Source organism: Trinickia sp., from assembly GCF_051954495.1.
In the GTDB taxonomy this organism is placed as follows: Bacteria; Pseudomonadota; Gammaproteobacteria; order Burkholderiales; family Burkholderiaceae; genus Trinickia.
In genome coordinates this window covers 1-55,800 of sequence record NZ_JBQCHR010000147.1, presented here as the reverse complement: position 1 = coordinate 55,800, position 55,800 = coordinate 1, and the positions used below count along the sequence as shown (strand labels likewise).

Here is a 55,800-nt window from a genome sequence, read left to right as displayed (position 1 = left end):
CGCGAAAAGGTAAGTGCTTCCTTCCTTCGGCGCCAACGCGCGTAGCTAGTTCCAAAAGAGTATTTAACCACGCAAAGCCCGCCCGACGCAGCCGCATCGCATCCAAAACCCTGGCACGAAAACTGCGGCACATGGAATTCGACGGTGAGCGGAACTCGGCGAGCCTGGATCGATCGGAAAGTGATCCGGGCGACGTGCGAACGCCGCTTTACGTTGCGTTCGTCAATAAACCGAGCAAATGCTAAGGGGGATCAGATGGCACGTCCCAAGATCGGCATGTTTGGCGCGTTGGTCGCGGTCGGCGGCATGATCGCCTGGCGCTGGGCGCAGAAGCATCGTGCGTCGCAGGCCCGGCTGGCAGGCGAATTGAGCCGGTGGGAGGGCGAGGGCGGCGCGGTGGTCAGCGCCGCGGCGCCTGCGCCGTCGTTGTCCGCCGCGGGTCCGGGGCGCGATGTCGCTCCCAACGGAGCGGGCCGCGCGGGCGCCGAGGCCGTCGGCGGCACGCGCGACGCGTGGATTTTTCCTCACGGGCACGCCTGACGCTGCTCGAACGCTGTCCTGTGGCGGGCGTCGCCGGCGTGCGGCGCCTATTTTCGATCGGGTGTGCACAATTGCTCGCCTCGAACGTCGCGTCTAGGCAAAATATAGCGCGACGAACGACGCGGGCAGGCGGCGTTTGCACGGCAACGCGCCGGCCCGCCTTTTATTCACTTCTATCTAACTTGGACCCAACGAACCCAGATGCCACATGTGCTGATAGTCGACGACGACCCGGAAACGCGCGAAGCCCTCGTATCGATCATTGCCGCGGACGGCTTGACGACGGCGACGGCCGGCGATTTGCGCGAGGCTCGCATTCAGCTCGTGCGACAAACGCCCGACGTCGTGTTCACGGATCTGCAATTGCCGGACGGCAGCGGGGTCGATCTTTTCGAGGATCTCGACCCGCGCTCGGGGGTGGAGATCGTCGTCATCACGGGGCACGCGACCGTCGAGTCCGCTGTGACGGCGCTCAAGATGGGCGCGTCGGACTACCTCGTCAAGCCCATCAATATGCAGCGCGTCAAGGCCGTCTTGGACCGCTTGCCGCGCGCCGGCGATCTCAAGGCGCAGATTGGCACGCTGCGCGGCGAATTGCGTCGCATGGGCCGCTTCGGCCTCATGCTCGGCAATTCGGCGGCGATGCAATCGGTGTATGACCAAATCGGGCGCGTCGCGCCCACGGCGGCGTCGGTGCTGCTCGTCGGCGAGTCGGGCACCGGCAAGGAGGTCGCCGCGCAGACGATCCACGAATTGAGCCTGCGCCGAAAACATGCGTTTCTAGCCGTGAACTGCGGCGCGATTTCGCCGAACTTGATCGAGTCGGAAATGTTCGGGCACGAGCGCGGCTCGTTTACGGGCGCCGACCGCCAGCACAAAGGCTACTTCGAACGCGCAAGCGGCGGCACGATCTTTCTCGACGAAATCACGGAAATGCCCGCCGAACTGCAGGTGAAATTCCTGCGTGTGCTCGAGACAGGCATGTTTATGCGAGTCGGGACGACCAAGGAGATCGAGACCGACGTTCGCGTGATCGCGGCCACGAATCGCGACCCCGAGGAAGCTGTGCTCGAAGGCAAGCTGCGGCTCGATCTCTATCATCGGCTCAACGTTTTTCCGATCAGCCTGCCGCCGCTGCGCGAGCGAGGCAACGACGTGTGGCTGCTCGCTCAAGCGTTTCTCGACGAACTCAACGATCGCCATGGTTCGCGCAAGCAATTTCCGCCGGCCGTGAAGGACATGATGTTGTCGTATCCGTGGCCGGGGAATGTGCGCGAACTGAAGAACTACGTGCAGCGGGCATTCATCATGGCGGGCCCCGATGCGGACAGCACGGCCGCCGTGCCGCTGCAGATTTCGCTCTCGAAACCCTCCACGGGCACCGCGGTGACGATTCCGTTCGGTACGTCGCTGGCGATGGCCGATCGCCAGCTGATTTTGGCGACGCTCGAACAGTGCGGCGGCGTCAAAACGCGCGCGGCTGAAATTCTCGGCATCAGCCTCAAAACGCTCTACAACCGGCTCGTCGAGTACGGCGAGGACGCCAAATCGGCTGCCGGCGAGGGTGATCCGGCCGGCGAAACGGGCGAGGCCACGGCCGGAAGATGAAGGCGACGGCGCGCGGGTCGCGCGCCGCCTGGCAAAGGACTTGCTCGTCGACACGGCTAGTGTTCGTTGCTCGACGAGGTACGTCCCCCATGTTCTCGAAGTGCGCATTGCCGAGTGAGCGGGTGCGTCTGCACGCGCCCGAACCCGATCCGCCGGTCCCGCCGCCGAAGGAGCCGCCGTTGCCGGGGCCGGTCCCCGAGCGCGAGCCTCCCGCGCCCGCCGAGCCGCCGATCGGCGATCCCCCGCCAGCCCCACCGGATGCACCTCCCATGCACTGATGAAAATAGAGAGAGTTGCAGTGTACCGGTTACAAATCTGACGCAATTGTTACCGCGCGAAGGCCCGCCGGGCATCCTAGACTTAGAGTTGATTGCCTGCCCGGGCATTCGCCTGCTCCTGGAGATCGTTCCATGAGACACCCCGCGTTGCGGCGCTCCGCGCGCCATGCGCTCAAGCGCGAAGCAAAGAACGGCGGCGGTTTTCCCGCTCGGTCGCCGTCGTCGACGCAAGACCCATCGTCGCAAAACCGTCCCGCGCCGGGCTCGCCACCCGACGGCGAGCACAACCAGGGCGGCGCGCGTGCGGAGGGGCTCGACTATCAGCGCGACCTTGGCTCGGAACAGGACGCGTAGCCCCTCGCCAGTCCGCTAGAGGGCGACACTTGCGCGATTCGCCTGCGCGCGAGTGGGTTGATACCGATCGAGATCGTCTGATCGAACGATCGGCTAGATGGCGCGCGCGTGCTTCGCCGTGGAGCGAAGCACGGTGTCGTTGCTTGCGCGCGCATTTCTCAGACGAATGCCGGCGGCATTTTCCAGACGTTAATCGAGGCACGGCCCTTGCGTGCGCAATGTCGAGCAGCGGCGAGAGGGGTCGTCGCGCAAGAATGCCAACCGAAGAGGTGGAGCCGCAATGAGCAGACTAATCGTGGTGTCGAACCGCGTCGCGCCGACGCAGGAGGGCCGCCCCGCGGCGGGGGGGCTTGCCATCGGCGTGCTGGACGCTTTGAAGGAAACCGGGGGCGTCTGGTTTGGATGGAGCGGAGAAATCGTGGGCGAGCCGCACGCGCCCATCATCGATAAGCAGGGCAACGTCACGTACGCGACCGTCGGTCTGACCCGACGCGATTACGATCAGTACTACAGGGGGTTTTCCAACGCGACCCTTTGGCCTACGTTTCACTACCGCACCGATCTGTCGCGCTACGACCGGCAGGAGTATGCCGGCTATTTGCGGGTCAATGCGACGCTGGCCAAGCAACTGAAAGCCATGCTCGAACCCGACGACATCATCTGGGTTCACGACTACCATCTATTGCCGTTCGCACGATCGCTGCGCGACATCGGCGTCACCAATCCCATCGGCTTCTTCCTGCATATCCCGTTTCCGGTGCCGGAGATGATGCGCACCGTTCCCCCTCACGAGGAGCTCGTGAAGGCGATGTGCAGCTACGATGTGGTGGGCTTTCAGACGCAAGCCGATCGACAATCGTTCATCGACTATATCGAGCGCGGCGGTTTCGGTTCAGCTAGCGACGACGGCATGATTCACGCATTTGGACGCGTACTGAAAGCCGGCGCGTATCCGATCGGAATTTACCCCGACGCCATCGCGAAGGCGGCTCAACAATTCTCCGACCGCAAGCACGTGGGCGCATTGCGCGAATCCGCTCGCGGCCGCCGGCTCATCATGAGCGTCGACCGCCTCGATTATTCGAAGGGGCTGGTCGAGCGCTTCCAGGCGTTCGAGCGGTTGCTGCTCGGCGCGCCGCATTGGCAGGGGCGCGTCTCGCTCGTGCAGATTGCGCCGCCGACGCGCTCCGATGTGCAAACGTATCAGCGCATCCGCCAAACGTTGGAAGGCGAGGCGGGCCGCATCAACGGGCGGTTCGCGCAACTCGATTGGACGCCGATCCAGTATCTGAATCGCAAGTACGAGCGCAATCTGCTGATGGCCTTGTTCCGGCTTTCTCAGGTGGGTTATGTCACGCCGCTGCGCGACGGGATGAATCTCGTTGCTAAGGAGTACGTAGCATCGCAAGACCCCGAAGATCCAGGCGTGCTCGTGTTGTCCCAATTCGCCGGCGCGGCGGAGCAGCTGCCCGGCGCATTGGTGGTCAATCCGTTCGATCTGACGCAGATGGCAGAAGCGCTTGAGCGCGCGCTATCGATGCCGCTCGAGGATCGCAAGGCACGGCACGCCGACATGATGGCGTTGCTGCGGGCGAACGACCTATCGACGTGGCGCGATGCGTTCCTCGCCGATTTGCGGCACGTCACCACCGCCGCATCGTTTACGCGCAAGGCGGTCAAGCTCGCTGACATTGCTGCCTGATCGGCGCATCCGCGTTCGGAGCCTTCAACGCAATCGGGCCGGCGAAAAGCCGGCCCGATTCGTTTTACTTTTGGACGATTCGATTCGATCGAGGCCAAACCGTTCGTACAACTAAGCGATGCGGCGCGGATACGCGCCGCATCCGCGGGCTTCCTTACGCTTGTCGGCGCAACTGCGCGGGCGGCACCTTCAGCAGGTTGCGATACTTCGCCACGGTGCGCCGCGCGACGATCATGCCTTCCTGAGCCAGCATCTTGGCGAGCGCGACATCCGAGAGCGGATTGCGCACGTCTTCCTGATCGATCATTTCCTTGATCAAGGCACGTACGGCGGCGGCGGAGCAACGGCCTCCCGTCTCGGTGGCGAGTTCGCGCGGGAAGAAATGTCGGAACTCGAAGATACCGCGTGGGGTCGCCATGTATTTGTTGCTCGAGGCGCGGGACACGGTCGATTCGTGCAGCCCGAGTTCTTCGGCGAGTTTGCTCAGCACGAGCGGCTTCAGCGCGATTTCGCCGTAGTCGAAGAATGCCTTTTGATAGGAGACGATGCATTGCGCCACGCGTTGGATCGTCGTGAAGCGCTGTTCGGCGTTGCGCAGCAGCCACCGCGCTTCCTGCAGCTGCTGGCCGAGCGGTGAGCCCGCGCCGCCCGATTGCGCGAATAGCTCCGCATAGACGCGATGAATGCGCGCTCGCGGTAGAACGGCCGGGTTGATCGATGCGACCCACCGCCCCTTCACGCGGCGCACGATCACGTCGGGAATCACGTAATTGTCGTCGGCGCGCGAGTAGAACTGTCCCGGCTTCGGGTCGAGCCGGCGCACGAGTGCGCATGCTTTGCGCAGTTCTTCCGCCGAGCAGCCCAATTGCTTTTGCAGCTCCGCATGCTCCCTGCGCGCGAGCCGCTCGAGATGATGCGTAACGATCTCGCGGGCAGCGGCGCGGCCGGGCGTCTCGGCGGCCATCGCATCGAGCTGCAAGCTCAGGCACTCCGAAAGCGAACGCGCACCGACACCCGGGCGATCCAGCGTTTGAACGAGCCGTAACGCCACGCGCAATTCTTCCTCGCCGAGCGGCGGATCGGCCTCGAAGGCGGCCGCAAGTTCGTCGAGCGGCTCGCGCAGGTAACCGTCGTCATCCAGCGCTTCGATCACGATCTGGGCGGCGGCGCGATCGCGCTCGTTCAGCGGGTACAACTGAAGCAGGTTGTGCAGGTGCTCATGCATCGTCGGCTGCGCGTGCGCCCAGGCGCCCGGATCGACGTCGTCCGAATCGCTGTTGTTGCGAGAGGCGCTGCGCGTGCTCCAGTCCTGGCCGAAGTCGCCGATCGGATCGTCGCCGGCCGCGACCGTATCGGTGCTGACGGCGCCATCGTAGGAATCGGCCGCCTCTGCGGCAGGCGGAGTATCGACCGCCACGCCGGGCTCCAGCGCCGCGCCGTCGTGGTTCTGCGCGCCGTTCGCGCCTGCTTCGGCCTCCTCGATCAAAGGGTCGTCGTATTCGAGGAACGGATTGTTGTCGAGCGCTTGACGCAGTTCATGCTGGAACTCCAGCGACGACAACTGTAGTAGCCGCACCGATTGTTGCAGGCGCGGCGTCAGAGCGACGTGTTGTTTGCTGCGCAGTTCGAGAATGGGCGGCATATCGATGTCCAGTGGAATAGTCTTGGCTTCTAAAGCAACTGCCATACCAAGCGTGGTGCGATGCGGCCGATGGCCGATTTACCCGCCGCATGAACCGTGCCGCGGACGGGGAACGCGGCAGCTTTTACAGGGCATTGTGCAAAAGCGCGGCGCGCAATGCTGCGCTGCGTTGAGGCAGGCGCGGCGCACGAGCATCGTTATCGCGTTTTGCTGACGGCACGGCGCTTGCGAGGATCGAGGCGACGAGCAGCAACGCGGGTCGGTATCCGTTCCCGGTTCTACTCGCTCGAGTTCGGCAATTTCTTCCATCTTTGCGCAGGAGGAACCGTGAAAGCACTCCCACTACTCAAAATCGCCGCGGTTGCAGCTTCCCTCATCTACGTCGGCGCGGCGGCTCAAGCAGCGGATTCGTCGACCGCATCATCGACCGCAGCGGCGAGTGCGCCGTCGGCCAGCTCCGAATCTCTGGGGCAGCACATCAGCGACGGGACCGTGACGACGAAGGTGAAGGCGGCGTTGATGACGGCCAAGGACGTGAAGTCGACGCACATTCACGTCAAGACCCGCCGCGGTATCGTCTGGTTGACCGGCAGCGTGCCGACGAGCGACGAGAAGACGCGGGCGCAAGAGGTTGCCGAGGGCGTGACCGGCGTGCACGAAGTGAAGAACCGCCTGAAGATCAGCGAGGCGGGGAGCGCACAGTAGCGATCCCCGCACGGCGCGGCTACACAGGCCGCGACAGAGGCGGCCGTCGAGTGGCGGCGTGTCACGACGCGCTAGGCGGCGCGTTGGCGGCTGTTATGCCCCTGCGCGGTTGGAGGCCGCCTAAGCCTGCCGTCACGCTTGACGATGCGTGAACTCGCCAAGCGGCATGGGGGGCTGGGTCGGGTCGAAGTCGGCCCAACGGCCTTGTTGCCAGCGACCCGCGGCGCGCTCTATAGCAAGCGCGCCCGCGCGGTCGAGGGTTTGCGCCGCGGCCGCCTGATTCTCGGGCGACACGTGCACGGCCACGAGCACGCCCGAATCACGCGTTTCATGATGCACGGCGTGACGGACGACTTCGCCCACCGGCGGCGCGGCGTTCAGCCGGGCTTGCAGGAGCGCGCCCAGCAGCGCGCCGGCATAAGCGCCCACTCCGGCCGCCGTTATCGTGGCGAGGAACGACGCGGTCAGTGGCGCGCATAGCGCGACGGCCAGGACTGCCCCCGCGACGGAGCCTATGACGGCGCCCCGGCCCGGGTGCGCGGCCGGGCGCAGCGCATGCGGCACGACGTGCAGGCTGTCGGCGGCCGCGTGCGCGTGCTGCCCTCGGGGATTCACGAAGAACAGGCTGACGTCTTCTTCGACGAAGCCTTGTGCGAACAATTGCCGGGCGGCGGATTCAGCCGCGGCGAACGTGGTGAAACGTCCAGCGACGATGAGCGACATGGCGGCTCCTTGGCGGCGCGGCAGTGGGACGCAGGCCGCATGAGGAAAGCGGGGAAGCCGGGCGCGGTTGGCGACGACACGCGCCGCGGGCCGTCAGTTAGACACCGTTTCTAGACGCGAGTGCGACGGCTGCGGGTTTGTTCCTGTTCCCAGTGCATGTCCAACGCCTGCGCGCTGCCGTTTTGGCCCCGGATTGCTGCCGTGTGCTTCTATCGCCCTGTTTCCGCCGTGATCCGGCCTCGTCCGCCCGATGTACGCAGCCGCATGAAGCTGACCGCCGAGGCGAGCCCCGCAACAGCCGCCGCCACGGCGAGCGTAACGCTCGGGCCTTTATCCGGAACGACGCCGAATATCAGCGCGACCAGCGCCGCGCCGATCGTTTGGCCGGTCAGGCGAGCCGTGCCGAGCATGCCGCTCGCGCCGCCGCTGCGCTCGCGCGGCGCGGCCGACAGCATCTGCCGGTTGTTCGGCGATTGAAACATCCCGAAGCCCGCACCGCACAGCGCCATACGCCAAGCGATATCGAACGGAGCCGGATGCGCGCCGACGGTTGCGAGCAGGACGAGCCCGATCGTCAGCGCGATCAGTCCCACGCCGCCTAGCACACCGGCCGAATAGCGATCCGACAAGATGCCGGAGATCGGCGCGGCGAAGACGATCGCGAACGGCCAGGGCGTGATCAGCAACCCCGTCTGTACTTGGTCGAAGCCGAACACGTTTTGAAACAAGAACGGTAGCGAGACGTAGGCCAGCATCTGCGCGCAAAACGAGCAGATCGATGTGGCGATCGACAGCGCGAACACGGGAATTTTCAAAAGATCGATCGGCAAAAGCGGCGCGGTGCGCGTGAGCTGGCGCCGCACGAACACATAGCCGACGAGGATCAGGCCGAGCGTCTGCGCGAGCAGGCCGAGCGTGGCTTCGCCGTGCCCGAGGCCGTCGATCGTGAAGATGAGCAAGCCGAATACGATCGCGTTCATCGCGGCGCTTAGGAAATCGTACGGCGTGTTGTGTCCGGGGTTCGTCGGCAGCGCGCGCATGGCGCCAAAAACGGCGACGAGCCCGATCGGCACGTTGATCGCGAAGAGCCACGGCCACGAGGCCACGGACAGAACGGCCGATGCGACGGTCGGTCCGACAGCCGACGACACCGCGACCACCATCGCATTGATCGCGACGCCTCTGCCGAGCAAGTTCGCCGGATAGATCGTGCGCACGAGCGCGGTATTGACGCTCATGATGCCGGCGGCCCCGAACCCTTGAACCACCCGCACCATCGCCAGCGCCGGCAGGGAGTGCGCGAGCGCGCAGCCGAGCGAGGCGACGGTGAATAGGGCCAGTCCAGCCGTATAGATACGGCGATAGCCGATTCGATCGCCGAGCGAGGCGAGCGGAAGCAGCGAGATCGTGATCGAGAGCTGATACGCGTTGACGACCCAAATCGAGGCCGCGGCGCTGGCGTGCAAATCGCGTGCGATCGTGTGCAGCGCGACGTTGGCGATTGCGCCGTCGAGCACGGCGAGCGTGATCCCGAGCGCGATGACGACGATGGCCCAATAGCGCTGCGGGACCGGAATGCCTTGTTCTGCTTCCATCGGGGGAGAATTGGGGTGGCGCGCGCGGCGGGGCACGGCCCGCGCCGCAGACTGAGTTGCTTTGCTTACTTCAATTCGTACAGGCCGGTGTAGACGGTCGAGTCGATCTCGTTCAGATGCGTCATGAAACGCGCGACGGCATTCGTCGTTTCGGGGGTGATCGGGAGGCGATCCACCTTCAGCGCATGAAGCCGGAAGATATAGCGGTGGGGCTTGTCGCCGCGCGGCGGCGCCGCGCCGCCGAAGCCCTGGGTGCCGTAATCGTTGCGCACCTGCACCGCGCCGGCCGGCAACAGGCTGCCGTCGGCTTTGCCCGCGCCGAGCGGAAGCGAACGCGTATCCGCCGGAATGTTGACGACCACCCAGTGCCAAAAGCCGCTGCCTGTCGGCGCGTCGGGATCGTAGACGGTCAGCGCCAGGCTTTTCGTGTCTTCGGGCGGGGCTTCCCATTGCAACGAGGGCGACAGGTTGCCGCCGTCGCCGTCGACGCCGAACGCTTTGTCGCCGCATTCCTGCGCTTTGGGCATGAAGCCGTTGATGGGAAAGTCGTCTGACCAGATTCTGAATTCAGCCATCGGATGCCTCCTTCTTCTTAACGGGTTCAACGGTTGCAGCACGATGTGCCGCGGTGCGGCATGCGAGCCGAGTGTATCTCACTGCCCTCCGGCTCGCTTGGCGACTTGCGCCGGACAGCATCGCGGCACGAAGCCCTACTTGCCCTCGCGCAGCTTGCGCAAGCGCCAGATCAGGCTGGACGTATCGAAGCGGCTGCCGCCCAGCCCTTGGACATCGGCGTAAAACTGATCGACGAGCGCCGTGACGGGCAGCGGTGCGCCGTTGCGCTTCGCTTCCTCGAGACAGAAGCCGAGATCCTTGCGCATCCAATCGACGGCGAAACCGAAGTCATACTTGTTTTCGATCATCGTCTTGCCGCGGTTGTCCATTTGCCAGCTCGCCGCCGCGCCCTTGCCGATGACCCCCAGCACGCGCTCCATGTCGAGCCCCGCTCGTTCGCCGAAGTAGATCGCCTCCGACAACCCCTGCACTAGGCCCGCGATGCAGATCTGGTTGACCATTTTCGTCAATTGTCCGGCGCCGACCGGGCCGAGGCGCGTCACCGCGACCGCATAGTGCTTCAGAACGGCTGCGGCGCGTTCGAACGCGGGTTCGTCGTCGCTCCCGCACATGATGGTCAGCTTGCCGTTTTGCGCGCCGGCCTGGCCGCCTGAAACAGGGGCGTCGATGAACGTGACCCCTCGTTCGCCGGCCACCTGGCCCAATTCCCGCGCCACGCCGGCCGACGCCGTGGTGTGATCGGCGAACAGCGCGCCGCTCGCCATCCCGGCGAACGCACCGTCATCGCCAAGCGTGACGCTGCGCAGATCGTCGTCGTTGCCGACGCAGGCGAGCACCAGCTCGGCGCCCTGGGCGGCCTCGCGCGGCGTACGTGCGGCGCGGCCGCCGTGTTCGGCCACCCATTGCTCGGCTTTCGCGTGGGTGCGGTTATAGACGGCGACGTCGAGACCGGCCTTGGCCAAATGGCCGGCCATCGGGTAACCCATGACGCCTAGGCCGATGAACGCGACGCGGCGAATCGCATCGGCGGGGGAGGAAGTCGGCTCGCTCACGGCGGCTCCTTACAGTGATTCGGTGGGGTGGGGGCCCCAATTATCGCAGCGGCGCGATTTTTTGGTTGGCCGCCGTGCGGCGCTGCACATTCGCGAATGCGCGCCGTACGTCTAGAATGCGGTTATCAAGAGAAGGCGATGGCGGAGATCATCATGTTCGATTCGTCGGTTGGATTGATGCTCACCCTGGCGCTTTTTGCGTGCGTCGCACTCGTGCTGTCGACGCGCTATCGCACCGACCATCCGCTTGCCGATCTGATGCGTTGGGTCCACGCGCACCACTGGTTCGATCGGCTGCATCACCACCGGCACTGATCGGGTAGCCGATGTCGTTGGCGCGACGCAGCGACGGCGCGACGGCGCCGTGCGGCGTGCTTATCGGCTTGTCGTTTGCAGCGCCGCTGTTTTCCGCCTTCCCGCCTTTCAGCCTTTCAGCCTTCCAAATCTAAATTCCCCAGCAAGACGAGCGGCTCCGCTTGAGAGCGCGTGCCTAGATCGAAATCACGCGCTGTTTGCCACGCGCCCAGCTTGCGCGGCAACGCTTCGAGGTAATGGAGGAATCGCTGGAGGCCGTTCGGCTCCATGAGAGAGGCGATTTCGCATTCGTCCCAGGTCATATGCACGTTGAGCGGATGCCGCGCGCCACGCGCCCGCTCGGTGATCGGCGCCGAGATTTTTAGCGTGGTGGGGCGGTCGGGACCGCCGTAGGGCTCGATCCGAATGTCGGCCGTCGGGCCGATGACATCTTTGAGGGCTTGCGCAATGCGGGGGGCGAATTCGGCGTCGAATCGGTGGGCAATGGTCGGGTTCATGAGGCGCTTCCGTGGTCAGGCGATGCTAGCACGGAGGCGCGGGCGGGCCGGTTGTCTCGCGCGCGCGAGGGCTAACGCTGCCTGCGGCGACTCGGCCGACTCGCGGCATGTTTGGTCCCCCCGACAGGAATCGAACCTGTATCTAGCGCTTAGGAGGCACTTGTTCTATCCATTGAACTACGGGGAGGACTTGCGTTCCGGGCGTTGAGCCCGAATAGGCCGGCGCGCGCAGAGTATAGCAAAGGCCGCGCGATCCCTGGCGCGAATGCATAGCTGCAAGCGCGCCAGCCTATACCCGATCGGAATCAGAACTCGACGGCCGCGAATTCCGCCTTGCCCACGTCGCACAAGGGGCAGCGCCAGTCGTCGGGAATGTCGGCGAACCGCGTGCCGGGGGCAATGCCTTCGTCCGGCAGGCCTTCCTCTTCGTTGTAGATCCACCCGCAGATCAGACACACCCAGCTTTTGTACTCGATCACTTCGCTCACAGCGTTCTACCCTGATTCGTCGTAAATAGTCGCGGCCTTGGCGCCCGGGCCTCGATGCTTCGCAACCCACGATTGTACCGAACGGCCAGCGCCTGTCGGCTTGCCCGCCGCCGCCGGTACAATGGACGTTTCGAATTTCGCAGGCGCGTTCCCCCTATGTCGCTTTACTCCATCGTCGACGCTCAGCTCGCGTTCGGCCACGTCGCGCTGCTCGACCATGCCGATTTTTCGCTGGAGGCCGGCGAACGCGTCGGGCTCATCGGACGCAACGGCGCGGGCAAGTCGTCGTTGCTCAAAATCGTCGCCGGGCTCATGCAGCCCGACGACGGGCTTGTTACGCGACAACAAGATCTCTCCACCGTCTACGTTCCGCAGGAGCCCGAATTCGAGGCCGACGCTTCCGTGTTCGACGCCGTAGCGGGCGGTCTCGCGCAGGTGCGTGCGTCGTTGGACGAATACGACGCCGTTGCCCACGCGCTCGCGGCCACGCCCGAAGGCGCCGAACACGACGCCCTGCTCGCGCGCATGAACACGCTACAGTCGGCGCTCGATACCGCCGGCGCTTGGAATTGGCGCACGCGCGTCGCGACCACCCTCGCGCAGTTGAACCTGGACGGCGACGCGCGGGTCGGCGCGCTTTCCGGCGGGATGCAAAAGCGCGTCGCCCTCGCGCAGGCCCTGGTGGTCGATCCGGACGTGCTGCTGCTCGACGAGCCCACGAACCATCTCGATTTCGACGGCATTCGCTGGCTCGAGGATCTGCTCGTCGGCTCGCGCGCGGGCTTGCTGTTCATTACCCACGACCGGGCGTTTCTCGACCGCGTCGCCACGCGCATCGTCGAGCTCGACCGCGGCCGCTTGCTCTCCTACCCGGGCAACTTTTCGGCGTATCAAACGCGAAAGGCCCAGCAGCTCGAAGTGGAGCGCGTCGAAAACGAAAAATTCGACAAGCTGCTCGCGCAAGAAGAGGTATGGATCCGCAAGGGCGTGGAAGCACGCCGCACTCGAAGCGTCGGGCGTATTGCCCGCCTCGTCGAAATGCGGGAGCAACGCGCCGAGCGCCGCAACGTGCAAGGCAACGTGAAGCTCGACGTCGGGCAAGGCGAGCGATCGGGCAAGATCGTCGCCGAGCTGACCGACGTCACGAAGCGCTATGGCGATCGGACGATCGTCGACCGTGTTTCCACGACGGTCATGCGCGGCGACAAAATCGGCTTCATCGGGCCGAACGGGGCGGGCAAGACGACGCTGCTCAAGCTCATTCTGGGCGAGATCGCACCCGATGAAGGGTCGGTGCGCGTCGGCACGAATTTGCAGGTGGCGTACTTCGATCAGATGCGCGCTCAGCTCGATCCGGAAAAAAGCCTGGCCGATACGATCAGCCCCGGCAGCGACTGGATCGAGGTGAACGGTACGCGCAAGCACGTCATGAGCTACCTGGGCGATTTCCTGTTCGCGCCCGAGCGAGCGCGCTCGCCCGTGAAGTCGCTCTCGGGCGGCGAGCGCAATCGGCTGTTGCTCGCGCGATTGTTCGCGCGGCCTGCGAACGTGCTGGTGCTCGACGAGCCCACGAACGATCTCGACATCCCCACCCTCGAGCTGCTCGAGGAATTGCTGGCCGAGTACGACGGCACGGTGCTGCTCGTCAGCCACGACCGCGCGTTTCTCGACAACGTCGTCACGTCGGTGATCGCCTTCGAAGGCGCGGGGCAATGGCGCGAGTACGTCGGCGGTTTCACCGACTGGCAAACTCAGAGCGAGCGCGCACAGCGGCTTTCGCAGGAGGCTGCAGCCAAGAACGCGCCCAAGGCCGCGCCGCGCGAGGCTGTGCCGAAAGAGAGCGCCGCGGGGCGCAACGCCCAGCGCACGGTCAAGCTTTCGTTCAAGGAGCAGCGCGAACTCGAGGCGCTGCCCGACACAATCGCGGCGCTCGAAGCGGAGCAAAAGGCGATCGGCGCGCAGCTCGAGGACGGCTCCATTTTCGCGCGCGACGCGAAAGAAGGGGCCCGGCTGACGGAACGCTACGCGGCGATCGACGACGAACTGCTCGAGGCGTTGGAGCGCTGGGAGGCGCTCGACGCCAAGCGGAAATAGGGCGCGCAACCGCTGCGCGCCGGGCCGCCCCGGACGTACGCGGGCGCCGAGGGCGGTCGGCCGCTCGGCCGATGGCCGTTCCGCCGAATTGCCGTGTGAAACGAAACCAGTAAAATACGCCGCGATCAGGCGGCCCGCGATAGGGCGGCCCGCGATAGGGCGGCCTGCGATGAGGGCAGCCGGTGAGCGGCGCCCGTGGCGCCCGCTTTGCGGGCACGCTGGCCGCTCCCGTTGTTTCGATTCGCTTTTTTTGAACTTTCAACGCTTTGTCCACGCAGATATCCACATGCGCTGTGGACAACGACCTACACGAGACCATGTCCACGAAAAAGCCAAGCGCCGCATACAGCGAGGCGTCGATCAAGGTGCTCAAAGGGCTCGAGCCGGTCAAGCAGCGGCCGGGCATGTACACGCGCACCGAAAATCCGCTGCACATCATCCAAGAAGTCATCGATAACGCGTCGGACGAGGCGCTCGGCGGGCATGGTCGGCAGATCACCGTCACGTTGCACGCCGATCAGTCGGTTTCGGTCGACGACGACGGTCGAGGCATCCCGTTCGGCTTGCATCCCGACGAAGGCGTCCCGGTCGTCGAGATCGTCTTCACGCGTTTGCATGCGGGCGGCAAGTTCGACAAGGCCGCCGGCGGCGCTTATACGTTCTCGGGCGGTCTGCACGGCGTCGGCGTGTCGGTCACGAACGCATTGGCGTCGCGGCTCGACGTGACGGTCTGGCGCGAGGGCAAGGTGGCCCAGATCGGCTTCGCGCACGGCGACGTCGTACGGCCGCTGGCGGTACGTTCCGCCGAAAGGGGCGAGAAGCGCTCCGGCACGCGCGTGACCGCGTTGCCCGACCCTAAGTACTTCGATTCGGCGAATCTGCCGCTCGGCGAACTGCAACGGCTCTTGCGCTCGAAAGCGGTCTTGCTGCCCGGCGTCGAGGTCGTGCTCGTCAACGAAAAAACCGGCGAGCGCCAAAGCTGGAAATACGACGACGGCCTGCGGGGCTACTTGCTCGAGGGCATGGCCGGCGGCGAGCTTTTGATTCCGCTGTTCGAGGGCGAGCGTTATGCCGATAGCGCACGCACGAACGAGGAAGCCTTCACCGAAGGCGAAGGCGCGGCCTGGGTCGTCGCATGGAGCGAGGAAGGCCCGCTCATGCGCGAATCCTACGTCAACCTCATTCCGACGCCCGCGGGCGGTACGCACGAATCGGGCCTGCGCGACGGCTTGTTTCAAGCGGTCAAGAGCTTCGTCGAATTGCACAATCTGCAGCCCAAGGGCGTCAAGCTGCTGGCCGAGGACGTTTTCGCGCGTGTGTCGTTCGTGCTGTCGGCGAAGGTGCTCGATCCGCAGTTCCAAGGGCAAATCAAGGAGCGGTTGAACAGCCGCGACGCGGTGAAGCTCGTCTCGTCGTTCGCGCGTCCGGCGCTCGAACTCTGGCTCAACCAGCACGTCGAGCACGGCAAGAAGCTCGCCGAACTGGTCATCAAGCAGGCGCAGGCGCGCACGCGGGCCGGACAGAAGGTCGAGAAGCGCAAGAGCTCGGGCGTGGCGGTGTTGCCGGGTAAGCTGACCGATTGCGAATCGACGGACATCTCGCGCAATGAGCTTTTCCTCGTGGAAGGCGATTCGGCGGGCGGCTCGGCGAAGATGGGCCGCGACAAGGAGTTCCAAGCGATCCTGCCGCTGCGCGGCAAGGTGCTCAACACGTGGGAGACCGAGCGCGATCGCTTGTTCGCGAACAACGAGGTGCACGATATCTCGGTGGCGATCGGCGTCGATCCGCACAACCCGGACGACACGGTCGATCTCTCGAACTTGCGTTACGGCAAGATCTGCATTCTGTCGGACGCCGACGTCGACGGCGCGCACATTCAAGTGCTGCTGCTCACGTTGTTCTTCAAGCACTTCCCGCAGTTGATCGAACGCGGCCACGTCCATGTCGCGCGCCCGCCGCTCTTTCGCGTCGATGCGCCGGCCCGCGGCAAGAAGCCGGCGCAAAAGCTCTACGCGCTCGACGAAGGCGAGCTCGAAGCGACGCTCGACAAGCTGCGCAAGGACGGCGTGCGCGAAACGCAGTGGTCGATCAGTCGCTTCAAGGGGCTCGGCGAAATGAGCGCCGAGCAGCTCTGGGATACGACGATGAACCCCGACACGCGGCGGCTCATGCCCGTCGAGCTTGGGGAACTGGAATACGAAGGCACCGTCTCGCGCATGACGATGCTGATGGGCAAGGGCGAAGCGGCCGCGCGCCGCAGCTGGCTCGAAGAGAAAGGCAACGAAGTGGAAGCCGACATCTGAGGCGAGCGCGACGCACGCGCTTCAACCCTGGTCTCCTGAATACGGACATAATTTTCGATGGATCAACAAGACGATCTGTTCGCACCTGCCGCCGCGCCCGACGGCGACGCGCTGACGCTCGGCCACTACGCCGAGCGCGCCTATCTCGACTACGCGGTGAGCGTCGTCAAGGGGCGGGCGCTGCCCGATGTCAGCGACGGACAAAAGCCCGTGCAGCGCCGCATCTTGTTCGCGATGAGCGAGATGGGCCTTAACGCCGACGCCAAGCCGGTGAAATCGGCGCGCGTCGTCGGCGACGTGCTCGGTAAATACCATCCGCACGGCGATCAATCGGCCTACGATGCGCTTGTTCGCCTCGCGCAAGATTTTTCGATGCGCTATCCGCTCATCGACGGTCAGGGCAATTTCGGCTCGCGCGACGGCGATGGCGCGGCGGCCATGCGTTACACCGAAGCGCGTTTGACGCCGATCTCCAGGCTGCTGCTCGATGAGATCGACGAAGGCACCGTCGATTTCGCACCGAACTACGACGGCTCGTTCCAAGAGCCGAAACTCTTGCCGGCGCGTTTGCCATTCTTGTTGCTCAACGGCGCATCGGGTATCGCGGTGGGCTTGGCGACGGAAATCCCGTCGCACAATCTGCGTGAAGTAGCGGCTGCCGCCGTGCAGCTGATCCGCCACCCGAAGACGACGCACGCAGAGTTGATGGACTTGGTGCCCGGTCCCGATTTTCCAGGCGGCGGGCAGATCATCTCGAGCGCGGCTGAAATCGCCGCGGCCTACGAGACGGGGCGCGGCAGTCTGAAAGTGCGTGCGCGCTGGAAGATCGAAGACCTCGCGCGAGGCCAGTGGCAACTCGTCGTCAACGAACTGCCGCCCAATACCTCGGGCCAGAAGGTCCTCGAGGAAATCGAGGAGCTGACGAACCCCAAGATCAAACTCGGCAAGAAATCGTTGACGCCGGAGCAACTGCAGACCAAGCAGACGATGCTGGCGCTGCTCGACGCCGTGCGCGACGAGTCGGGCAAGGACGCGCCCGTGCGCCTGGTGTTCGAGCCCAAGTCGAGCCGCATCGATCAAACGGAGTTCGTCAACTCGCTGCTGGCGCATACGAGCCTCGAATCGAACGCGGCGCTCAACCTCGTCATGATCGGCGCCGACGGGCGGCCGCGGCAGAAGGGCTTGCTCGACATCCTGCACGAATGGATCGGCTTCCGTTTCGCGACGGTCACGCGCCGTACTCGCCATCGGCTGACGAAGGTCGACGACCGCATCCATATCCTCGAAGGCCGGATGATCGTCTTCCTGAATATCGACGAGGTCATCCGTATCATCCGCGAGTCGGACGAGCCGAAGGCCGCGCTCATGAGCGCATTCGGACTCAGCGAACGCCAAGCCGACGACATTCTCGAAATCCGGCTGCGGCAGCTCGCTCGTCTCGAAAAGATCAAGATCGAGAAGGAGCTCGACGCGCTGCGCGAGGAAAAGACGAAGCTGGAAGAGCTGCTCGCGAACGAATCGGCGATGAAGCGGCAGATCGTCAAGGAAATCGAAACCGACGCCAAGCAATACGGTGACGAGCGCCGCACGCTGATCCAGCAGGAAAAGCGCGCCACGTTCGAGGCGCGCGTCGTCGACGAGCCCGTGACGGTGGTCGTTTCGCAGCGCGGCTGGGTGCGTGCCCTGAAGGGGCATGGGCTCGATGTCGCCGGCTTTACGTTCAAGGACGGCGACAGCCTGTATGCTGCGTTCCAGTGCCGCACGCCTGACGTATTGATCGCCTGGGGCAGCAAGGGACGCGTGTACTCGGTGCCGGTATCGACGTTGCCGGGCGGACGTGGCGACGGCGTACCCGTGACGTCGCTCATCGAACTCGAGCCGGGCACCCATCTCATGCATTACTTCGCCGCGAGCGCCGAGCAGCCATTGCTGCTTGCCTCCAGCAACGGCTACGGGTTCATCGCCCGTGTGGGCGACATGGTGAGCCGCGTCAAGGCCGGCAAATCGTTCATGACCATCGACGAAGGGGCGCAGCCCCTGGCGCCGATGCCGGTGCTGCCGCAGGCGGCGCAGGTCGCTTGTTTGTCGAGCACCGGCCGCTTGGCCGTGTTCGGGCTCGACGAGATGAAGACGTTGTCCGCCGGCGGCCGCGGCATCATTTTGATGGGCCTCGACGACGGCGAAAAACTCGCTCAAGCGTTGGCGATCGGCCCGGCCGGCGTCGTCTTGCTCGGCACCGGACGGGGCGGCAAGCCGCAAGAGGAGAAGCTCGCCGGCGCGGCGCTGGCCGCGCACGTCGGCAAGCGCGCCCGGCGCGGACGCGCCCCCGACACCCGTTTGAAAATCGCGGCATTGCGGCCCGCGCTCGATTGATGCCGAAGCCTCGGCCGGCCCGCGCATTGCCGAGGCGCGTGTCGGCCGATATTACGACCGCTCTTGGAGAGTCCCATGTCCCTGTCGATCGCCATCGACATCGCCTTGTTCGCGCACCTGGCCGCTGTCGCCGTTTGGATCGGCGGTATGGTGTTCGCGCATTTCTGTCTGCGCCCCGCGCTTGCCGACGTCTCGCCGCAGCTTCGCTTGCCGCTCATCGAAGCGGTGTTTTCGCGCTTTTTCAATTGGATCGGCGCCGCGGTGATCGTGCTCTTGATATCGGGCGGTTTCTTGATGTCGCGCTTCGGCGGCTCGCACGCCCCTTGGCAAATCCATTTGATGGCGGCGCTCGGCGTCGTGATGATGCTGATATACGGGCATGTGCGTTTCGCCGTCTTTCCCCGCATCCGTCGCGCGGTGCAGGCGCAGCGCTGGCCCGACGGCGCGCGCGCCGTGGATACGATGCGTCGCCTCGTCCTTGTGAATCTCTTGCTCGGCTTCGTAACGATCGCGGCGGCTGTACTGTCTCGGGGGTTCTGAGCCGCGGCCACCGCGGCTCGACAGATCGGCGATCTTGATGACCTTGGCGGCCGTTCGGGCCGCCATCGCCGTTATCGTCGATGCGCACGCGCACCGTTTACCGATTGTTTCGGTGAAGGCGTTTGCAAGCTGTTTGCGAGATACTGCGGCCTTTACGGGTTGTCGGACGATGACGATGGTTCCACCCGAATCGCCCGCGGGCACGACCGAGCACGCGCAAGCGGCCGCGGACGCGTGCATCACGCCGGCGCAGCTACTGCGCACGTTCGGCGAAATGAGCCTCTACGGTTTCGGCGGTGTGATGCCGTGGGCGCGCCGCATGCTGGTCGAGCGGCGCCGCTGGATCGACGATCGCGAATTCGCCGAACTGCTCGCTATCGGCCAAATCCTTCCGGGGCCGAACATCTGCAACATCGCCGTCATCGTCGGCTACCGATACTGCGGCTGGCGCGGCTCGGTTGCCGCGGCCATGGGGCTGATGTCGGCGCCGTTCGCCATCGTGCTGCTGCTCGGTGCGCTTTATCACCGCTTCGGAGCGCTGGCGGGCGTGCAAGGGGCGCTGCGCGGCATGGCCGCGGTCGCGGCGGGTCTCGTGCTGATGACGGGGATCAAGCTTGCGCAAAGCCAGCCGCGCACCGTGCGCGCGCTCGTGTTCGGGCTATTGTCGCTGACGGTCGTCGGCATCGTTCATCTGCCGCTCGGATGGGCGATGCTTGCGCTGATCCCGTCCGCGTTGGCGGTCGAATGGAGGGCGCACCGATGATGCTCGTCGAACTCGCGTGGCATTTCGCCCTCGTCTCCGCCGTCTCCTTCGGAGGCGCGACCGCCGTCATTCCGGAGATGCATCGCTTTCTCGTCGAGCAGCATCATTGGATCGACGATACGACGTTCGCTGCGCTGTTCGCGATCTCGCAAGCGTCGCCCGGTCCGAACGTACTGTTCGTTGCGCTGTTCGGCTGGCAGGTCGCGGGGCTGGCGGGCGCGCTCGTATCGACGCTGGCGATGTGCGGTCCATCGTCGCTGTTCGCGCTTGCGTTCGAGCACTTTACGGGGGCTCATCGCGACACGCGCTGGATGACCGTCATTCGCCGCGCGCTCGCGCCCGTCACGATCGGTCTGCTGATGGCGACGGGCGCCACGCTCGCGCGGGGCGCCGATCATTCCGCCGCTACGATCGCGTTGACGATCGCAACGGTCGCGGTGGGGTTGCGCACGCGGCTCAATCCGCTTTGGCTGATCGGCGCCGGCGCTCTGATCGGCGCGCTCGGCTACGCGTAGGCGAGCCTCGTTCGTTACCGATACCCGAGCAGGTGGGCGGCGCCGAAAACCACCGCGACCGCTGCATAGACGGCGTACACAGGCATCTTGAATCGCGCGAGGCACACGAGTGCGAACGCGGCGGTAACCAGGTAGGCGGGCCGAGGCGGCACATGCTCGCCGACGTGCACGACGGCCGTGAGCAGGAAAGCCGTAGTCGATGCGCGCAGCACACGCATGCCATGCTCGAAGCGCGTGTGTGCTTCGAGCCGATGCAAGTGTCGGCGCGCGAATACGATGAGCATCCCTGACGGGATGAACAGAGCGCATGTCGCCACCACGGCGCCGAGCCAGCCTTGCACGAGATATCCGAGAAACGGCACGACGTTCAGTAACGGACCCGGCGAGACCGGCGACAACGCGAACGCGAGCGTGAACTCCCGAGCGCTGACCCCGAGTTCGGGCGTCTCGAACAGCGCCTTGAGCACGGGCAGGGCGGAAAACCCGCCGCCGAACAAGGTAATGCCGGCCCCCGCGAGACGTGGCCAAATCAAACGCGCGGCATACTCGGGCGGCAGCGGCGTGGCGAACAGCGCGATCAGCGCAACGAGAGCGAGCACCAGGAGCTTGTCCGCAGATCGGAGCGAGATGTCGAGTTTCCCGCCGCGCGCCCGGCTCGCGATCCAGCCGAGTGCGAACGATCCGGCCAGCAGAAGCACGAATGCCGCGGTGCCGCGTATCGTCAGGAGTACGATGCACGCAAGGATGGCTGCGGCCCATTCGAGCGGCGCACGTACGAGCACGCGCGTTTGTCGGTACCAGGTGATGCCGATGAGCGCCGCGAGCACCACGGCGAAATGATCGAGCAGGCCGGGGGCCGCGAGCGTTCGAATGAACGGCTCGTTGTAGAACGTCGCCATGGCGGTCATCGTGCAAAAGAACGGCAGCACGCTCGCGAGGCCCGCGATGCACGCGCCGATTCGTCCGCGCAGCGCGTAGCCCACCTGCACGGCGACATTGCAGCCGACCGCCCCCGGGATCATCCAGGCCAGCGCGACGAAATCGGAGTATTGGATCTGCGTGAAGCGCCGCTCGCGCTCGACGTAGTGCAGCTCGAGTTGCGCCATCAGCGCCAACCCGCCCCATGAAAGGGCCGAAAGCGCGAACACGACTCTGAACAGCGTCCACAGCGGTTCGGGTTCTGTCTCGCTCGCGGGGGCGCGCTGCGCCTTCGTTTCGTCGCTGCTGGGGGCGGTGGGCACGGCGCGCGCGGCGGGTCTCCTCTGCGTGCTTGCATCGCTCATCGGATCGGTCCTCGTCTTCTCTCTCTCGCGCCGATCGTCGTCTGCCGGCGCTCTTTTGCGGCGCTGCTATGCCGATTGTTTGGTCGTATTCTTTTGGTTCTTGCCGTACGCGCCGAAAGGCTCTTGCGCGTCGCACACGCCGAAGCGATCCAAGACGCCTCGGATGCCGTCCGCGGGCACGGGGCGCGAGAACAGGAAGCCTTGGGCTTGGATGTTCCCCAGCGCCGACAGCCATGCGATCTGCTCTTCCGTTTCGGTGCCTTCGACCACGACGGTCAGCCCGAGCGAGCGCGCCAGATTGACGATTGCCGAGACCATCACGCAGACGCTGCGGTCGGCGGGGATGGCCTGCACGAACGAACGATCGACCTTCAGCGTGTCGACCGAGAAGCGGTTCAGATACGACAGCGACGAATAGCCGGTGCCGAAGTCGTCGAGCGCAATGCTGACGCCGAGCCGCTTCAGGGCGACGATCTTCTCCGAAACGAGTTCGGGGTACTCCATCATCGCGGTTTCGGTGATCTCGAGCTCGAGCCGGTTCGCCGCGATGCCCGTTTCCTCGATCGCGCGTGAAATCGTTTCATAAAGATCGCCGCGCCAGAACTGCACCGCCGAAATGTTCACGGCCAGCGAGAGCGTCTCGTACCCGTCGCGCTGCCATTGCGCGAGTTGCCGGCAGGCCGTTTGAATGACGAAGTCGCCGATCGGAACGATGAGGCCCGTCGATTCGGCCACCGGTATGAACTCGCTCGCCGAAATGACGCCTTGCTGCGGATGGTTCCAGCGTGCAAGCGCTTCGAAACCCGTGACGCAGCGCCGTGCGAGATCGATCTTCGGCTGGTAGACGAGGAACAGCTGGTTTTCGGCGAGCGCGACGCGAAGTTGCTGCTCCCACTGCATCAGGTGATCGGCGCGATGCGACAGATGAGGCGAGTAGAACTGATAGCAGTTCTTGCCGGCGTCCTTGGCGCTGTACATCGCAAGGTCGGCCTTCTTGAGCAGATCGATCTCGCTTTCGCTTCCAACCGAATACAGCGCGATGCCGATGCTCGCATGCAGCACGAACGACGTGCCGCGCACGTCGAACGGGTGCTCGAAGATCTCGCGCACGCTCTCGGCGAGCTGCACGGCTTGCCGCTCGACGTCCCCGCCCTTGAGCACGACGACGAATTCGTCGCCGCCGATGCGCGAGAGCACACCGGCTGCGCCGACAGCATCGGCCAGGCGAGAGGCGGTCATCTGCAGCACGATGTCGCCGGCGTTGTGCCCGAGCGTATCGTTGACAGTCTTGAAGTTGTCGAGATCGATGAAAAGAATCGCGAGCCGCCCGACGTTGCTCGGATCGCCCACGTCTTGCCGCAGGCTTTGCAACGTGGCGTAACGATTGCGCAGGCCCGTGAGCAAATCGTACTCGACGAGGTGCGTCATCTCGCGCTCGCGGCCCAGCAACTTGCCGATGAGGCCCGTCGCGACGGCGAAGAAACCGAGCATCGCGAGCGAAATGAAGCTCGCCATCAGCAGATAGACGTTGCGCGTATGGTTGTAGTCGGCGAACTCTTCGGCTTCGGAGAGCCCGACGAGCACGCCCATCGGATAGCCGTCGATGTGCCGATACGAAACGATGCGCTTGACGTGGTCGATCGGGTCGACCATCGTGCCCGACACATGTTCGGAAATCGGGTAGGTGCCGCTGGCCGAAAACCGGCCTGCCGGATCGCGCGCCAGACCTGTGCGGCGGGCGAGAACCGAGCCGTTGTCGGCAATCACGGCGATCACGCCATCCTTGCCGATCGCCGCGTTGTTGTAGAAGTCGCTCGTGAAGTAGCCCGGATCTTCGGAAACCACCACCACGCCCGCGAACGAGCCGTCGGCGTGGTTCAGGCGGCGCGTCATCTGCAGCGTCCACTGGTGCGACACGCGCCCGAGCACAGGCTTGCTGATATAGAGCTGGTCGTCGTTCTCGTGCTCGTGAACCTTGAAGTGCTCCCGGTCGGAAAGGTCGATCGGCGTAGGATTGGTTTCGGCCGTGCTCGCCACCAGAATGCCGTGCTCGTTGATGATCGCCACCTGCACGAGCGTGTCGCTTTGCACGACGCCTTTTTCCACCGTGCTGGCCAGATCGAAGTGCTCGGGGCTCTTCTCGAACTCGTACTTGACGAAGCGGGTGATCTGATCGACTTGGTGAATGGCCTTGACGGTGTGCTGCTCGAGCGCCGACGAGAGAATCGCGGCCGACGCGGTCGCTTCCCGGTAGGTCGAATCGCGCTCGACCGACAGCCGCGCCGAAATCACCGTCCACAGCAGCGCAAGCACGAGCACGCCCAGCGCCGGGATCGCGATCAGCGCGCGACGGCGTGAGCCCGCAGCACCGGTCTTCGTGCGCGTGTCCCTCGTAGAATGAAGCCGGGCGAAATTCATCGGAGCAGTGAGTTATGAAAGGCTTCGCATACCGCAGACGTTCCTCATCGAGGATATTACTGAATGGATAAAAATTAAGATAGCGTCCGTTTATCGGGTAAACGTTTGTCGCGTCAGGCACGATTTCGGCAATGGCATTCGCATTTTGCGCCATAAACGTCGCAGCCGCCCGTGCGGCTTGGCCGCCCGGTCCCCGGCGATGCGCCTTCAGGCGTCGATCGGCATGCAAGCGGCGATCCCAAGATGGCCTAGTAGACCGAATGGGTATTCCAAGTGGTGAGAAAAGGCGGGGAAAGCGCGAGCAAGAAATGCGAGGTGCGAGGCCGTGCGACGTCCCCGCGCGAGGCGAAGGGGCCCCTGTGCCTTAGGCGAGGCGAGCGGCGCCGTCGATGATCGTTGTCGAGTGGCCGCCGATCCAAACCCGGCCGTCGTCGGCATAATCGACGGCCACTCGGCCTTCACGCCCTATGGCCGTGCCTTGGCGCACGGTATAGCGTTGACCCGGTTGGCGCTCGCGGGCCGCGAGCAAACATGCGATAGCCGCATTGGCGCTACCGGTAACCGGATCTTCGTAAATCTCGAACACGCTATCGACGACGATGCAGCGCACCTCTAGCGTGGCAGGGCCGTCCGGCGCATGCAATGCATAAAATGCAAGACCGGTCATGCCCAATTTCCGCACTATCTGCGAAATAGCGGCAGGATCGGGCGCGATCGATAAGCACGTCCGCGGCGAATCGACGCCGATCGCAAGCCATGGCGCGCCGTTGTCGACGCAATACGGCGGCAGGACGTTGAAATCGATCTCATCGCTGCGAAGCGCGGCTTTCAGCGCAGGCAGCAAGCTCGCGTCGACCGGTTCGATGCGAGCTGGCGGCGCGGCGAAGGCCAAGGAGCCGTCGTCGCGCATGGCCACCTCGACCAGGCCGACGCCGCATTGCTGAATCAGTTGCCCGGGGCGACGCGGCCGATGGCCGCTCTCGATGAGCGCGTGCGCCGTGCCGAGCGTCGGATGACCCGCGAACGGCAATTCGTACGCCGGTGTGAAGATCCGCACGCGATAGTCCGCGTTTGCGTCGGTCGGCCGGCAAATGAAGGACGTCTCAGATAGATTCGTCCACCGGGCGATCGCCTGCATCTCGTCGTCCGTCAAGCTGTCGGCGTCGAAGACGACGGCCAACGCATTGCCCTTGAACGGCACTTGGGAAAACACGTCGACCTGCTTGAAGCGGACGGGGCGCGCGCTCATCGATGAACTCCGCTTACGCCACTTCCGCGATGAGCTCGATCTCGACGCACGAGCCCGTCGGAATTTGCGCCACGCCGAATGCGGAGCGCGCGTGCTTGCCCGCATCGCCGAAAATTTCGCCGAAGAGTTCCGACGCGCCGTTCGTCACGAGATGCTGCTCGGTGAACTCGAGCGTCGAATTCACGAGGCTCATCACTTTGACGATGCGCTTGACGCGGTTCAGATCGCCCGTATGAGCATGCAGCGAGGCGAGCAGATCGATCGCGACCGAACGGGCCGCGACCTTGCCTTCGTCGGTCGTCATGTTCGCGCCGAGCTTGCCGACCCACGGCTTGCCGTCCTTCTTCGCGGTGTGGCCCGACACGAAGACCGTGTTGCCCGTCTGCGCGCACATCACGTAGGCCGCGGCCGGCGTGGCGGCTTGGGGCAGTTCGATGCCCAGTTCCTTGAGTTTGTCGTAGACGTTGGTATTTGCCATGTCGATTCCTTGAACGAAAAAGGGGTAAGTGTAGAGGCAGAGCGAATCGGCGGCGCGCTTGCGTTACAGGCGTGCGCGAATGAGCTGCGCCAAGCGCGCGACGCCTTCGTCGATGCGCGCAGGCGGCACCGTGACGAACGACAGGCGCAACGCGCTGTGGTCGGCGTCGTGGGCGTAGAACGGCGCGCCGGGCACGAACGCGACGTTCTCGGCGACGGCCGCCTCGAGCAACTGCATCGTGTCGATGTGCTTAGGCAGGTTGGCCCACACGAACATGCCGCCTTCCGGCCGATTCCACGTGACGCCCTCGGGCATGTGCCGCTCGAGCGATGCAAGCATCGCTTCGCACTGATCGCGATACAGCGCGCGGATCGTCGGCACATGTTCGTCGAGGAAGCCGTCTTTCACGACCTCGTGGACGATGCGCTGCGTGAAGCTCGGCGTATGCAGATCGGTGGCTTGCTTTGCCTGGACCAGTTTGAAGTGCAGCTCCTCGGGCGCGATGATGTAGCCGAGCCGCAGACCGGGGGCGAGCACCTTCGAGAACGAGCCGCAGTGCACGATGTGATCCGGCGCCATCGACAACAGGGTCGGCAGCGGGGCGCCGGCATAGTCGAGCGCGCCGTACGGATCGTCCTCGATCACGGGGAACGGGCTCGTCAGCGCGAATTGCGCGAGGGCTCGGCGGCGTTCGAGCGGCAAGCGGCGCCCCGTCGGGTTCTGGAAGTTCGGCTGCGCGTAGAGCAGGCGGGCGCCCTCGGTCAGCGCGGGCGTCAAGCCTTCGGGGATGAGCCCGTTCTCATCGGTCGGCACTTGCACGTAGTGCGCTTCGTACATCGAGAACGACTGCAGCGCGCCCAGGTAGGTCGGGGTTTCGACGAGCACGGGGCTGGCCGGGTCGATCAGGACCTTGCCGAGCAGATCGAGGGCTTGCTGCGAGCCCGTGGTGACGAGGACCTGCGTGGGGCGAATCGTGACGCCGTTTTTCGAGTAGCGCGCGGCGATCCATTCGCGCAGCGGCAGGTAGCCTTCGGTCGCGCTGTACTGGAACGCGGCGGCCGGGGCGTCGCGGATCACGCGCTCGCACGCTTCGCGCATGCGCTCGACCGGGAACGTGACGGGTGAGGGCAAGCCGCCGGCGAACGAAATGACTTCGGGACGTTCGGTGACTTTCAGGATCTCGCGGATGGCGGAGCTCGTGAGTTTGCGTGCGCGCTCGGAAATGCGCCAGTTGGTGTGCGGCAGATCGCTGTGATCCATGAAACGTCTCCTTAATCCTCGATGGTGGTTGAGTTGGGGGTCCGTCGTCGATACCGAAACACGGGTAATGTTTCGAGACGAGAAGCGCGATTATCGCGCGAGTCGTCCCGTTGCGCGCGTCGGCGTGACGGCAGTGCGAACGGCGGCCTTGCGCCCGAGCACCACCGTGGCAATGACGGCGGCGGCAAAAAACCAGGTGGACGGTGCGACGGCTTCCCCGAAAAACAGCGCGGCGAACGCGATCGTGAAGAATATCTGCAATAGCTGAACTTGTCCTACTCGAGCGGTTCCGCCCATCGCGAGCCCGGCATACCACGCAAAAAAACCAATGAATTGGGAGAACAGCGCAACGTAGCCGAACGCGAGCCACGTGCGCAGCGCGACGGGCCCCGGGTGCTGCAGGTGCTGTTGCCACCCGAGCCAGCCCACCGGCACGACGAGAAACGGCGCGGCCAGCACGAGCGCCCAGCAGATCACCTGCCACCCGCCGAGTTCGCGCGCGAGACGGGCGCCTTCGGCGTAGCCGAGCGCACCGACGACGACCGCGGCGAGCATGAGCAGATCGCCCGCCTGCAGCGCGCCGCCCCCCGCGTGCAGCGCATAGGCGACGACGAGCGCGCTACCGACCGCCGCGCTTGCCCAAAACGCGGGCGAAGGCCGCTCGCGCGAGAGCCAGGCCGCGTAGATCGCGACGAACAACGGTTGTAGGCCGTTGACGAGCGCCCCGTGAGAGGCGGGAACCGATTTCATGGCCCACGCCGAAAACACCGGGAACGCGACGATGACGCCTAGCGCCGTCACGGCCAGCCCTTTGATTTGAGCGCGGTTGGGCCAACGCTCCCGGCGCCAGGCGAGCAGGAGCGCGGCGGGGACGGAGGCCGCCAGTGCGCGGCCGAGACCGTTCAACAGCGGATGGAATTCCTGCACGACGATGCGTGTCATCGGCAGCGTCAAGCTGAAGATGATCACGCCGACGAGACCGAGCAGCATGCCTTGCGTTTCACGCGACTTCGTCACTCCATGACTCCTAGTGCGGGTTGGGCGGTGGGCGCCGGATGCATCCGGGCCGATCTATGCGAGCGTGCGAACGCCCGACGGCGTTTCGATTTCGGCCATGAGCAGTGGGGCGCCGTCCGTCGCTGTTTCTAGTTCGATCAAATGCTCGGCGCCGAGCCATCGCAGATGGGCGCGAATGTCGTCGGCGCGCGGGTGGCTCGCCTTGAGGCGTTTGAGAGCCAGGCCGGTTGCGGGCAGGCGCGTGCTCGGATGTGCCGACGTGTCCCATTGAATCAGCGTGGGCACGACGCCCTCGCCGGCGCCGTCCCAACTCGGAAACGAACCGTTCTCGGGCACCGTCAGGCGCCAGGTCAACTCCCCGCGCGCCATCGGTATGACCGGCGCGATACGCGACGGATACTGACTTTGCCAACGGCCGAGGTCCTTCGGACGGAGCACCCGCACCGCCCAGTGCGCGAGGTAGGGACCGCGCTCGAGCCGCTCGCGCATGGCCGAATCGTCCAGCGCAAACCAACGCGGGCGAGGCGCCGCCGCGCCGGCGCCGGCGGCGTTCGCGGTGCGCTCGCGCTCGGCTTGCGGGTCGATGGCGATAATTTCGAGATACGCGCCGCCCCAGAAGGCGACGAGGCGATTGTGCGTGCCCATGGCGACGTGCGTGCCGCCGGGGGCGGATTCGACGCCGAGCGCGTCGGAGACGAACCGCTCGCCTTCTTCCAATGAGCGTGCGGCGACGACGAGATGATCGAGTTCGAGCGCGGAGGCTGTTGTCATTGTGGATCTGCGAATGCGGCGAGTCGTGCGGCGGGGGCGCAGCGGACGTTGGTTGATACGATGCCGGCGCGCGAACGCTTGGCGGCAAGGGTCCACTTTAATCGCGTGGGCCGGCACAGTAACGGTACAATCGGCGCGATACTATTCGGTACAGTTCGTTTCCAGACGCCTTTGCCATGTCCACTGCGCTTGATCTCATTCCCGCCCCCCACGGTGCGTCGCAGCTGACGCTCGTCGAGCAGCTCGTGCAATGGGCGCGCCGCCGCATCGAGGAGCGCGTATTCCGGCCCGGCATGCGCATGCCCTCGATCCGCAAGCTCGCCCAAGACAAGGGGGTCTCGCGCTTCACGGTCGTGGAGGCGTACGAGCGGCTCGTTGCCCAGGGTTACCTCGATTCTCGGCGCGGCTCGGGCTTCTACGTGCGGGAACGCGCGGCGAGCACACCGGGCGATGGGCAGCGGCCTCCTGCCGTGGCCGCTGCCAACCGTTCGATCGACGTGACTTGGCTGTTGCGCAATACGCTGCATGCCGGCGCGCCGGAAAAAGGCCCGGGTCTCGGCTACCTGCCGAGCCGCTGGCTGGACGGCGAGCTCGTCTCGAGCGCCTTGCGCACACTGGGCCGGCAAAGCGGCGGCCAATGGCTCGGCACCGGTACCGCGCAGGGTTTTCTGCCGTTGCGCCATCAACTGCAGACGCGTCTCGAGGAGTTTGAAATTGGCGCCGCCCCCGAGCAGATCGTCCTCGTATCGGGCGTGACGCAGGCGATCGACCTGATCGCGCGCCTTTATGTGCAGCCCGGCGACGCCGTGATCGTCGGCGATCCGGCTTGGTTCCTGATGTTCGGCCGCTTCGCGGCGCAAGGCGCGCGGCTCGTCGGCGTGCCGTATACGCCGCACGGCCCGGATCTCGACGCGCTCGAGTCGCTCGTCAAGACTTGGCGGCCGAAAATGTTCGTCATCAATTCGGTGCTGCACAACCCGACGGGCACCTCGCTGTCGCCGGCTCAGGCGTTCCGGATACTGCGCTTGGCCGAAGAGTACGACTTCATCGTCGTCGAGGACGATATCTACGGCGATCTCTGTCCGCCGAACTACCCCGTGACGCGGCTCGCGAGCCTCGATCAGCTCGGGCGCGTGATCTACCTGGGGAGTTTTTCGAAGACGCTGACGGCGAACCTGCGCGTGGGCTTCGTCGCATGCGCGCACGATGTCGCCCAGTCGATCGCCGATCAAAAGGTGCTGATCGGCATGACGACGCCCGAGCTCAACGAACGCGTGCTCTACAAGATCTTGACCGAAGGGCATTATCGGCGGCACGTCGAGCGTCTTCGGGCGAGACTCGACGGCGTGCGCGACAAGTGCGCTCGCATGCTGGAGCACACGGGTTTTTCGCTGTTCTCGATGCCGGCGGCGGGCATGTTCCTATGGGCCGATACGGGCGTCGACGCGGACGCCCTGGCGGCTGCCGGACAGGAGGCCGGGTTCTTGCTGGCCCCCGGAAGCTTGTTCTCCCCGCACCAGTCCCCCACCACTTGGATGCGTTTCAACGTCGCAAACTGTGGGGATCCCGCGCTGCCCGGCTTCCTGACCGACTACGTGCAAGGGCCGCATCGCGCCCCGCGCCCCTTGAAAACCCCCGCGGCGGCCCCCAATTGAGGCCCCGCTGCGCGCCGCGCCGATGGTTCAGGGCCGCCGGGGCGCGTGCCATTGAGCGCATTTTCGTCAATTTTCGTCAATCACGAACGCAACGAGGAACTTAGGACCATGGCACAAGAGACCATGAGCTTTCAGGCAGAGGTCAAGCAACTTCTGCAACTGATGATTCATTCGCTCTACAGCAACAAGGAAATCTTCCTGCGCGAGCTGATCTCGAACGCCTCCGATGCCGCCGACAAGCTGCGCTTCGAAGCGATCGCCAAGAGCGAACTCTACGAAAACGATCCGAACTTGCGCATTCGCGTGTCGTTCGACAAAGAAGCACGCACGATCACGATCGACGACAACGGTATCGGCATGAGCCGTGACGAAGCCGTCTCGCATTTGGGCACGATCGCCCGCTCGGGCACGAAGGAATTCTTTTCGCAGCTTTCGGGCGACCAGCAGAAAGACGCCGCACTGATCGGACAATTCGGCGTGGGCTTCTACTCGGGCTTCATCGTCGCCGACAAGATCACCGTGGAGTCGCGCCGTGCCGGGGTGCCGGCGGCCGAAGGCGTGCGCTGGATCAGCGCGGGCGAGGGCGACTTCTCCGTGGAGACGATCGAACGCGCGCAACGCGGCACGACGATCACGCTGCACCTGCGTGCGGAGGAGGACGAGCTGCTGTCCGCGTATCGGCTGAAGTCGATCATTCGCAAGTACTCCGATCATGTCGCGCTGCCGATTCTCATGAAGAAAGAGGAGTGGGACGCGGAAAAGAGCGAGATGGTCGTTCAAGACGAGGACGAAACCGTCAACCAGGCGAGCGCGCTGTGGACGCGATCGAAGAGCGAGATCGACGACGAGCAGTACAAGCAGTTTTATCACCATCTTGCCCACGACGAGCAAGACCCGCTCGCATGGACGCACAACCGCGTCGAAGGCCGCAGCGAGTACACGCAGCTGCTCTACGTGCCGGCGCGTGCGCCGTTCGACCTGTGGAACCGCGAGCATCGCGGCGGCCTGAAGCTTTACGTGAAGCGCGTCTTCATCATGGACGACGCCGAGCAACTGTTGCCCTCGTACCTGCGTTTCGTGAAAGGCGTCGTCGACTCGGCGGATTTGCCGCTGAACGTGTCGCGTGAAATCCTGCAGGAAAGCCGCGACGTCAAGGCGATCCGCGAGGGCGTGACCAAGCGCGTGTTGTCGATGCTCGAAGAGCTCGCATCCGCCGAGACCGACGAAGGCAAGGAGAAGTACCGGACATTCTGGAAAGAGTTCGGGCAGGTCTTCAAGGAAGGGCTCGGCGAGGACTTTTCGAATCGCGAGCGCATCGGCAAGCTCGCGCGCTTCGCCTCGACGCATACCGATTCGGACGAGCAGACCGTGTCGCTTGCGGACTACGTCGCCCGCATGAAGCCCGAGCAGACGAAGATCTATTACGTGACCGCCGATACGTGGCAAGCGGCGAAGAACAGCCCGCATCTCGAAGTGTTCCGCAAGAAGGGCATCGAAGTGCTGCTGCTGACCGATCGCGTCGACGAGTGGGCGCTTGCGTACTTCACCGAATTCGACGGCAAGCCGCTTGCGAGCGTGGCGCGCGGCGATCTCGACCTCGACGCGTTCAACGACGAAGAGAAGAAAGCGCACGAGGCCATCGGCGAAACGATGAAGCCGCTCGTCGAGCAGATGAAGGAGGTGCTCAAGGACAAGGCGAAGGATGTACGTTTGACGTTCCGCCTGACCGATTCGCCGTCGTGCCTCGTGGCCGATGACGGCGAGATGACGGGCTACCTGCAACGGATGCTGAAGGCAGCGGGGCAGAAGGCGCCGGAAGTGAGGCCGATTCTCGAAATCAACCCCGAGCACGCGCTTGTGAAGGCGCTCGCTCCGGATCACGGTGATTTCGGCGATTGGTGTCACTTGTTGTTCGATCAGGCGATGCTGGCGGAGGGCGGCACGCTCGAAGATCCGGCGAGCTTCGTCAAACGCACGAACGCGCTGCTGCTCGCGCGGTGATGCACGCCGCGCGTCTGCGTTACGACGCCGCGGGCTGCGGCTGGCGCGCGGCGCAGCGTCCGGTGTCGACGTTCGATCAAAAGGACTGGCTCACGCGCGGCGGGTCGCTGACGGCGCACTTGCGCACGCTCGGCGACGTGCGGGTGCGTGTGACGCGCGAAGCCGTCGATCTTGCCTGGCCGGACGAGTGCGCCGCGCTGCGCGTCCGGTCGCGCACGCGGGTGTGGGTGCGTGAGGTCGTGCTCGAGGTGAACGGCGTGCCGTTCGTCGCCGCGCATAGCATCGCGCCGCTCGCGGCGAGCCGCGGCGTTTGGCAGTCGATGCGGCGGCTGTCCACGCGTCCGCTTGCCGAATTGCTTTACGCGGACAGCACGGTATCGCGTTCGGTGCTGGTCAGTACGCGCCTTGCCGTGCGGCACCCGTTGGCCGCGCTGGCGCGCCGGCAGATCGCCGGAAGGGCCCCCCATCAGTTGCTTGCGCGGCGATCGGTGTTCGTACGGCACGGCGCGCCCCTCATGGTGACGGAGTGCATGCTGCCCGCGCTGTGGGCGCATCTAGAGGGACGGGAAAGCGCGGGCGAACGACTGCCGAGCGGCGCGGCGCCGTCTGCCACCGGCCACGACAGAGGCGGACGTCTCGCGCGCCCTTCGCATGCCGGGTCGGCGCCGAGCAGAGCGCCGTTGCCGCCGCGGGCGGCTTCATCGTCGTGACGTTCAAACATTCATTCGCGCCGGTTGTGGACGAGCGCACGCGCGTGCTCGTGCTCGGCAGTTTGCCTGGAGAGGCGTCGCTTGCGCAAAGCCAGTACTACGCGCATCCGCAAAATCGGTTTTGGCGTTTGATTGGGGATGTGATCGGTGTGGCGTTGCCCGAGATGGCGTACGAGGCGCGATTGAAGGCGCTGCTCGATCATCGCGTGGGACTGTGGGATGTGATCGCGAAAGCCAAACGTGAGGGCAGTCTCGATAGCCGCATTCGCGATCATGCGACGAACGACCTTGCGGCGTTGGTGGCCGCGTTGCCGAATCTTGTCGCGGTAGCGTTCAACGGAGGCACGGCGGCGAAGATCGGCATGCAGCTGTTGGCCGAAAGCCGCATGTCGCTTGATCTCGTCAAGCTGCCTTCGAGCAGCCCAGCTTATGCGGCCGTGCCTTATGCCGAGAAGTTGAGGGCGTGGGAGGCGTTGCGGAAGTGGCTGGTGGAGTAGTGTCGACCGAATTTGCCCCCCGCCACTCCGGGGTGTTCCGCTCTGAAAGCCTCAGGCAGACGGCAGCAGAATGTCGAGACCGGATACAGCATCGATGAGTTCGGCCGTGAGCCGAACCAACTCCGCAGTCAGACGCGCGGGAAGATCGATATTGCCTTCGTATTCGGCCGCATTGCGTCTGCGGTGACAGGTGTCGAGTACGCGCCATTTTTCAGTCGGCCAGCCGACGGTGTGTTCAAGACACTGAAAGACGAGGTACCGATCGTCGCTTCTGTAGCCGTGAGCGCGCAAGGCGGCGCGTGACGCCGCGTGCGCTGCATCGTAAGCGAGAACGAACTGGCTCTCCGTAGCCATTGTTCCGCTAGCCGTGACCGTGCCGAGCAAGGTTCGGGCGAGGCCAAGCAAATGCATAAACTCGCTGCGGTTCGCCGGGAAGGGTTTCAGTTTTCCAATGCGTATCAGGTTATCCAATATCGTCGATGTCATCCTTTGTACCTATGACCATCAGCTTCGGCTGCCGCAACACGTCGGCAACGAAGGGGTGATGCGTGCGCTTTCGCTCCAGGAATTCATCGAGAGTGTACTGAGTAACCTGCACTGTGCGGCCTAACTGCTTTTCAGCCGACCCGAGTGCGGCCATGATTTGTCCATAGCTGAGGGTTTCGCTGATCAACATGACGTCGATATCGCTGCTGGCGCGATCACTGCCGTGAGCCACCGATCCGTACACAAAGGCGAGCTTGATGTCGGAACTAAGCGGTGACAGCGCTTCGCGGAGAACCTCAACGACCCCGAAGGTCTTGAGAATAATTAGACGTAGCTCATCGAAAATGGGACTGCCTTCGTAGGCGCGCACCTGTTTGAGGTTTGCAATGCGTCGCGTTTCGATGAGACCGCCCTTTTCGAGACGATTTAACTCGCGTTGGACGCTGGCGCTACCGAGATTGGTCAACCGAATCAACTCTTGGACGTGAAACCATTGTGCGGGCCGCCCAAACAGGCATGCCAGGATGGGTTGCTGTGCGCTGGAGAAGAGGGCGTCGCCGAGCTTTGTCATGTGCTAGATTTTAGCATGATCAAGCTAGAATTTAGCACGGTTATGGTATCGCCTGGTCCAATTACCGACAGCGAACCGGCTCGCAACCGTCCGTTCGCCACCCAGAAGCTTGCAAGTTTCTTACAATCAAGCTTTAATGAGGCTGTCTACATTCGAGGTTGTTCGTCGAGCGGCCCGTTTGAGGTCATAGCCGTGCATTTCGTCCCGAATCCTCCTGTCCTTGCGTGTTTCCATTTTCGGAGCCTGTTCGAAAGGGACACCTGTTGGCTTCAAAACCCGGTGACTGCGAAACGCACACGGAGCCGCGCTGTTCCCGCGGATAAGTCAGCACTTCCTTTTGCCCGGTTCTTCGCATAGCAGCGAAGAGCCGGGCCCCCTACCAGACCTGGCCGACCCACGACGACATGCTGCCGCGCCTCTCCTGACGGCGAGCGAGGCAGACATCGCGCACACGAGTGCGCGCGCTCGTGTGTCGCGTCCAACAGGATCCCCGTTGCGCTGCTGATGTGCGGCTTTGCCGCGCTTGAAATGCGGCGGGGCTGACTGACGCTGCTGGCGCAACTCAAGAGGTCTCAGTCATGCAAATGCATACCGCGCTGCCGGTCACGCGGGTTCTGCGCTTCATTCTGCGCGATCCGGCCAACCCAACCGCAGCGCTGCTTTACTGGCTCGGCGCCGCGAAGCCTTCCACTCACGCGAGCTTTGCTGAAGTCGCCCAGCGCTTCGCGCCGCTGATGCAAGTCGTCTTTGCCGAGGAGCGTCCCGGTGCGTTTGTCAACCGGAATGCCGTCCGGGAAGCGCATCGTTCTGGCACGGCCACACGGCTAATCTTTTTCGACGAGTCCTGGCTGGATATATGGGATGACAGCCATTGCTCGGACATCTGCAATCTGTATTCTTGCCGGAGGCAATCATGCTGCTCGCCCAAATTCAATCTTCCATGGAAGTAAGGACACATGTGGAAACCGAGCGCATCGTGTCCGAAAGCGACTTGGTTCAACTGAAGGCGTGTGTTCATTTGCCGACGGCGACACCGCAGCAGCGAGCGATGGTGGAAATGCTCGAAAGTACCGCGCTACTCGTCGGCTCTGAGCAGATTCCTCCTGACGTTGTCACGATGAACACGACCATTGAGTGCACAGTTGTCGACAGCGCCAACACCTATCAATGGACGCTGGTATATCCCGATAGGGCCGACTACTTGATGGGGCGTCTGTCCGTCCTGTCGCCTGCCGGCATTTCGCTTTTGGGTGCGCGATGTAGCCAGACCGTGACGTGCCGACCACCGAGCGGCGTGCAGATCCGTTACGTGATCAAAGCGATCCTGCTGCAACCGGAGCGTCGCCATCTGGCGCAGTGACGCCGTGGGCTACTACCTCGCTCGCGAGGTGGTAGCCAGTCAGTTGCAACCATCGAGCAGCCAACCGTTTTTCACGCGAAGACAAAGTACTTGCGAACCGTCTCCACCACTTCCCAAGTGCCCTTCATGCCGGGTTCGATGACGAACACGTCCCCGGCCTTCAGGTGCACGGCCGGCTCGCCTTCCGGGGTGATGATGCAGTACCCGTCGAGAAAGTGGCAGAACTCCCATTTCTCGTAATTCACCTCGAACTTGCCCGGGGTGCAAATCCAGGTGCCCATGATTTTGCTGCCGTCTTTGGAAACGTAAGCGTTGAGGTTGACGGTGTGCGGGTCGCCGCCGATGCGCTTCCACTTGGTGGCGTCAACGACCGGGGTCGGGCAGGTTTCGCGCAAAACGGTGATGAAGTCGGACATTTCAGCTCCAAACGATCTAATAGAAACCGGGGGGTGCCAGTGATTTAATCAGCCCCCGGAATCCGCTGATAGAACAAAAACGGCATCACCATGGGACACCTATGCCGAAAGCGGCCGTGTTGCGAGAGCCTTCCCAGCCTTGTCCGGTCGACATGTCATCGTGTCTGCCGCGCGCGGGGCAGGTAAAATCGCATGCCGTACGCCGAATGCGTCACCCGATATCAGCGAACCCGCCATGACCGATCAGTCCTTAACCTCCGTCGATTTGCCATCCGAAATCACCGCCGATGCCCCAGCCGTCGAGACGCCCGAAACGGTGCATGAAGACCGTCTTTGGCGCGACAGCGGCTGGACCGCGCGCATCATCAAGAACGAGGACGATGACGGGTGGGCTGTCGAAATGATCAAGGACGGCGAGCCGGAACCTGCGCTCGTCGGTCCGTGGACCATGGGGCGCAACAAAAAGGATCCGAAACCGCTCGATACGTCGGCATTCAATACGCTCGTGAAGACGGCGTCGGAGGTGTTGCGCCGGCACGAGCAGCAACTGCGCGCGCAGTTGCATAAGAGCTTGACGGTCGAGGCGGCGTCGGGCGACGGCGAATTGGAGATCACGCTGGATATCGTTCCCGATGAGGACGATCCCTATGCGCTGCTGACCGCGCTCGACTCGCTCGGCGAACGGTTGGCGCAGGTGCAGGTGTCGGCGGGCTTCAAACTCACCAAGGCGAGCGCCACGAGCTGGGTGGAAAACGAGTTTCGCCGGCCGAGCGGCTCGTGACTTTTCCAGCCCGCGCGCGGCCAGCGCGAACTGGCTATCGGTCGCCGCGCTTGTCGAAGAAGTTCAATAGGCGCTCAACCACCGCACGGGGCGCTTCCTCGGGGATATAGTGGCCGCAATTTTCGAACACGCCGCCTTCAACGTGTTCAGCCACCAGCCGCATCGTCGCGAGAAGGCCGCCACCTACTCCGCCGTCGGCGCCGTAGGCCAGTACCGGCATGGGTAGCTTGCGTGCGCTGCGCGCTCGATTCTGTTCAAGGCCGACGTCGGCGAGTGCGGCCCTGTAATAGGACAACGCCGCCCGTGTCGCGCCGGGCGCCTCGTTGACCCGAACGTATTCGTCGAGGTCTTCCGGTCCAATGGTCCACGGCCGGATCGCCTTCGCGCGGAACAGCCATGTCAAAAACGCGCGCTCGCGACCTTGCAGCAGCAACTCGGGTAGGTCGTCGAGCCGGTTGAAGCCGAAGTGCCAAGTCTTCAGATTCGCTTCGGACGTTGGGATACCTGCCGGGGGTGGCGGGCTGATGCCGGGCAGCGCCGCGTCGAATACGGCCAGCCGTCTCACATCGGATGGCCAGTCGGCCGCGAGGGCGTAGCCCATCCATGTGCCGATATCGTGCCCCACGACTTCGATTCCGGATGCGGTCGCGAGGCCGAGGGTTCCAATCAACCCGTGGAGTTCGGCGGCGACGGTCGTTAGGTCGTAGCCGTCGGCCGGCCGATCAGAATCGCCCATGCCGCGCGGATCGATCGCGATCACACGGCGGCCCGCCGCAGCCAGCGAGGGCATGACATATCGCCAGACATACCAGCTTTGCGGCCAGCCGGGCAGCAGCAGGACCGGCTCGCCCTGGCCGCCTTCGACGAAATGCAGCCGCATGCTTCCGACGCGCGCCGTGCCGTGTCGGAACTGCTTCCAAAATGCGGCGGGCTCGAAGCGGGCAAACGCGTCGTTGTCGCCGGTGGGTACCAGGTCTCGATTCATCAAGAACTCCAAAAAAGAAATGGGCCGACGTGCGGCCGACCGCGCATGACATATAAGAAAGCGATCGCTTCCAAAATGGTCAAAAAATTTTCAAGCAAGCAGCTTGAGCGCGCTCTCGACGAGACTCATCATCTCGGAGCCTGCACGGCCGGTCTTGCCGATGACGCGCATCCCTTGCGCGACACAGAGCAGCAACCGCCCAGTCGTTGCGGCATCGACGCGCGCCGAAACCGACCCATCGGCCTGGCCTTCTTCGACGAAGCCGATCAGCCGCTTTTCCAGCGACGCAAACTGCTGACCGACGCGCTTGGCGATATCCGCATCGGTACTTGCCAGATCGACCGCGCTGCCGATGACCAGGCAACCGCGCTGGCCTTGTTTGCCGAAACTCGCTTCCGCATAGACGGTCAGCAGGGCCTTGATCTTGTCGTGCCCCGTCGTCGCCGCCGCGAGTTCGTGCGAAAGGCGTGCGTTGCGCAGGGCCAAATAGCGTTCGAACGCCGCAATGAAAACGCCGCGCTTGTCCCCGAACGCTTTGTAGAGACTGCCCTCGGCGATGTCCATGGCTTGCGTGAGCTTGCCCAGGGAGGTGGCGTGATAGCCGGACTCGCTGAACACGACGATAGCCTTGTCGAGCGCTTGGTCGACGTCGAACTCGCGAGGGCGGCCGCGGCCGCGCGCCACGGCCGTCGCAGGAGAGGGAAGGTTCATGGCGCCATTATAGGAAGTGATCGTTTCCGAATCAAGACGCCTGAAATAATGGTCGCTCAAAGGCTCGAGCTAGGACCGCGATGCACGAGCCTGTGCTCACGGCCCCTCAATAAACCGGATGCCCGCTAATGAGGCTCGGCAGCCACGTCGAAAAGAACGGCAAATACGTGACGATGTTGATCGCGCTGAAGATCGCGAGGTAGTACGGCCACGCCACCTTGGTCGTTTCCCCGATCGATACGTTGCCGATCGCACAGCCCACGAACTGCACCGACCCGATCGGCGGATGCACGAGCCCGAGGGAGCAATTGAGCAGCAGCATGATCCCGAACTGCACCGGTCCGACGCCGCATGCCATGGCGATCGGCAGGAACAGCGGCGTCGTGATGAGAATGTGCGCGGCCATGTCGACGAACGTGCCGAGGAACACTTGCAGCACATTGATGTAAAGCAACATGAGCCAAGGTGCGGCCGTGGACTGCTTGAGCAGACCTTCGATCGCATCGGGAATCTCCAGATACGACATTTGGAAGCGCAGCATGTTCGACACCGCGATCAGCAGCAGCACAACACCCGTCGTGCGCGCGGCATGCGAGAGCGCGCGCCATAGCTTTGCGCGATTGAGCGTTCGGTAGACGAAGGACGTGAGCACGAGCGAGTAGACCACTGCGATCGCAGCCGCTTCGGTCGCCGTCGCGATCCCCTTCGCAACGCAAACGAGGATGATGGCGATGACCATGAGCCCCGGCACGGCGCCCGCGAAGCTGCGCGCGACGGCGTACCAGCCGGGAAACTTCGGCAGTTCGGTCGAACCGTCCGCGCGGCGCGGATAGCCGTGGCGCACCGCTTGCCAGTAGGCCGCCGCGAGCACGAAGCCCATCACCCAAAGCACGGGCAGCAAGCCCGAGAAAAGCAGGTCGCCGATCGATACGCCGCTCACTGAATGGCCGTTGAGCATGCCCGTGATCCCTTGCGCGGCGAATGCGTAGATGATCATGTTGGTCGACGTGGGCATCAGCGCGCCGGCCAGGGACGCGTGCGTCGTGACGTTCACGGCGTAGGCCGCGCTATAGCCTTCGCGTTTCATCAACGGAATGACCACGCCGCCCATCGCCGAGGTGTCGGCGGTGGGCGATCCGGATACGCCGCCGAAGAGTGTGCAGGCGACGACGTTCGCCATGCCGAGACCGCCTCGGAAATGCCCGACGGCTGACTGCGCGAAGCGCAAAATGCGGTCCGCGATGCCGCCGTGCAGCATCAGTTCGCCGGAAAAGATGAAGAAGGGCACGGCGAGGAACGAAAACGCGTTCATCCCCGAGATCATCGATTGCATCGCGGTGGCGATCGGCAGACCTTCGACAAGGTAGGTGGCCACACACGAGATCCCCAGCGCGAACGAAACGGGCACGCCGAGGACGAGAAGCAGCAGGAAGCTGCCGGACAGGATTGCGAGTTCCATGACGTTTAACGTGGTTCGTGGCGACGAAGCGCAAGCAGATGCTCGAGCGAGAAGAGGATCATCGCGATGCCGGCGGGCAGGGCGATGGCGTAGCGCAGCGCTTCGGGCAAGCCGAGAATCGGAATGCGGTCGTCGATGGTCGTGGCCGCCATGCTGCCGCACCCGACGATGATCGCGATGGCGAAGGCGATCAAGCAAAGATGCTGAAACGCCAGCGCGACGTTGCGCCCATTCGGCGAGAGCCGGCGCACGAACGAGTCGAGGCCGATGTGGCCGCCGTCGCGCACTTTCATCGCCGCGCCGAACAGCGCGATGGCGATGACGAGCAGGAGGGCGATCGGTTCGACGAAATCGGGCGCGTTGTTAAACAGATAGCGCATGACCACGCTGTAGAAGACGAGCCCGGTCAGTGCGACGAGACAGAGGGACGCCGCGACGGCGAGCGCCCGAAACAGCGCATCGTTCGAGCGCTTGAGGAGCTTCATGACTTCGGTCCTTCAACGAATTGCGCCCGCCTCGCCGCCGGCCATCGGCCGGAGGACGTGCGGGCGTTGCCTGATGGACGCGCGAAGGCGCGTCGCTGGGCCGTTACTTGATCGCTTCGATTTCGTCGACGATCTGCTTCATCTGCGGCGTTTTCTCGTATTTCGTCCACAAAGGCTGCATCGCCTTCACGAATGCCGCCCGGTCGACTTGCGCCGCGGGGATGATCGTCGCACCGCCCTTGGTCACGATGTTCTGCGCCTGCGCTTCGCGCGCGGTCCACAGCTTTTGGTAATACGGCACGGAATCGGCCGCTGCCTTCTTGATCGCGGTCTGCTCCTCGGGCGAAAGCTTGTCCCAGATCTTCTTCGAGAAGACGAGCACTTCAGGCGTCATGGCGTGCTGCGTTTCCGAATAATCTTGCGCGACTTCGAAGTGCTTGGTTTCCTCGTAGGACGGCAGGTTGTTTTCCGCAGCATCGACCAGCCCGGTCTTCAAGCCGGTATAGACCTCCGCGAACGGCATCGGCGTGGGCGTGCCGCCCATTGCTTTGATTTCGTCGACCATCAGATCGGACGGCTGCACGCGCACCTTCAGCCCCTTCATGTCCGCGGGCGTACGCACCGGCCGCTTCGCGTAGATGGAGCGAGCCCCGCTCTCGTAGAACGTCAGGGCGATCATCCCCTTGGCGGCGAATGCATCGAGAATCTTTTGTCCTTCGGGGCCGTACATCACCTTGCGGAAATGGTCGATATCGCGGAACAGGAAGGGGAGCGACGGGATCAGCGATTCCGGCACGATCTCGTTGAAGGCAGCGCCGTTCGCGCGAACCATGTCGATCGCGCCGATCCGCACTTGATCGATCGTGTCGTTCTCCGACCCGAGCGCACTGTTGCCGAACACTTTGATCGAATCCTTGCCGCCCGTGGCCTTCGAGAGCTCGTCGCTCATGTGCTTCACGGCCATATTGGTCGGAAAGTTATCCCCATGCACGTCGGCCGAGCGAAACACGCGCGCCTGCGCGGACATCGCAAAGCCGGCAAGCAACGCCACCGCGAGCGCGGCGCGGGAGCGTGTGAATGTCCTTTTCATCGTTGATATCCTGATCCAAAAACTCGTCTTAGAGGTCGTACGTCGTATAACAGGCGAGACTTTACGGACATCCAATCGGAAGCTCACTCGGGGGATACCCTTGGCCGGGGCGTCTTGCCCGCGGTGGCCCAGGGCTGGTGACTTTAGGAGGCGCCGATCGGGCGCGCGGCAGTGCCGGAATGGGGCGTGGCGCCGGGAAGCAAGGGACGCCCGCCAGCGGGATCGGGTAGGTGAAAATACCTAGTCGTACGATGACGCATAAGAATGCGCGGAACGATTGCGATCGCTGACGAGCCGGCAAATCGACCGGGGCGACCGGCTTTTTATCGCATGAGCAAGGTGACTGCCGCCCAGCCGATCAGCACCAGCCCCAGAACCTGGCCCACGCGCTCGCCGCGGGCGAGCAGTTTCTCGACGAAGACGAACAGCGACAGCGTGGCAATCCAAACGAGATTCATGACGCCGCCGACGAACAGCAGCGTCATCAAGAGCCAGCAGCATCCGACGCAGTACATGCCGTGATGTGCTCCTAGCACGAATCCGCTCGCGACGCCCATTCGTCCGTGTTCGGCCAGGAAGCGGGCGGGCGCCCGGCACTGCGCGAGGCAAGCGCGCTTGACCGGGGAGAACTGATAAAGCCCGGCGGCGGCCAATACGATCGCGGAGAGCGTCGCACTTTTGGACCACAGCATCATGGCCGAAATGAGCCCGGCGGGCTGAAGCGTCTTTTGCAGCAAGGCCGCGAAGACGGAAAAGGCAAGCCACGCCGTCAGATAGCCGGACAGCAGCAAAAGCGTCGATACGGACGAGCTTGCGCCGTTCATGCCGTGGTGCCGCAGAACGTTTCGGTAGAGCAAAACGAGCGGGGCCGCGCTGGGCGTCATCATGGCGATCATCATCGTCCACCACATCAGGATCACCGTGGGCAGCGAAGGATCCATGCCGCCCGCGCCGCCCGAGAGCCGATGCGGAAAGAGCGCGACGGACGTCATCTCGAGCGCCGACATGCCGGTGCCCGCGCCGCTCCATAGATAGAACCAGCACAGTCCGACTAGGATGGCCATCCCCGCCAGCGCCGCGATGCGTTCGCGGCCGATGATTGTCTCGAGCGCGATCATGCCGTGGCGCGATGCCGAATCAGTCCTTGATGGTTCATATGCAATCGCGCGAATTGCGCATGCGTGCCGTCGAGCGTCAGTGCGATGTTTCCTTGAGCGCGACCCGTGCCGGAGCCGATCTCGGCGATCTCGAATTCGAACCCGTGCGGCAGATCGATGCGAACGCGATGGGCCTCGCCGGTTACCGGATTGCGCAAAGGCTCGCCGGTCAAATCGAATACGCCGGCGACATGGATCCGGCCGCGCCGGGCATCGACGTCGGCGTCGAAGTCGATGCGCGTCGATATCGGATCGAAGACTTGCGTCATGGTGGAAGCGAATATGGAGAACATCGTGGCGAAGGGCTCGGAGTCCTGCCCGGTCATGATTCTCAAGAGCGCGCTTCGCTGCGCGGCGTCGGCCCGCTCGTCGACGATCGGCTGGCATTTGCCTTTGCCTTCGTGGATCGGGCCGGGCCAACTCAGCACGAGCGCGAGATTGAGGCCATCCAGCCTCACATGGCCGTGATAGCCGCTCGCGATCGAAATGGCGCCCATCGCTTCGCATGTGCCGTTCGTCGGCGGCGCGTTGAATTGGCAAGGACAACCGTATGAGCAATTGCAGCACATGAACTCGGCGCCTTCGATTTCCCAAGGAGTCATGGCCCCTCCCTCTGACGCCCCGCGATAGGGGAGCGTGGTTCGAATCTAGTGCACGTCAACGGGGAAATCAAACGCGTTGCGCGCTGCGATAGACTGGCGGCCGTTTCAAGTCATTCCATGACTGCGGATAAGCGCTCGCCCATTTAAGCGGAGAAGAAAACTATGTGGACGCACGAGGAAAGTATCGACATCGACGCAACGCCGGAACGGATCTGGACGTTGTTCCGCGACGTGGACGGATGGGGCCGATGGAACGCGGGCATCGAGCACATTGAGCTTCACGGCGCGTTCGCCGCCGGTACGACGTTCACGATGAAGGTTCCCGGCGGCGATGCGTTTACGAGTCTGCTTCTCGATGTCCGCGACGACGCCGGTTTCACCGATGAAACGATCATCGACGGCACGCGCGTCGTCGTGCGTCATGAACTGCGCGCGACGCCGGCGGGGCAGACGCGCGTCACGTACGGCACCGAAATCACGGGGCCCAACGCGAGCGAATTCGGTCCGATGGTCACCGGCGATTTCGGCGCCGTGCTGGCCGCGCTCAAGCGCTTGGCCGAGGCCCTTCGCCAAGCCGACTGAAAGTGCGCAGGCTTCATCGTCGCCATCGCATTGCCTCAAGTTTTGCGTAAGGAAGCCGTTAAAAGATCGAAAGGCGTCAGCCCAACCGTTCGCCGTGTTTCTCATATGCCGTTTCGATTTTTTCTGAGGATTGTCCGCGATGCGCAATAACGTGCCTGTCAGTCAGCACGAGTACGAGTTGTCCGATAACGCCACGCTGATGTCGACGACCGACACGCAAAGCCACATCACCTACGCCAATGCGGCCTTCGTCGAGGTGAGCGGATTCGCGGTGGAAGAGCTGCAAGGAGCGCCCCACAACATCGTGCGGCACCCCGACATGCCCAAGGAAGCGTTCGCCGACATGTGGACGACGCTCAAAGGCGGAGAGCCCTGGACGGCTATCGTCAAGAACCGGCGCAAGGACGGCGATCACTATTGGGTGCGCGCGAATGCGACGCCCGTGGTGCGCGGCGGACGCACGGTCGGCTATATGTCCGTGCGCACGAAGGCCTCGCGCGAGGAGATCGCGGCCGCCGAGGCGCTCTACCAAAGCTTTCGCGAGGGAAGCGCCGGCAACAAGGCGTTCCACAAGGGCCTCGTCGTGCGCACGGGCTGGCTCGGTTGGACCAGCGCATTGAAGACGATGTCGGTGCGCTGGCGTATTCGCCTCGCGCTGATCGCGCTCGTGCCTTTGCTCCTCGCCTGCGCCGCGGCGACCGGACAAGGGGGCGTCGGCCTCGCCTTGTTCGGCGCGGGTGCGGCCGTCGCGCTCGCCCTCGCATCGCTTTGGCTCGAAGCGCAAATCGCGCGGCCGCTCGAGCGCTTGCGCGAGCATGCGCTCGACGTGGCGTCGGGACAGGGCCGGCAAGCGGTCGAAGCCGGCCGCATCGACGAAATCGGCATGGCGATGCGCACGGTCAGCCAATTGGGCCTGATGTTCCGCTGGCTCGTCGACGACGTCAGCGAGCAAGTGCGGCACGTGCAGCAGTCGATCAACGAATTCGCGCAAGGCAATGTCGATCTGAGCTCGCGCACGGAGCAGGCGGCATCCAGCGTGCAGCAAACGGCTTCGTCGATGATGCAGATGACCTCGACCGTCAAGAGCAACGCGGAAACGGCGTCGGCGGCGAATCAGCTTTCGAGCACGGCGAGCGAATCGGCGACGAAGGGCGGGCGCGCGGTGTCGGAAGTCGTCAATACGATGAACGAGATCACGGACAGCTCGCGCAAGATCGCCGACATCATCGGCGTGATCGACGGCATCGCGTTCCAGACCAACATCCTCGCGCTCAATGCGGCCGTCGAAGCGGCGCGGGCCGGCGAGCAGGGCCGCGGGTTCGCCGTGGTGGCGGGCGAGGTGCGCAGCTTGGCTCAGCGCAGCGCCTTGGCCGCCAAGGAAATCAAGACGCTCATCGACGCGAGCGTCGAGAAGGTGGAATCGGGCTCGAAGCTCGTCGACGACGCGGGCCGCACGATGGACGACATCGTCGCGCAGGTCAAGCGCGTGTCCGACCTCATCGCCGAGATCAGCTCGTCGACGAGCGAGCAGAGCGCCGGCGTGGTGCAGGTGGATCGCGCCGTCGGCGAGCTGGACAACATCACGCAGCAAAACGCCGCGCTCGTCGAGCAAAGCACGGCCGCGCTCGCGAGTCTGAAGCAGCAGGCCACGCGGCTCGTCGACGCGGTCAGCGTCTTTCGCTGAGGCGGCCCACCGGCGCGCGCACGCGGCGGTGCTATCCTCTCGTCCGGTTCAACCTGGTCCCCGGACGCCTAATACTTTTTTATGACCGATCTCATCAAGCGCGCTTCGGCCGAAGCGCGCGCTTTCGCACGCGGCGAGCGCGCCGAGCGCACCCGCCGTGCGCAAGTTCAATCCAAATCGTCCAAACGCGGCCCGCGCGCCGACGCGCTCGACGACGAATCGGGCCGCGCCGCGTTGCGCATCGAACTGCCGCGCAAGCCGCGATTCGCGCCGGTCACGTTTTCGGAAGAACGCGGCGTGCGCTACCTTCACTTCGGCACCGAGTGGGTTCAAGGCGCGATGCGCCTGAACAAGCCCGATCGGATCGAACTCGAGTATGCGCAGCAGATGATGGCTTGGCTGCTCTTTCTCGAAACGCCAAAGCGCGTCGTTCAGCTCGGCCTCGGCGCGGCGGCGCTGACGAAGTTCGCGTATCGCTATTTGCCGAACGCCCGAGTGGAAGCGGTGGAGCTCAACCCTGCCGTCGTCGTGGCGGCGCGCACGATGTTCGCATTGCCGCCCGACGATGCGCGTCTGACGGTGCGCGAGGCCGATGCGTGGGATTTCGTGCACGACCGCGCGAACCATGGCGCGATCGGCGCGCTGCAGATCGATCTCTACGATGCGACGGCGCGCGGCCCCGTGCACGACAGCCTTGCGTTCTATCGCGCCGTGCGCGCGTGCCTGACCGATGCCGGCATGGCCACGATCAATCTCTTCGGCGATCACCCGAGCTTCGTGCGCAACATGAAGCAACTGAACGCCGCGTTCGACGGCCGCGTCATTGCACTACCCGAGGTGCACGAGGGCAACCGCATCGCCCTGGCCTTCTCGGGCCCGGCTCTCGAGATTCCCTACGTCGCGCTCAAGCAACGCGCGAAGCTGATCGAGGACAAGCTTGGCCTGCCGGCGCGGCGCTGGGTCAAGGCGTTGCGCGAAGTGGACACGGCTCGCACGACACGTGCGCCGTCTAGCGCGCCGGATGTGTTCACTATTTGATCATGCAGGTCCGCCCGGCATGCCGGGCGGCGCCGTGGCGGGCGGTCGTGCCCCGGGTCTGTCCCGCTTGACCGTTCGCGCGCGGCTCTTATACTCTTGCGAAGCTTAATAAGCTGAAGGATGCCCGGCCACCCGCGCTGCATGCGGGTCTTGAGCCGGTCGAGATAGGGGTGGTCTCCCAGGGAGCTTCCTCACGGATCGCCTCCCATGGGATTCGTGCGGGCGATCCCCCTAAGGGACCGCCTTCGGGGTGTGTCTCGAGGGGAATCACCTCTTGGGGCGAAAAAGAGTAAAAGAGGAGACGTCATGGCTCACAACGCCGACGCCAATCGAGCCGCCAAACGCTGGCTCTGGCTGCTGGTCATACCCTGGATCGCCATGATCTGGGTGCCGTCGTACAACAAGGTCGAACCGCAATTGGGCGGATTCCCGTTCTTCTATTGGTATCAGCTGTTCTGGGTGCTCGCGAGCGCCATCATCACGGCTATCGTCTATTTCAAGACCAAAACGCGTTCGAACTCGGGCGCCTCTGCCGGAGATGCTCGATGAACGCTACAGCAACATTCGTTTTCGTCCTGTTCTTCATCGGGGTCACGATCCTCGGGTTCGTCGCCGCTCATTGGCGCCGCGGCGATCTGGCGCACCTCGAAGAGTGGGGCCTGGGCGGCCGCCGCTTCGGCACGATCGTCACCTGGTTCCTGCTCGGCGGCGATCTGTACACCGCCTATACGTTCGTGGCGGTGCCGGCCCTTGTGTTCGGCGCCGGTGCGATGGGGTTCTTCGCGCTGCCGTATACGATTCTCATCTATCCGTTCGCGTTCGTCGTGTTCCCGAAGCTGTGGGCGGTGGCCAAGCGACATGGCTACGTGACCTCGGCCGACTTCGTCGGCGCACGCTACGGCAGCCGCATGCTCGCACTGGCCGTGGCCGTCACGGGGATCGTCGCGACGATGCCCTATATCGCGCTGCAGCTCGTCGGCATCGAAGTGGTGATCGGCGGCCTCGGCTTCGACACGTCGGGCTTCGTCGGCGATTTGCCGCTCATCATTGCATTCGCGATCCTCGCGGCCTACACCTACACGTCGGGTCTGCGCGCGCCGGCCATGATCGCCGTCGTCAAGGACTTGCTGATCTACATCACGATCATCGCGGCCGTCATCGTCATTCCGGCGCAGCTCGGCGGCTTCGGGCACATCTTCAGCACCGTGCCGCCCGCGAAGCTGCTGCTCAAGGCGCCCGACGTCTCGAGCATGAACGGCTATAGCGCGTACGCAACGTTGGCGGTGGGTTCGGCGCTTGCGCTGTTCCTGTACCCGCACTCGGTCACGGCGATCTTGTCCTCCTCGTCGGGCAATACGATCCGCCGCAACATGGCGATGTTGCCCGCGTACTCGCTCGTGCTCGGTCTGCTGGCGCTGCTCGGCTACATGGCGTTGGCATCGGGCGTGAAGGACATGCCCGAGTTCGCACCGTACTTCAAGGCGTTCGGGCCGAACTTCGCCGTGCCGGCGTTGTTCCTGCACTTCTTCCCGTCCTGGTTTGTCGGCGTCGCTTTCGCGGCCATCGCGATCGGTGCGCTCGTTCCCGCGGCGATCATGTCGATCGCCGCAGCGAATCTGTATACGCGCAACATCCATCGCGAGTTCGTCAACCGCAACATGTCGCCCGCCCAGGAAACGAACGTCGCCAAGCTCGTTTCGCTGATCGTCAAGGTCGGTGCAGTCGCGTTCATTCTCGGCCTGCCGCTCACGTACGCGATTCAGCTGCAGTTGCTCGGCGGAATCTGGATCATCCAGACGCTGCCGGCTATCGTGCTCGGCCTTTATACGCGCAAGCTCGACTCGCGCGGCCTGTTGGCCGGCTGGGCCGTCGGTATCGCCGTCGGCACGTGGATGGCGGCGTCGCTGCATCTGAAGGGCTCGATCTACGCCCTCCATATCGGCGGCTATACCATCCCGGGCTATGCGGCGGTCTGGTCGCTGGTCGTCAACCTCGTCGTTGCGGTCGTCGTGACCTTCGCGCTGCGTGCGATGGGCGCGAGCCACGCCGAAGACCGTACGAGCCCCGAGGATTATCTCGACCCGGTCGAAAGCTGATACTCGATGCTTAAGCATCGGCAATGAAAAGGGCGGCCACGTGCCGCCCTTTGTTTTGCTCGCGCCCGTTACGGGCGGCGCAAGCCTTGCTCGGCGCGCTTTGCAGCGCACATATCGACGAAGCGCCCCCTTTGCCCGACAATCTTGCCGTGACCGACTATCTCCGCCCCCTTCGCTGGCTTGCCGCGCCGCTCGTTCGCGTCGTCGTCTCGCCCTACTATCGATACCGCCATGCGCGCGTGCTGCATGCCGTGCGCGTCGGTCTGGCGATGCTTGCCTCGATCCTCGTGACGACCGGCATCAATGTTCCGAACGGCATTTGGGCATCGGTGACCGTCCTCGTCGTCATCGGCGGCCTGCAGCATCATGGCAACATCCGCAAGAAGGCGGCCGATCGCGCTCTGGGCACGATGCTCGGCGCGCTCGTCGGCCTCTTGCTGATCGCGCAATTGCACGTGATCGGCTCGATGCCGCTCACGCATTTGCTGATGTCGATCGCGGCAGGCGTGTGCGGCTACTACGCGATCAGCAACGCGGGGTACATCGCGCTGTTGACGGCTATCACGATCTGCATCGTGGCCGGGCACGGCGACAGTACGATCGATACGGGCTTATGGCGCACGCTGAACGTGATGATCGGCATCGCAGTCGCGCTGGCGTTTTCCTTCGCCTTGCCGCTGCATGCGACCTACTCGTGGCGCTATCTGCTCGCGCGGAATCTGCGCGATTGCGCGCGCATCCGCAAGCGCATCGCACGCGGCGCGGCGCTCGACGTCGAGGCGCACGTCGCGGCGTTCGCCGCACTGAACGGCCGGCTCGTCAAGCTGCGCTCGCTGATGCCGTCGGTGGCGAAGGAGGTCGATATTCCGCTCAAGCGGCTCGAGGCTATTCAGCGCATGCATCGTTCGATGTTGAGCGCGCTCGAGATGATGTCGACGAGCGCCGCCGTGCATCCGGCCACGCCCGCAGACGGGGGAGAGGACGCGCGCGCCGTCCGCGCTTCGCTGCTGCGGACCGCGCGCGCGTTGCGTTTCGGTTCAGCGTCGCGTGCGGGGCAACGGTTGGCGTTCGGCCTGCCCCGGGCGAGCGGACAGGCGCAGGACGGCGCCGGCGAGGCGCGTGGCACGCCTGATGAGACGCTGCCGGGGCCGCGCTGGGTCGCTCAATGGTTCGAGGAGCAGGTCGATGCGTTGCGCGCGCTCTTGGCCGACACCGAGCGACAGTGGCACATCGAGGGCGACGCGGCCGCTCGCACGGCAGTGCGCGCGCGGCGATGAGCCGCGCGCGCGTTCGCCGCCACTGCTAGCCGCACCGCGTGAAGCGACGCGCCGCGACCGGCGCCCCGTTCAGGGTTCCTTGTTCTCGACGTTGACCATCCACGGCACGCCGAACTTATCGGTGACCATGCCGAAGCCTTTCGCCCAGAACGTCGATTGCCACGGGAGACCCACCTCGCCGCCTTGCGCGAGCGCGTTGAAGATCTTTTCCCCCTTGGCTACGCTGTCGAGCGAAACGGAGATGCTGAAACCGGAGTACGACGGGGCGGCGGTTCCGCCAGGCATGCCGTCGGTCGCCATGAGCGTGGTTTGCCCGACCTTGAACGACGCGTGCATGATGCGCTCGCCGGCCTCGCCGCGCACCGCATGCTCGGCCGGCGCTTCCTTGTGGCGCATCTTGAACGTGACCTCGGCGCCGAGCGCTTGCTCGTAGAACGAGAGCGCCTCGTCGCATCGGCCGTAGAAGTACAGATACGGTTGAACCACCATCGTCGCCTCCGTGGTCGTGAGGGAATGCGGGTCAGCGCAATGCGTCGATGAGCTTTTCGAGCTTGATGGCGTCGGCGGCGAATGCGCGAATCCCTTCGGCGAGCTTTTCGGTCGCCATTGCGTCGTCGTTCAACTGGAAGCGGAACGACGACTCGTCGATCGCGATGCGCTCCATGGCTTCACCCGCCGCGGCTTCCGGCGAGAGCTTACGCTCGACTTTTTCGCTGCTGTCTTGCAATTTTTGCAGCAGATCGGGGCTGATCGTAAGCAAGTCGCAGCCGGCGAGTTCGGTGATTTGGCTCGTCGTGCGAAAGCTCGCGCCCATGACTTCGGTTTGATAGCCGAAGTGCTTGTAGTACGCGTAGATCCGCCGCACGGACTGCACGCCCGGATCGTTCGCACCGCCCATTTTCGCCTCGTCCCAGTCGCTGCCGGCCTGCTTCTTGTACCAGTCGTAGATGCGGCCTACGAACGGTGAAATCAGCTTCGCACCGGCTTCGGCACAGGCCGCGGCTTGCACCGGCGAGAACAGCAGCGTCATGTTGCAGTTCACGCCTTCCTTTTGCAGCAGCTCGGCGGCACGCACCCCTTCCCAGGTGGACGCGAGCTTGATGAGCACGCGTTCGCGACCGATGCCGGCCGCCTCGTACAGCTTGATGATTTCGTGTGCTTTGTCGACCGAGCGCTTGGCGTCGAACGACAGCCGCGCGTCGACTTCCGTCGATACTCGGCCCGGAATGATCTTGAGGATTTCGCAGCCGAAAGCGATGAGAAGCTGGTCGATGATCGCGCCGGCGCTCTTGCTCGCATGGTCGCGCACGGTTTTTTCGAGCAGCGGCTTGTAGGCGTCTTTTTGGACGGCTTTCAAGATCAGCGACGGATTAGTCGTGGCGTCGCGCGGCTTGTATTGCGCGAGCTGCTGGAAGTCGCCGGTGTCCGCGACGACGATCGTGTATTGCTTCAGTTGGTCCAGAGCATGGGTCATGGCAGATCAGCGACGCGAAGCGCCTCCCGTTAGAGTTCAGAAGGGTCGCACCGCCAAAACGGCGCGACCGGCTACCAAAGAGACTATTTTATGCCCCGATGCGTTCCCGGGCTAATGCAGGCGCCATGCGCGGGTCGCGCGACGCAGCAAGCGGTCGCCGCTAGCCCCCTAGGCTAGGCGCGGCGCGCGGTCAGAACGAGTTGCGTGATCACGCCCGCGACGAGCCCCCAGAAGGCGGAGCCGATCGACAGCAAGGTGAGCCCAGAGGCGGTCACCATGAACGTGACGAGCGCCGCTTCGCGTTCGCGGACGTTGCTCATCGCATTCGTGAGGCCGCTCATGATCGAGCCGAACAGCGCCAGGGCGGCCACGGAAACGACGAGCGCCTTGGGCAACGCGGCGAAAACGGCGGCGATCGTCGCGCCAAAGATTCCGGCCACGAGATAGAACAGGCCGCACCAGAGCGCGGCCGTGTAGCGCTTGGCGCGGTCTTCGTGAGCCTCGGGCCCCGTACAGATTGCCGCAGTAATCGCTGCCATGGTAATTCCGTGCGAGCCGAACGGCGCAAGCAGCAGCGAGACGATGCCGGTCGTCGAAATCAGCGGCGCGGATGGCGTGGTGTAGCCGTCCGCGCGCAGCACCGCCAGGCCCGGCATGTTTTGCGAGGCCATGGCCACGACGAACAGTGGCACGCCGAGGCTCACGGCCACCGACAGCGAGAAGTGCGGCATCGTGAAGACGGGATGCGCCAGCGCGACGTGAAAGCGGCTGAAATCGATGAGCCCGAGCGCGGCGGATACCGCGGTTCCGGCCACGAGCGTCGTGACGATCGCGTAGCGCGGCGCCAGGCGCTTCACGAACAAATAGACGAAGAACATCGTCAGGACGAGCGCCGTTTGGTATTGCGCCGCGTGAAAAATCTCGATCCCGATTTCGAATAAGATGCCGGCCAGCAGCGCGCTGGCGATACCTGCGGGCACGCGCGCCATCAACGCATCGAACCAGCCCGTAAGGCCTACCGCCGTGATGAGCACCGCGCAGACGATGAATGCGCCGATCGCGTCGGCGTAGGGCACGTGGGGCAGCGCGGCGATCAACAGGGCGGCCCCCGGCGTGGAGTAGGCGATGACGACGGGCGTGCGGAATCGCAGGGATAGGGCGATCGTCGAGAACGCCATGCCGATCGAGAGGGCCCAAATCCACGAGGAGACCTGCGCGTCGGTCAGCTGCGCCGCGCGGCCGGCTTGAAACACGAGCACGAGCGAACTCGTGTAGCCCGTCATCATCGCGACGAAGCCGGCTACGACGGCGTGCAGCGATGTATCGGCGAACGGTTGCAACACATGGCGGCGCGTCGCGGGCGGGCCGGAAAGATTGGGGCTGGAAGGGGCAGTCATGAGTGTCGAGGCGGTGCAGCGGAGAACGGCTGGAAGAATTAAAAGGTTGAACTGGCGCGAGCCGACGGGCCATACCCCGGCGCTCGCCCCATGCGTTGCGGTTATTTGCTGAGCTTGCGCATGGCGGCCTCCAAACCCGCGAGCGTCAGCGGATACATCCGTTCGCCGAGCAACTGGCGGATGATCGACACGGACTGCCGATACGCCCACAGGCCCTCGGGCTCCGGGTTGAGCCACGCATGGTGAGGAAAGTGATCGGCGAGACGGCGCAGCCAGACCGCGCCCGCCTCGGGGTTGTTGTATTCGACGGATCCGCCGGCCTGCAGCACTTCGTACGGACTCATCGTGGCATCGCCGACGAAAATGAGTTTGTAGTCGGGCGTGAACTTGTGCAGCACATCCCAAGTGGGCATGCGTTCGACGTGGCGGCGGCGGTTGTTCTTCCACAGGTGATCGTAGACGCAGTTGTGGAAGTAGTAGAACTCGAGATGCTTGAATTCGGCTTTTGCGGCCGAAAACAGCTCTTCGGTGCGCAAGATGTGATCGTCCATCGAGCCGCCGACGTCGAGCAGCATCAGCACCTTCACGGCGTTGTGCCGCTCGGGCACCATCTTGAGATCGAGCCAGCCGGCGTTGGCCGCCGTGCTGCGGATCGTACCGGGCAAGTCGAGTTCGTCCGCCGCGCCTTCGCGCGCGAAGCGGCGCAGGCGGCGCAACGCGACCTTGATGTTGCGCGTGCCGATTTCCACCTGATCGTCGTAGTCGCGATAGCCGCGCGCTTCCCAGACCTTGACGGCGGTCCGATTGCCGGCCGCGTCGCCGCCGATCCGGATGCCTTCGGGGTTGTAGCCGCCGTTGCCGAACGGCGACGTGCCGCCCGTGCCGATCCACTTGTTGCCGCCTTCGTGGCGCTCCTTCTGCTCGTCGAACAGCGCTTTCAGGCGTTCCATCAGTTTGTCGAGCCCGCCCATCGCTTCGATCTGGGCCTTTTCCTCGGCCGTCAGCTCGCGCCGCAGACGCTTCTCGAGCCAGTCGAGCGGCAGCTCGAACGCGGCGTCGGTCAGTTCTTGTACGCCGCGGAAATAAGCGCCGAACGCCTGATCGAACTTGTCGAAGTAGCGTTCGTCCTTGACCAGCGTCAGGCGCGCGAGATAGTAGAACTCGTCGAGCGAAGGCGCGATCACGCCGCTGCGCAGCGCTTCCACGAGCGTCAGATACTCCTTGACCGATACCGGCAGCTTAGCGTCGCGCAGCGTGTAGAAGAAGTCGATCAGCATGCCGGTGCCTATGCCTCGGGGTGCGGTGAGCGCGGCGCGCTAGCGGTTGTGCCGATTCATCTGGACGAGCCGCTCGAACAAGCCGATGTCCTGCTCGTTCTTCAGCAGCGCGCCCGCGAGCGGCGGCACGATCTGCTTTTGATCGGGCGCGCGCAGCGCTTCGGGCGGAATATCCTCGGCCAGCAGCAGCTTGAGCCAGTCGAGCAGCTCGGAGGTCGACGGCTTCTTTTTGAGGCCCGCTACGCCGCGCAACTCGAAGAAGCTCGCCAAGGCCGCGCGCAGCAGGTCTTCGCGGATGCCGGGGTAGTGCACGTCGACGATGCGCTGCATCGTGGCCGGATCCGGAAACTGGATGTAGTGGAAGAAGCAGCGGCGCAAAAACGCGTCGGGCAGTTCCTTCTCGTTGTTCGAGGTGATGACGACGAGCGGCCGGTGCTTGGCGCGTACGACCTCGCGTGTCTCGTAGACATGGAACTCCATGCGGTCGAGCTCGCGCAGCAAGTCGTTCGGGAACTCGATGTCGGCCTTGTCGATTTCGTCGATGAGCAGCACGGCGGGCACGTCCGATTCGAACGCTTGCCACAGCACGCCCTTGACGATGTAGTTCGCGATGTCCTGGACGCGGGCGTCGCCGAGCTGCGAATCGCGCAGGCGCGAGACGGCGTCGTATTCGTATAGACCTTGCTGGGCTTTGGTGGTCGATTTGATGTGCCACTGATAAAGCGGCATGCCGAGCGAGGCCGCGACTTCTTCGGCGAGCATCGTCTTGCCCGTGCCCGGTTCGCCTTTGATCAACAGCGGACGCTTGAGCGTGATCGCGGCGTTGACGGCGAGTTTGAGATCGTCGGTGGCGACGTACTGCGACGAACC

General features: G+C 64.2%; 54 protein-coding genes and 1 tRNA gene. 25 read left to right on the top strand and 30 right to left on the bottom strand.

What is annotated here, in order from left to right; all coding sequences use genetic code 11:
* The first annotated feature begins 255 nt into the window (after positions 1-255).
* The 4 genes from ACTHNR_RS19840 to otsA all read left to right on the top strand — a co-directional run bounded on the left by ACTHNR_RS19840 (position 256) and on the right by otsA (position 4,482).
* Positions 256-540, top strand: a complete 285-nt coding sequence (locus ACTHNR_RS19840; protein ID WP_440549367.1) for a hypothetical protein — start codon at positions 256-258, stop codon at positions 538-540.
* Positions 541-741: 201 nt separating this feature from the next.
* Positions 742-2,148, top strand: coding sequence for a sigma-54-dependent transcriptional regulator (locus tag ACTHNR_RS19835; protein ID WP_440549366.1), 1,407 nt, complete (start codon positions 742-744; stop codon positions 2,146-2,148).
* 410 nt (positions 2,149-2,558) lie between these two features.
* On the top strand, positions 2,559-2,780 hold the full coding sequence (locus tag ACTHNR_RS19830; protein WP_440549365.1) for a hypothetical protein: 222 nt from the start codon (positions 2,559-2,561) through the stop codon (positions 2,778-2,780).
* Between the two features lie 280 nt (positions 2,781-3,060).
* The gene (gene otsA / locus ACTHNR_RS19825; RefSeq protein ID WP_440549364.1) at positions 3,061-4,482 is read left to right on the top strand and encodes an alpha,alpha-trehalose-phosphate synthase (UDP-forming); all 1,422 of its coding nucleotides are present in this window, start codon (positions 3,061-3,063) and stop codon (positions 4,480-4,482) included.
* Positions 4,483-4,636: 154 nt separating this feature from the next.
* Here the strand turns inward: otsA and ACTHNR_RS19820 are convergent, their stop codons facing one another.
* Complete coding sequence (locus tag ACTHNR_RS19820) at positions 4,637-6,124, bottom strand: RNA polymerase factor sigma-54 (RefSeq protein WP_440549376.1); 1,488 nt, start codon at positions 6,122-6,124, stop codon at positions 4,637-4,639.
* A gap of 327 nt (positions 6,125-6,451) precedes the next feature.
* On the opposite strand from ACTHNR_RS19820, the gene ACTHNR_RS19815 reads away from it, so the two are divergent.
* Positions 6,452-6,829, top strand: a complete 378-nt coding sequence (locus tag ACTHNR_RS19815; RefSeq protein ID WP_440549363.1) for a BON domain-containing protein — start codon at positions 6,452-6,454, stop codon at positions 6,827-6,829.
* 132 nt (positions 6,830-6,961) lie between these two features.
* Here the strand turns inward: ACTHNR_RS19815 and ACTHNR_RS19810 are convergent, their stop codons facing one another.
* The 4 genes from ACTHNR_RS19810 to ACTHNR_RS19795 form a co-directional block, all read right to left on the bottom strand.
* A complete protein-coding gene (locus ACTHNR_RS19810) occupies positions 6,962-7,552 on the bottom strand; it encodes a hypothetical protein (RefSeq protein ID WP_440549362.1) in 591 nt (196 codons plus the stop codon).
* Positions 7,553-7,761: 209 nt separating this feature from the next.
* A complete protein-coding gene (locus ACTHNR_RS19805) occupies positions 7,762-9,147 on the bottom strand; it encodes an MFS transporter (protein ID WP_440549361.1) in 1,386 nt (461 codons plus the stop codon).
* 65 nt (positions 9,148-9,212) lie between these two features.
* Complete coding sequence (locus tag ACTHNR_RS19800) at positions 9,213-9,722, bottom strand: YbhB/YbcL family Raf kinase inhibitor-like protein (protein WP_440549360.1); 510 nt, start codon at positions 9,720-9,722, stop codon at positions 9,213-9,215.
* A 135-nt stretch (positions 9,723-9,857) separates the two neighbouring features.
* The gene (locus ACTHNR_RS19795; RefSeq protein ID WP_440549359.1) at positions 9,858-10,775 is read right to left on the bottom strand and encodes an NAD(P)-dependent oxidoreductase; all 918 of its coding nucleotides are present in this window, start codon (positions 10,773-10,775) and stop codon (positions 9,858-9,860) included.
* A gap of 138 nt (positions 10,776-10,913) precedes the next feature.
* Here ACTHNR_RS19795 and ACTHNR_RS19790 point away from each other — a divergent pair, with 138 nt between their 5' ends.
* Positions 10,914-11,090: a hypothetical protein gene (locus ACTHNR_RS19790; RefSeq protein ID WP_440549358.1), complete on the top strand. Its 177-nt coding sequence runs from the start codon at positions 10,914-10,916 to the stop codon at positions 11,088-11,090.
* A gap of 116 nt (positions 11,091-11,206) precedes the next feature.
* On the opposite strand, the gene ACTHNR_RS19785 is transcribed toward ACTHNR_RS19790, so the two are convergent.
* The 3 genes from ACTHNR_RS19785 to ACTHNR_RS19775 all read right to left on the bottom strand — a co-directional run bounded on the left by ACTHNR_RS19785 (position 11,207) and on the right by ACTHNR_RS19775 (position 12,075).
* Positions 11,207-11,587, bottom strand: a complete 381-nt coding sequence (locus tag ACTHNR_RS19785; RefSeq protein ID WP_440549357.1) for a DUF5594 family protein — start codon at positions 11,585-11,587, stop codon at positions 11,207-11,209.
* Between the two features lie 112 nt (positions 11,588-11,699).
* Positions 11,700-11,774 (bottom strand) — tRNA-Arg (locus ACTHNR_RS19780).
* Between the two features lie 118 nt (positions 11,775-11,892).
* On the bottom strand, positions 11,893-12,075 hold the full coding sequence (locus ACTHNR_RS19775) for a rubredoxin (RefSeq protein WP_440549356.1): 183 nt from the start codon (positions 12,073-12,075) through the stop codon (positions 11,893-11,895).
* A 156-nt stretch (positions 12,076-12,231) separates the two neighbouring features.
* On the opposite strand from ACTHNR_RS19775, the gene ACTHNR_RS19770 reads away from it, so the two are divergent.
* The 6 genes from ACTHNR_RS19770 (at position 12,232) to ACTHNR_RS19745 (ending at position 20,663) form a co-directional block, all read left to right on the top strand.
* A complete protein-coding gene (locus tag ACTHNR_RS19770; RefSeq protein ID WP_440549355.1) occupies positions 12,232-14,169 on the top strand; it encodes an ATP-binding cassette domain-containing protein in 1,938 nt (645 codons plus the stop codon).
* Positions 14,170-14,486: 317 nt separating this feature from the next.
* Positions 14,487-16,472, top strand: a complete 1,986-nt coding sequence (locus tag ACTHNR_RS19765) for a DNA topoisomerase IV subunit B (protein ID WP_440549354.1) — start codon at positions 14,487-14,489, stop codon at positions 16,470-16,472.
* 57 nt (positions 16,473-16,529) lie between these two features.
* A complete protein-coding gene (gene parC / locus ACTHNR_RS19760) occupies positions 16,530-18,845 on the top strand; it encodes a DNA topoisomerase IV subunit A (protein WP_440549353.1) in 2,316 nt (771 codons plus the stop codon).
* Between the two features lie 75 nt (positions 18,846-18,920).
* Positions 18,921-19,385 carry a DUF4149 domain-containing protein gene (locus tag ACTHNR_RS19755; RefSeq protein WP_440549352.1) on the top strand — a complete coding sequence of 155 codons (465 nt, stop codon included), beginning with the start codon at positions 18,921-18,923 and terminating at the stop codon, positions 19,383-19,385.
* A gap of 175 nt (positions 19,386-19,560) precedes the next feature.
* Positions 19,561-20,148 carry a chromate transporter gene (locus ACTHNR_RS19750; RefSeq protein ID WP_440549351.1) on the top strand — a complete coding sequence of 196 codons (588 nt, stop codon included), beginning with the start codon at positions 19,561-19,563 and terminating at the stop codon, positions 20,146-20,148.
* Entirely contained in the window at positions 20,130-20,663 is a 534-nt protein-coding gene (locus ACTHNR_RS19745; protein WP_440549350.1) for a chromate transporter, read from the top strand. Before ACTHNR_RS19750 ends, ACTHNR_RS19745 begins: the two co-directional genes overlap by 19 nt.
* 14 nt (positions 20,664-20,677) lie before the next feature.
* Here ACTHNR_RS19745 and ACTHNR_RS19740 read toward each other — a convergent pair whose 3' ends face one another.
* The 7 genes from ACTHNR_RS19740 to ACTHNR_RS19710 form a co-directional block, all read right to left on the bottom strand.
* Positions 20,678-21,946, bottom strand: a complete 1,269-nt coding sequence (locus tag ACTHNR_RS19740; RefSeq protein WP_440549349.1) for a chromate transporter — start codon at positions 21,944-21,946, stop codon at positions 20,678-20,680.
* A 66-nt stretch (positions 21,947-22,012) separates the two neighbouring features.
* The gene (locus ACTHNR_RS19735) at positions 22,013-24,364 is read right to left on the bottom strand and encodes a bifunctional diguanylate cyclase/phosphodiesterase (RefSeq protein ID WP_440549348.1); all 2,352 of its coding nucleotides are present in this window, start codon (positions 24,362-24,364) and stop codon (positions 22,013-22,015) included.
* A 364-nt stretch (positions 24,365-24,728) separates the two neighbouring features.
* On the bottom strand, positions 24,729-25,613 hold the full coding sequence (locus ACTHNR_RS19730; RefSeq protein ID WP_440549347.1) for a PhzF family phenazine biosynthesis protein: 885 nt from the start codon (positions 25,611-25,613) through the stop codon (positions 24,729-24,731).
* Between the two features lie 13 nt (positions 25,614-25,626).
* Positions 25,627-26,091, bottom strand: a complete 465-nt coding sequence (locus tag ACTHNR_RS19725) for a RidA family protein (RefSeq protein ID WP_440549346.1) — start codon at positions 26,089-26,091, stop codon at positions 25,627-25,629.
* 63 nt (positions 26,092-26,154) lie between these two features.
* Positions 26,155-27,351, bottom strand: coding sequence for a PLP-dependent aminotransferase family protein (locus tag ACTHNR_RS19720; RefSeq protein ID WP_440549345.1), 1,197 nt, complete (start codon positions 27,349-27,351; stop codon positions 26,155-26,157).
* A 90-nt stretch (positions 27,352-27,441) separates the two neighbouring features.
* Positions 27,442-28,341: a DMT family transporter gene (locus ACTHNR_RS19715; protein ID WP_440549375.1), complete on the bottom strand. Its 900-nt coding sequence runs from the start codon at positions 28,339-28,341 to the stop codon at positions 27,442-27,444.
* An 81-nt stretch (positions 28,342-28,422) separates the two neighbouring features.
* A complete protein-coding gene (locus ACTHNR_RS19710) occupies positions 28,423-29,139 on the bottom strand; it encodes a VOC family protein (RefSeq protein WP_440549344.1) in 717 nt (238 codons plus the stop codon).
* A gap of 176 nt (positions 29,140-29,315) precedes the next feature.
* On the opposite strand from ACTHNR_RS19710, the gene ACTHNR_RS19705 reads away from it, so the two are divergent.
* The 4 genes from ACTHNR_RS19705 to ACTHNR_RS19690 all read left to right on the top strand — a co-directional run bounded on the left by ACTHNR_RS19705 (position 29,316) and on the right by ACTHNR_RS19690 (position 34,002).
* Positions 29,316-30,794 (top strand): PLP-dependent aminotransferase family protein, encoded by a 1,479-nt coding sequence (locus ACTHNR_RS19705; RefSeq protein ID WP_440549343.1) that lies wholly within the window; start codon positions 29,316-29,318, stop codon positions 30,792-30,794.
* A 108-nt stretch (positions 30,795-30,902) separates the two neighbouring features.
* Positions 30,903-32,795, top strand: coding sequence for a molecular chaperone HtpG (htpG, locus tag ACTHNR_RS19700; protein ID WP_440549342.1), 1,893 nt, complete (start codon positions 30,903-30,905; stop codon positions 32,793-32,795).
* Positions 32,795-33,505, top strand: a complete 711-nt coding sequence (locus tag ACTHNR_RS19695) for a chorismate--pyruvate lyase family protein (protein WP_440549341.1) — start codon at positions 32,795-32,797, stop codon at positions 33,503-33,505. The genes htpG and ACTHNR_RS19695 overlap by 1 nt, the downstream gene beginning before the upstream one ends.
* On the top strand, positions 33,502-34,002 hold the full coding sequence (locus tag ACTHNR_RS19690) for a DNA-deoxyinosine glycosylase (protein WP_440549340.1): 501 nt from the start codon (positions 33,502-33,504) through the stop codon (positions 34,000-34,002). The genes ACTHNR_RS19695 and ACTHNR_RS19690 overlap by 4 nt, the downstream gene beginning before the upstream one ends.
* Before the next feature lie 51 nt (positions 34,003-34,053).
* Here the strand turns inward: ACTHNR_RS19690 and ACTHNR_RS19685 are convergent, their stop codons facing one another.
* Together ACTHNR_RS19685 and ACTHNR_RS19680 are read right to left on the bottom strand one after the other, a co-directional pair.
* Positions 34,054-34,356, bottom strand: a complete 303-nt coding sequence (locus ACTHNR_RS19685; protein ID WP_440549339.1) for a hypothetical protein — start codon at positions 34,354-34,356, stop codon at positions 34,054-34,056.
* Positions 34,357-34,465: 109 nt separating this feature from the next.
* Complete coding sequence (locus ACTHNR_RS19680) at positions 34,466-35,059, bottom strand: nucleotidyltransferase domain-containing protein (protein WP_440549338.1); 594 nt, start codon at positions 35,057-35,059, stop codon at positions 34,466-34,468.
* A 578-nt stretch (positions 35,060-35,637) separates the two neighbouring features.
* Between ACTHNR_RS19680 and ACTHNR_RS19675 the strand changes: the two genes are divergently transcribed.
* Both ACTHNR_RS19675 and ACTHNR_RS19670 read left to right on the top strand, forming a co-directional pair.
* The gene (locus tag ACTHNR_RS19675) at positions 35,638-36,009 is read left to right on the top strand and encodes a hypothetical protein (protein ID WP_440549337.1); all 372 of its coding nucleotides are present in this window, start codon (positions 35,638-35,640) and stop codon (positions 36,007-36,009) included.
* Entirely contained in the window at positions 35,973-36,419 is a 447-nt protein-coding gene (locus ACTHNR_RS19670; protein ID WP_440549336.1) for a GreA/GreB family elongation factor, read from the top strand. The genes ACTHNR_RS19675 and ACTHNR_RS19670 overlap by 37 nt, the downstream gene beginning before the upstream one ends.
* 71 nt (positions 36,420-36,490) lie before the next feature.
* Here ACTHNR_RS19670 and ACTHNR_RS19665 read toward each other — a convergent pair whose 3' ends face one another.
* A complete protein-coding gene (locus ACTHNR_RS19665) occupies positions 36,491-36,835 on the bottom strand; it encodes a cupin domain-containing protein (RefSeq protein WP_440549335.1) in 345 nt (114 codons plus the stop codon).
* 235 nt (positions 36,836-37,070) lie between these two features.
* Between ACTHNR_RS19665 and ACTHNR_RS19660 the strand changes: the two genes are divergently transcribed.
* On the top strand, positions 37,071-37,616 hold the full coding sequence (locus ACTHNR_RS19660) for a hypothetical protein (RefSeq protein WP_440549334.1): 546 nt from the start codon (positions 37,071-37,073) through the stop codon (positions 37,614-37,616).
* 34 nt (positions 37,617-37,650) lie between these two features.
* Here ACTHNR_RS19660 and ACTHNR_RS19655 read toward each other — a convergent pair whose 3' ends face one another.
* From ACTHNR_RS19655 to ACTHNR_RS19625, 7 genes are all read right to left on the bottom strand, one after another.
* Positions 37,651-38,613 (bottom strand): alpha/beta fold hydrolase, encoded by a 963-nt coding sequence (locus ACTHNR_RS19655; RefSeq protein ID WP_440549333.1) that lies wholly within the window; start codon positions 38,611-38,613, stop codon positions 37,651-37,653.
* A 78-nt stretch (positions 38,614-38,691) separates the two neighbouring features.
* Positions 38,692-39,312 carry a TetR/AcrR family transcriptional regulator gene (locus ACTHNR_RS19650; protein ID WP_440549332.1) on the bottom strand — a complete coding sequence of 207 codons (621 nt, stop codon included), beginning with the start codon at positions 39,310-39,312 and terminating at the stop codon, positions 38,692-38,694.
* A gap of 106 nt (positions 39,313-39,418) precedes the next feature.
* Positions 39,419-40,771, bottom strand: coding sequence for a TRAP transporter large permease (locus ACTHNR_RS19645; protein ID WP_440549331.1), 1,353 nt, complete (start codon positions 40,769-40,771; stop codon positions 39,419-39,421).
* Positions 40,772-40,776: 5 nt separating this feature from the next.
* Positions 40,777-41,256, bottom strand: coding sequence for a TRAP transporter small permease (locus ACTHNR_RS19640; RefSeq protein WP_440549330.1), 480 nt, complete (start codon positions 41,254-41,256; stop codon positions 40,777-40,779).
* A 103-nt stretch (positions 41,257-41,359) separates the two neighbouring features.
* Positions 41,360-42,346 (bottom strand): TRAP transporter substrate-binding protein, encoded by a 987-nt coding sequence (locus tag ACTHNR_RS19635; protein ID WP_440549329.1) that lies wholly within the window; start codon positions 42,344-42,346, stop codon positions 41,360-41,362.
* Positions 42,347-42,669: 323 nt separating this feature from the next.
* Positions 42,670-43,464, bottom strand: a complete 795-nt coding sequence (locus ACTHNR_RS19630) for a DUF2182 domain-containing protein (RefSeq protein ID WP_440549328.1) — start codon at positions 43,462-43,464, stop codon at positions 42,670-42,672.
* Positions 43,461-44,105, bottom strand: coding sequence for a DUF1326 domain-containing protein (locus ACTHNR_RS19625; protein ID WP_440549327.1), 645 nt, complete (start codon positions 44,103-44,105; stop codon positions 43,461-43,463). Before ACTHNR_RS19625 ends, ACTHNR_RS19630 begins: the two co-directional genes overlap by 4 nt.
* Before the next feature lie 162 nt (positions 44,106-44,267).
* On the opposite strand from ACTHNR_RS19625, the gene ACTHNR_RS19620 reads away from it, so the two are divergent.
* The 6 genes from ACTHNR_RS19620 (at position 44,268) to ACTHNR_RS19595 (ending at position 50,782) form a co-directional block, all read left to right on the top strand.
* Positions 44,268-44,687 carry an SRPBCC family protein gene (locus ACTHNR_RS19620; RefSeq protein ID WP_440549326.1) on the top strand — a complete coding sequence of 140 codons (420 nt, stop codon included), beginning with the start codon at positions 44,268-44,270 and terminating at the stop codon, positions 44,685-44,687.
* A gap of 139 nt (positions 44,688-44,826) precedes the next feature.
* On the top strand, positions 44,827-46,371 hold the full coding sequence (locus ACTHNR_RS19615; protein WP_440549325.1) for a methyl-accepting chemotaxis protein: 1,545 nt from the start codon (positions 44,827-44,829) through the stop codon (positions 46,369-46,371).
* A gap of 81 nt (positions 46,372-46,452) precedes the next feature.
* A complete protein-coding gene (locus ACTHNR_RS19610; RefSeq protein WP_440549324.1) occupies positions 46,453-47,409 on the top strand; it encodes a spermidine synthase in 957 nt (318 codons plus the stop codon).
* Between the two features lie 306 nt (positions 47,410-47,715).
* Complete coding sequence (locus tag ACTHNR_RS19605) at positions 47,716-47,958, top strand: DUF3311 domain-containing protein (protein WP_440549323.1); 243 nt, start codon at positions 47,716-47,718, stop codon at positions 47,956-47,958.
* Positions 47,955-49,505 (top strand): monocarboxylate uptake permease MctP, encoded by a 1,551-nt coding sequence (gene mctP, locus ACTHNR_RS19600; RefSeq protein ID WP_440549322.1) that lies wholly within the window; start codon positions 47,955-47,957, stop codon positions 49,503-49,505. The genes ACTHNR_RS19605 and mctP overlap by 4 nt, the downstream gene beginning before the upstream one ends.
* Positions 49,506-49,636: 131 nt before the next feature.
* On the top strand, positions 49,637-50,782 hold the full coding sequence (locus ACTHNR_RS19595) for an FUSC family protein (RefSeq protein ID WP_440549321.1): 1,146 nt from the start codon (positions 49,637-49,639) through the stop codon (positions 50,780-50,782).
* 69 nt (positions 50,783-50,851) lie between these two features.
* Here ACTHNR_RS19595 and ACTHNR_RS19590 read toward each other — a convergent pair whose 3' ends face one another.
* The 5 genes from ACTHNR_RS19590 to ACTHNR_RS19570 all read right to left on the bottom strand — a co-directional run.
* On the bottom strand, positions 50,852-51,271 hold the full coding sequence (locus ACTHNR_RS19590; RefSeq protein ID WP_440549320.1) for a VOC family protein: 420 nt from the start codon (positions 51,269-51,271) through the stop codon (positions 50,852-50,854).
* A 31-nt stretch (positions 51,272-51,302) separates the two neighbouring features.
* Positions 51,303-52,256, bottom strand: coding sequence for a transaldolase (gene tal / locus ACTHNR_RS19585; RefSeq protein ID WP_440549319.1), 954 nt, complete (start codon positions 52,254-52,256; stop codon positions 51,303-51,305).
* Between the two features lie 173 nt (positions 52,257-52,429).
* Entirely contained in the window at positions 52,430-53,653 is a 1,224-nt protein-coding gene (locus ACTHNR_RS19580; RefSeq protein ID WP_440549318.1) for a benzoate/H(+) symporter BenE family transporter, read from the bottom strand.
* A 101-nt stretch (positions 53,654-53,754) separates the two neighbouring features.
* On the bottom strand, positions 53,755-54,930 hold the full coding sequence (locus tag ACTHNR_RS19575) for a vWA domain-containing protein (RefSeq protein ID WP_440549317.1): 1,176 nt from the start codon (positions 54,928-54,930) through the stop codon (positions 53,755-53,757).
* 39 nt (positions 54,931-54,969) lie between these two features.
* On the bottom strand, positions 54,970-55,800 hold an 831-nt coding region (locus ACTHNR_RS19570; RefSeq protein WP_440549316.1), incomplete at its 5' end, for an AAA family ATPase.

Coding starts and splice junctions, on each gene's coding strand:
- ACTHNR_RS19680 (WP_440549338.1), bottom strand. CDS start 35,059: ATGACAAAGCTCGGCGACGCCCTCTTCTCCAGCGCACAGCAACCCATC.
- ACTHNR_RS19695 (WP_440549341.1), top strand. CDS start 32,795: ATGCACGCCGCGCGTCTGCGTTACGACGCCGCGGGCTGCGGCTGGCGC.
- ACTHNR_RS19805 (WP_440549361.1), bottom strand. CDS start 9,147: ATGGAAGCAGAACAAGGCATTCCGGTCCCGCAGCGCTATTGGGCCATC.
- ACTHNR_RS19785 (WP_440549357.1), bottom strand. CDS start 11,587: ATGAACCCGACCATTGCCCACCGATTCGACGCCGAATTCGCCCCCCGC.
- ACTHNR_RS19840 (WP_440549367.1), top strand. CDS start 256: ATGGCACGTCCCAAGATCGGCATGTTTGGCGCGTTGGTCGCGGTCGGC.
- ACTHNR_RS19715 (WP_440549375.1), bottom strand. CDS start 28,341: ATGCTGCTCGGTCTCGTCGGCGTGATCATCTTCAGCTTGACGCTGCCG.
- ACTHNR_RS19705 (WP_440549343.1), top strand. CDS start 29,316: ATGTCCACTGCGCTTGATCTCATTCCCGCCCCCCACGGTGCGTCGCAG.
- htpG (WP_440549342.1), top strand. CDS start 30,903: ATGGCACAAGAGACCATGAGCTTTCAGGCAGAGGTCAAGCAACTTCTG.
- ACTHNR_RS19660 (WP_440549334.1), top strand. CDS start 37,071: ATGACCGATCAGTCCTTAACCTCCGTCGATTTGCCATCCGAAATCACC.
- ACTHNR_RS19790 (WP_440549358.1), top strand. CDS start 10,914: ATGGCGGAGATCATCATGTTCGATTCGTCGGTTGGATTGATGCTCACC.
- ACTHNR_RS19640 (WP_440549330.1), bottom strand. CDS start 41,256: ATGAAGCTCCTCAAGCGCTCGAACGATGCGCTGTTTCGGGCGCTCGCC.
- ACTHNR_RS19675 (WP_440549337.1), top strand. CDS start 35,638: ATGCAAATGCATACCGCGCTGCCGGTCACGCGGGTTCTGCGCTTCATT.
- ACTHNR_RS19635 (WP_440549329.1), bottom strand. CDS start 42,346: ATGAAAAGGACATTCACACGCTCCCGCGCCGCGCTCGCGGTGGCGTTG.
- ACTHNR_RS19650 (WP_440549332.1), bottom strand. CDS start 39,312: ATGAACCTTCCCTCTCCTGCGACGGCCGTGGCGCGCGGCCGCGGCCGC.
- ACTHNR_RS19770 (WP_440549355.1), top strand. CDS start 12,232: ATGTCGCTTTACTCCATCGTCGACGCTCAGCTCGCGTTCGGCCACGTC.
- ACTHNR_RS19755 (WP_440549352.1), top strand. CDS start 18,921: ATGTCCCTGTCGATCGCCATCGACATCGCCTTGTTCGCGCACCTGGCC.
- ACTHNR_RS19685 (WP_440549339.1), bottom strand. CDS start 34,356: ATGGCTACGGAGAGCCAGTTCGTTCTCGCTTACGATGCAGCGCACGCG.
- ACTHNR_RS19830 (WP_440549365.1), top strand. CDS start 2,559: ATGAGACACCCCGCGTTGCGGCGCTCCGCGCGCCATGCGCTCAAGCGC.
- ACTHNR_RS19720 (WP_440549345.1), bottom strand. CDS start 27,351: ATGGATCACAGCGATCTGCCGCACACCAACTGGCGCATTTCCGAGCGC.
- ACTHNR_RS19645 (WP_440549331.1), bottom strand. CDS start 40,771: ATGGAACTCGCAATCCTGTCCGGCAGCTTCCTGCTGCTTCTCGTCCTC.
- ACTHNR_RS19730 (WP_440549347.1), bottom strand. CDS start 25,613: ATGAGCGCGCGCCCCGTCCGCTTCAAGCAGGTCGACGTGTTTTCCCAA.
- ACTHNR_RS19620 (WP_440549326.1), top strand. CDS start 44,268: ATGTGGACGCACGAGGAAAGTATCGACATCGACGCAACGCCGGAACGG.
- ACTHNR_RS19665 (WP_440549335.1), bottom strand. CDS start 36,835: ATGTCCGACTTCATCACCGTTTTGCGCGAAACCTGCCCGACCCCGGTC.
- ACTHNR_RS19605 (WP_440549323.1), top strand. CDS start 47,716: ATGGCTCACAACGCCGACGCCAATCGAGCCGCCAAACGCTGGCTCTGG.
- otsA (WP_440549364.1), top strand. CDS start 3,061: ATGAGCAGACTAATCGTGGTGTCGAACCGCGTCGCGCCGACGCAGGAG.
- ACTHNR_RS19750 (WP_440549351.1), top strand. CDS start 19,561: ATGGTTCCACCCGAATCGCCCGCGGGCACGACCGAGCACGCGCAAGCG.
- ACTHNR_RS19745 (WP_440549350.1), top strand. CDS start 20,130: ATGGAGGGCGCACCGATGATGCTCGTCGAACTCGCGTGGCATTTCGCC.
- ACTHNR_RS19810 (WP_440549362.1), bottom strand. CDS start 7,552: ATGTCGCTCATCGTCGCTGGACGTTTCACCACGTTCGCCGCGGCTGAA.
- ACTHNR_RS19590 (WP_440549320.1), bottom strand. CDS start 51,271: ATGGTGGTTCAACCGTATCTGTACTTCTACGGCCGATGCGACGAGGCG.
- ACTHNR_RS19740 (WP_440549349.1), bottom strand. CDS start 21,946: ATGAGCGATGCAAGCACGCAGAGGAGACCCGCCGCGCGCGCCGTGCCC.
- ACTHNR_RS19630 (WP_440549328.1), bottom strand. CDS start 43,464: ATGATCGCGCTCGAGACAATCATCGGCCGCGAACGCATCGCGGCGCTG.
- ACTHNR_RS19835 (WP_440549366.1), top strand. CDS start 742: ATGCCACATGTGCTGATAGTCGACGACGACCCGGAAACGCGCGAAGCC.
- ACTHNR_RS19725 (WP_440549346.1), bottom strand. CDS start 26,091: ATGGCAAATACCAACGTCTACGACAAACTCAAGGAACTGGGCATCGAA.
- mctP (WP_440549322.1), top strand. CDS start 47,955: ATGAACGCTACAGCAACATTCGTTTTCGTCCTGTTCTTCATCGGGGTC.
- ACTHNR_RS19610 (WP_440549324.1), top strand. CDS start 46,453: ATGACCGATCTCATCAAGCGCGCTTCGGCCGAAGCGCGCGCTTTCGCA.
- tal (WP_440549319.1), bottom strand. CDS start 52,256: ATGACCCATGCTCTGGACCAACTGAAGCAATACACGATCGTCGTCGCG.
- ACTHNR_RS19575 (WP_440549317.1), bottom strand. CDS start 54,930: ATGCTGATCGACTTCTTCTACACGCTGCGCGACGCTAAGCTGCCGGTA.
- ACTHNR_RS19670 (WP_440549336.1), top strand. CDS start 35,973: ATGCTGCTCGCCCAAATTCAATCTTCCATGGAAGTAAGGACACATGTG.
- ACTHNR_RS19625 (WP_440549327.1), bottom strand. CDS start 44,105: ATGACTCCTTGGGAAATCGAAGGCGCCGAGTTCATGTGCTGCAATTGC.
- parC (WP_440549353.1), top strand. CDS start 16,530: ATGGATCAACAAGACGATCTGTTCGCACCTGCCGCCGCGCCCGACGGC.
- ACTHNR_RS19800 (WP_440549360.1), bottom strand. CDS start 9,722: ATGGCTGAATTCAGAATCTGGTCAGACGACTTTCCCATCAACGGCTTC.
- ACTHNR_RS19615 (WP_440549325.1), top strand. CDS start 44,827: ATGCGCAATAACGTGCCTGTCAGTCAGCACGAGTACGAGTTGTCCGAT.
- ACTHNR_RS19735 (WP_440549348.1), bottom strand. CDS start 24,364: ATGAATTTCGCCCGGCTTCATTCTACGAGGGACACGCGCACGAAGACC.
- ACTHNR_RS19820 (WP_440549376.1), bottom strand. CDS start 6,124: ATGCCGCCCATTCTCGAACTGCGCAGCAAACAACACGTCGCTCTGACG.
- ACTHNR_RS19710 (WP_440549344.1), bottom strand. CDS start 29,139: ATGACAACAGCCTCCGCGCTCGAACTCGATCATCTCGTCGTCGCCGCA.
- ACTHNR_RS19580 (WP_440549318.1), bottom strand. CDS start 53,653: ATGACTGCCCCTTCCAGCCCCAATCTTTCCGGCCCGCCCGCGACGCGC.
- ACTHNR_RS19765 (WP_440549354.1), top strand. CDS start 14,487: ATGTCCACGAAAAAGCCAAGCGCCGCATACAGCGAGGCGTCGATCAAG.